Origin of the sequence: Kitasatospora sp. NPDC059327 (assembly GCF_042752535.1) — a bacterium.
Taxonomy (GTDB): Bacteria; Actinomycetota; Actinomycetes; order Streptomycetales; family Streptomycetaceae; genus Kitasatospora.
The window spans coordinates 43,786-101,456 of record NZ_JBHYYB010000028.1 but is presented as its reverse complement, the minus strand read 5'-3'; the positions used below and the strand labels follow the sequence as shown (position 1 = coordinate 101,456).

Genomic DNA, 57,671 nt, shown 5'->3' with positions numbered 1-57,671 from the left:
CCGCCGCCGAGGACCCGCTGGCCGCCGTCCTGGACGGCCCGGCCGAGGTCGGCACCATCGCGCTGGACCCGGCCGGCCGGCGCCGAATGCGGCTCAACGGCCGCTCCGTGCCGGACGGCCGGGGCGGACTGGTGATCACCGCCGACCAGGTCTACGCCAACTGCCCGAAGTACATCCAGCGCCGCAGCCCGCTGGAGTCGGCCGCCGGCACCCCGCGCGTGGTGGCCGCCGGCCCGGCGCTGTCCACCGCCCAGCAGCTGACCGCGGCCACCGCCGACACCTTCTTCATCGCCACCGCCGGTCCGGACGGCCGGGTGGACGCCTCGCACCGGGGCGGCAACCCCGGCTTCCTCCGGGCCGTCGGACCGGACCGGCTGCGCTGGCCCGAGTACGCCGGCAACAGCATGTTCATGACCCTGGGCAACCTGGAGCTCGACCCGCGGGCCGGGCTGCTGCTGCCGGACTTCGAGACCGGCGGGGCGCTGCTGATCACCGGCGAGGCGCGGACCGACTGGTCCGAAGGATCGGCGGCCGGCCTGCCGGGGGCCGAGCGGGTGGTCGACCTCACCGTCACCGGCGTCCTGGAACTGGCCGACGCCACCCCGCTCACCTGGACCGCACCCGAGTACTCCCCGGTCAATCCGCCGGCCGCGGCCTGACCCCCGGCCCCCGGGAACCCGCCGCCGGGAGCTGACCACCCACCAGGTCGGCCCCGGCCCTACCGCCTCCCGTTTCCCCACGCCACGCCCGGGCCGCCGAACGGTCGTCACCCGGGCGGCGCAACCCGCCGCGCAGACCCCCCGTCCGGTTTGGGACTTTGGTCCCGATAACACGCGATAACGGCCTGGGAAGGTCACTCCTGTCGCGCCATCAGGACTGACCGGGAAAGAGGCGGAGCATGACCCCCACCGAGCAATCGACCCCGTTGCTGGAATTCGACGAGGTCGCACCGGACGAGGACTGCATATGCGGGGGCTGCCGCGCCGGGCGACGCGCCCGGCAGCGTGCCGCACCGGTGCACGAGGGCGGGCACGCCGCGGCCCGGAGCGTCCGCCGGCGGGCGGCCGTCCTGATGGCCGCGGTCGGCACCGCCCTGGGCGGCGGGGCGGCGGGGGCCACCGGAGCCGCGGCGGCCCCCGCGCCCACCCCCGGCGGCAGCAGCGCCAGCCAGCCGCCGACCACCCCGCAGGGCGGGGTCAGCGGTCTCTACGGCGAGTCCCCCGGCGCCCGCGCCTTCGCCGGTCCGCGGGCCGCCGCGGAGCCGCTCACCCGGGCGCGGATCATCGAGCGGGCCCAGAGCTGGGTCACCCAGAAGGTCCCGTACAGCATGAGCCGCTACTGGTCCGACGGCTACCGCCAGGACTGCTCGGGCTTCGTGTCGATGGCCTGGGGCCTGGGCAGCAGTCAGACCACCTGGACACTGCCCGACTTCGCCGACCGGATCACCAAGGCGGACCTCCAGCCCGGCGACATCCTGGTCTACAACAACCCGGCCGACCCGCAGGCCGGCTCGCACGTCACCGTCTTCGGCGGCTGGACGAACGCCGCCCGCACCCGATACCTGGCCTACGAGCAGACCTCCCCCGGCACCACCAAGCGGGACACCCCGTACGCCTACTGGAACAACTCCGCCTCGTACGTCCCGTACCGCGCCAAGGCCCTCTCCGGCGCCACCAGCAACGACGGCGCCGCCTCGACCGCCTTCCCCGGCGCCGGCGCGTTCGGCCCGGGCGCGAACAACGCCTACGTCACCAAGCTCGGGCAGATGCTGACCGAACGCGGCGGCGGCCGGTTCTACACCGAGGGCCCCGGACCGCGCTGGGGCGAGGCCGACCGCCGGGCCACCGAGGCCTTCCAGCTCGCCCAGGGCTGGCGCGGCGCCGAGGCCGACGGCATCCCGGGCAAGGACACCTGGGACTACCTGGTCTCCCACAAGGGCCGCGACATCGCCGCCGCCACCCCGCTCCCGCCACCCCCGGTCACCCCCGGCCCGGGCGGCGGCACCGGGGCGACCGCCTTCCCCGGCACCGGCACGTTCGCCCCGGGCGCGAACAACGCCTACGTCACCGCGCTCGGGGAGCAGCTGGTCCGCAAGGGCTTCGGCCGCTCCTACGCCCAGGGCCCCGGTCCCCGCTGGACGGAGAGCGACCGGCGGGCCGTCCAGGCCTTCCAGCAGGCCCAGGGCTGGCGCGGTGCCGAGGCCGACGGCTACCCCGGGCCGGACACCTGGCGCCGGCTGTTCGGCTAGGGCGTGTTTGCAAAGTCGCGTCGGACCAGGCGGGACTTTGCAAACACGCCTTAGGCCCGGTCCGCGGGCCCGCCCGGCAGGGGAACACCGGGCGGGCGGCCCGACATCCAGTGGAAGAGCCCCATCGCCACGCTGGTCGCCAGGTTGAAGCTGGAGACCCCGGGCTGCATCGGCACCGCGACCAGCCGGTCGGCGCGGTCCCTCAGCTCCGCCGAGACCCCGTGCCGCTCGGTGCCGAAGGCGAGCAGCGCGTCGTCCGGCAGGGTCACCGTCCGGATGTCCGCGCCCTCGGGGTCCAGGACGTACAGCGGACCGGCGGGCAGCCCGGACAGCGTCAGCCGTTCGACGGCGGTCGCGAAGTGCAGGCCGGCGCTGCCGCGCACCACGGTGGGGTGCCAGGGGTCCAGGTCGCCGGTGGTCACCACGCCGGTGGCGCCGAAGCCGGCCGCCAGCCGGATCACGGCGCCCACGTTGCCCAGGTTGCGGGGGTTCTCCAGCAGCACGACCGGCGCGGTCCGGGGCTGCCGGCCGAGGGCCGCCAGGGTGGCGCCGGTGGTCGGGCGGCCGGCCAGCGCGACCACCCCGGTGGGGTGCGGCCTGGGCACCAGCGTGCGCAGCGCCGCCTCCGGCAGTTCCACGGCCGACGCGGCCACCGCGGGGGCGACGTCCTCGGCCAGCTCGGCGGCGAGCGCCAGCAGCGCGGCCCGGTCGGCGGTCAGCACCCGGCGGACGTCCCCGCCGAAGCGCAGCGCGTGCTTGAGCGCGTGGAACCCGTCCAGCAGCACCGTGTCCGGTGCCGCCGCTTCCGCCCGCCAGGCGCGCACCAGCTCGTCGTTCATGCCGCTCACTCTGCCACCCCGGTCGGGCCGGTCTCCCCGGGCCGGGCGGCGGCCGCGATCACCTGGTCGAAGCCGAGCGGCGTGCCCGCGCCGTCGGTGACGCCCGCCCGCAGTCCGGCCAGGGCGAGGTCCAGCTGGCGGTGGACCAGCGTGCCGTCGGCGTCCAGGGCGGCGAGCCCGCCCGGCAGCGGCCGGGACACCCGGACGCAGAGCAGCACCAGGTCGCCCAGGCCGATGTCGGCCCGCAGCTGTCCGGCCCGCTGCGCCGCCCTGACCAGGGACCGCGCGGCGGCGACGGTCCCGGCCCGGGTGGCGGCCAGTTCCTCGTCCACCACGAGGCGCTCCAGCAGCACCACGATCGCCGCGCCCATCCGCAGGTCCGCGGCGGCGTGCACGAAGCGGCGCAGGGCCCGGTACGGGTCGTCCTCCTCCCGGCGGGCCTGCTCGGCGGCCTCGGCGAGCCGGGCCAGCAGGTCGGTGACCAGGGCCCGGACCAGCGCCTCGCGATCGGGGAAGCGCCGGTAGAGGGTGCCGGGGCCGACCCCGGCCCGGCGCACCACCGCGTCCAGCGGGGCGTCCGGCCCGCGTTCGAGGAACACCTCGCAGGCCGCGTCCAGGATCCTGCGCCGGCTGCGTTCCGCGTCCGCCCTCATCACCAACCCCTTAACCGGAGAGATTCTCTCCCCCTATGCTACCGTCCAGGAACCGGAGAGAATCTCTCCGCCTATGTTCCGCCGGCCCGCCCAGCCCGGGCGGCCGCCCTGCCGAGGAGCGACGCCATGACGACCAGCCGACCCCCGATCACCGTCCGCACCGACATCGACGGCACCCGCCACCCCCGGGAGGCCGTCCTGGCGTGGGAGCTGGACCGGGCCCGCGCCGCCCTGCGGCTGCTCAAGCGGCGCCTCGGCGACGACCGCGTCCGGGACCTGCTCGCCCCCGACACCGCCGAGGCCGACGCCGTGCTGGCCGGCCTGCTGCGCGCCTCCGGCGGCCGGTGGCGCTCCGCCGTCACCGAGCTGACCGCCGAGGGCATCGACGCCGAGCACTTCCTCGGCTGGTGGCAGGGCCGGCTGCGGGCCTCCGACCGGGCCGCCCTGCTCGCCGCCAACCCCGAGCACTACCTCGCCGACTCCACCGGCGGGCAGGTCGAGATCATCGAGACCGTCGGCGCCGGGCCGCTGCGCTTCTTCCTCCGGTTCGACGCCCCCACCGCCACACCCGAGTACCCCGTCCGGATCGGCGGCACCGGGCGGCTCGCCGACGGCTCCGAGGTGCTGCGGGTGATGCACGTGTTCGCCGACTCCCCCGACGGCCTGCGGATCCGGCTCACCGTCGAGTTCCCCGCGGCCGCCCCGGACGAGCTGGCGGCGGGCCACCAGTGGCACTTCGCCTGCGAGTTCGCCAACTGGCTGGAGGCCGCGGCCGCCGCCTGACCGACGGCCGGGCGCCCCCGTCCGGCCCGCCTACCGCGCCGTGGACTCCCGCGCGCGCTGCGCCGGGGTGGCCGTGCCGCCTCCGCGCAGCGCGCGCTCCAGGTCCTTCAGCGCCTGGAGCAGCAGCCGGCTGCTGGTCCGGACGACATCGCGCTGCACGCTGGCCGGCGCCCGTTCCAGCGCCTCCTCCAGCCGGGCCTGGGCCTCCCGCACCGCGTCGAACTCCACCGGCCGGTCGGTGAGCAGCGCGGCCGCCGCCAGCGCGGTGCCCAGTCGCAGCTCCTCGGCGAAGTCGGCCGCACCGGGCACCGGTTCGGCGTCGGCCGCGGGCAGGTGGGCTTCCAGCAGCACGACGACCCGCCCGAGGTGACCGACCGCCGCGCGGGCCCGGTCCAGCTGACGGCGGCTCACCCCGGGCAGCCCGGAGGCGTGCCGGCCGGGCTCGGCGTCGGCCCGCTGCATCGCCTGGAGCAGCTCGGAGCGGGCCTCCCGGGAGTCCAGCAGCGCCGAGCGGACCTCCCGCCCGCGCGGGGCGCCCGGGTCCTCGTAGACGGCGAGTACCGCCGCCGCGTAGCGCCCGGCGGCGGCCAGCCACTCGGCCAGCCGCTCGCCGAGCCGGGCGGTCTGCCAGGTCGGGAAGAGCGCGTAGGCGAGCAGCGCGACGGAGCCCCCGAGGAAGGTCAGCCCGACCCGCTCGAAGGCGGTGGCCAGCGGGTTCCCGGGCTGCAGGCCCAGCAGGAAGACCACGTAGGAGGAGACGCAGGCCGTCATCAGCGCGTAGCCGGTGCGCAGGGTGAGGTAGGCGCCGCCGATGCAGAGCACCGCGAGCGCGGCCAGCACCCACTCCCCGGGGTGGGCCAGCTGCACCACCAGGGTGGAGACCGCGACGCCGACCATCGTCCCGGCCAGCCGGGCCACCCCCCGGCTGTAGGTCTGGGCGAAGTCGGGCCGCATCACCATGGCGGCGGTCATCGGGGCCCAGTAGCCGTGCTCGAAGCCGACCAGCCGGGCGAGCAGATAGGCGAGCACGACGACTCCGGCCAGCCGGACGGCGTGCTGGAAGACCGCCGAGTGCGGCTGGAGCTGGCGCCGCACCGCGCGCAGGGCGACCGGCAGCATCTTGGAGAGCGGCGGTTTCAGCAGGGAGCCCCCGGCGCCGACCACGGGCCTGCTGATGGTCTCCTCGTCACCGCGCTCCAGGGCGTCGGCGGCCTTGCGCAGCAGCCCGGCGAGCCGGCGGGCGGCCCGCCGGGCCGCGCCCTGCAACTCCGGCCCGTCGGCCGGGGCGGCCAGCGTGAGCGCCGGCGCGGAGCGCGGCAGTCGCAGCGGATCACCGGTCCGGACGGCGCGCGCCAGGGCGTCCATCGCCTCGGCGGCGGCGGCCAGGACGGCCCGGGCCCGGTCCCGCTCGGGCCCCTCCGCGGGGGCGCCGACCTTGGGGTCGGCGATCGCGGCCAGGGTCGGCCGGACCCGCTCGGCGATGCCGCGCAGCCCGCGCAGCTCGGGCGGTCGGCGGCGGTCCTGCCAGGGCGTCAGCGCGGCCGCGTGCCGGGCCGTCATGAACGGCTCCGGGTCGACGTGCGCGGTCGGGTCCTGGCGCAGCCGCCGGGCGTAGTCGGCGAGTTCGGCGTAGGTGTCGGCGAGCGCCTCCCGCTGCACGGTCCAACTGCCGATCGGCCAGGCCGTGATGACGGCCGCCTGGACGGCTCCGCCGAGCGCGCAGACCAGTCCGTGGCCGAACGCGGTCGCGGCGCTGACCGGGAGTTGGACCACCACCAGCATCACCGAGAGGGTGTTGGCGGCGACCACGCCGGCGGTCGGTCCGATCGCCCAGGCGAGGCCGGCCCCGAAGGACCAGACCGCGAGCAGCGCCGGGAACGCCCCGCTCACCCCGACCGCGAGGTAGCCGAGGAAGGTACTGGTGCCGAGCCCGATCCCGGCCGCGACGGCGAGCGTGGGCCGGGGGCGGAAGCTGCGCTGGAAGGTGGCCGTCCCGGCGATGAAGGCGCCCATCGCGGCCGAGGTGGCCAGCCGGGCACCGCCCAGGGCCAGGGTCGGGAAGAGCACCACGGCGACGGCGACGGCCCCGCGGGCGGCCCGTTTGGGGTCGGTCAGCGCCCGGTCCAGGGTGAGTCCGGTCCGCGCGGTGTCTCGAAGTGCGGCGAACCAGGACATAGCGGTCAGCTTAGGGGAGGGGCATCCTCCGGCGGCGGAGGCGGCCGACGCTCCGCAGCCGCGCCCCCGCGCCCCCGAACCGCGCGCCCGCCCAGAGCAGCGCCCCGGTCGGCAGGAAGACGGCGTCCGCCGCGACCATCGCCAACGAGAACACCGGCAGCCCCAGCAGCACCGCGATCCCCACGTGCTCGGCCATCATCACCGCCAGCAACCCGTTCTTGAGCCGCCGGTGGACCAGCGTGAACGGGAACGCCACCTGCAGCAGCACCGTCCCGTACGAGATCAGGAAGACCGGCAGCAGGGCCGAGCCGACCAGCCCGGACAGCCCGGGCCAGGGCGTGAAGTAGTCCAGGTGCAGCGGGTAGTAGAGGGCGGTGCCGTCCTGCCAGCGCGAGCCCTGCACCTTGTACCAGCCGGCCGTGGCGTAGATCAGCACCACCTCGGCGGCGATCACCAGCATCGCGCAGTTGTGCACCATGTTCGCCAGCACGTCCAGCAGCGCCCGCGGCTCGCCGTCCGGCCGCAGCCGGCCGAGCGTCCACCAGAGTCCGGCCACCGCCCACAGGCCCCAGAACACCGGCGCCCAGCCGACATGGGGGAAGGCCGCGGTGGTCCAGCTCAGGCTCCGCCCGGAGAACCCGCCGAGCTGGCAGACCAGCAGCACCGCGCCCAGCACCGCCCAGAGCAGCACCCCGGACCGCCCGGGGGCCGGCCGCCGGGCGTCCAGCGACCAGACCCGCGCGCAGCGGGTGAAGACCAGGTAGACCGCCATCAGATGGACGACGTTGTCGCCGCCGTCGCCGAGGAAGACGTTGCGGTTCTGCAGTGACAGCACGGTCACCAGGAACAGCACGGTGCTCGCCCTGGTCCGCCAGCCCAGCAGGACGGCGAGGGCGGCCAGCACCGCCAGGTGGTAGACCAGCTCGAACCAGAGCCGCCCGCCGAACCACGGCAGCACGGTCAGCGCCCCGTTGTCGGCCAGCAGCCGCTCGGCCAGGTCGAGCGACCACGGCGAGGTGTCGCCGTACAGCAGCCGCCGGTTGGGCCACTCCCGCACCAGGAAGGCCAGCCAGACCAGCCCGAAGCCGATCCGCACCGCCGCCGCCTGATAGCGCCCCAGCACCTGCCCGGTGAACGCCGCGAAGGCCCGCGAGGCCGCGGCGGCGAGCTGCGGCCCGGGCCGCTCCGGGGCCGGTCGCGCCGGGGCGTCCGGCCCCGGCTGCCGGGGGATCCCTTCGAGCAGCACCTGCCCGGCCGTCGGCGGCACCTCGCTCACGCCAGCCCCCGGAAGTCCTCGTCGCCCACCGGCCACCACGGCAGCTCCCGGACCTTCGGCGCGGGCGGCGCGGCCTCCCCGCTCCAACCCGGCGGCGGGACGGTCGCGGCCGTCACCCGGAACTCGATCTGCAGGATCCGCTCGCCGTCGACGCTCCGGCCGATCCGCTGCAGCGCGATCCGCTTCAGGTACTCCTCGGCCAGCTTGCCGCGGGGATTGGTCAGCGAGTCGTCCTGCGCGCTGTGCGAGCCCTCGTAGAAGTCCCAGGCCCGGCGGAGCAGGTTCTGGTCGGCGTGGCTGGGCGCGGGGTTGCCGCGGATGGCCGCGACGTCCCGGGCGGTCAGCCCGGTCCAGTCGTGGGTCCGGGTCGCGCCGCCGTCCGCGACCGTACGCACCCGGGCGTCCAGGCTGACGTTCTGCTGCAGCGGGTTGGGCGCGAACAGCTTCCAGTTCTGCTCGAACTCCGGGTACACCAGGCCGTCGACCTGCTCCCGGTACTGCCGGGAGGCCGAGTTGGCCGGGGCCACGTGCAGGAAGACCGCGGCGAGGAACAGCCCGGTACCCGTGACCAGCACCGCGGCGGCCAGTCCGAGCACGGCCAGCGCCGGCGTCGACCAGACCCGCCCGCCGGGCGGTGCCCCGGTGCTCCCGGTCTCGGCCATGGACTCCCCCAGCCTTCGGCCGGGCGGAGCCCCCACCCGGGCGGACGTGCGCCGCCGGTCCGTCCCGGCACGGTCGCGCGCCCATCCTGCCCTACCCGGGGCCGGACGGCGCCGGTGGTGGGGGAGGGGGAGCGGACGGCGCGCGGCCTACAGGACGAAGGCGTCCCGGCCGTCGCTGCTCACCATCGGACGGCCCGCGCTCTCCCACGCGTACATCCCGCCGTCCACGTTGACCGCGTCCCGGCCGTTCTGCACCAGGTACTGGACGACCTGCGCGGAGCGCCCGCCGACCCGGCAGAGCACGTAGAGCCGGTCGTCCGGCAGCTCGCCGAGGCGGGCGATCACCTGGCCCATCGGAATGTGCAGCGCGCCGTCCACATGACCCGCGTCCCACTCGTCCTGCTCACGGACGTCCAGCAGGGCGGCGTCGGCGGGGACGGCGGCGGCTTCGGCGGTGGGGATCTGCGCGAACATCGTCTGACTCTCCTGGGGCTCGGTCCGGTCCGCTCCATTGTCTCCCACCGGCCGCCCGCCCAGCAGCCGTTCCAGCTCCGCCTGCTGGGCCGAGGCCTTCGCCAGCAACTGCTCGGCGAGCTCCTCCAACAGCCCGTCCGGATCCTGCGGGGCGAGGGCGAGCAGTTGGCCCATCGCGGTGTTCTCCAGCCTGACCTGCTCGGTGGCGGTCTCGGCGATCTTGGCGGTCAGCCACTCCAGGCGCCGGCGCAGCCAGCCGAGCCGGTCGGGGGAGTCCGCCGCGGGCGCCGCCTCGGGAGCGGTGGACCACTCCGCGGCGAGACCCTCCAGCGCGGCGGTGTCGCCGTACGCGTAGGCCTCGTTGACGCGGGCGATGAAGGCGGCCCGGCGCCGCTGCTCGACCGGGTCGGTGGTCAGGTCCGGGTGGGCGCGGCGGACGAGCTCGCGGTAGCTCCGCTGGGCGTCCCGGCCGGGACGCACCCGGGCCGGCGCGGCCGGCGGCGCGGCCGCGTCCATCTCCTGGACGCTGTCGAACAGCGCGTCCAGGTCGGGGAGTTCGTCCACCCGCCGGCGCGCCTCGGCGGCCCGCCGCAGGTCCTCTGGCCGCCCGGTCCGGGTGGCCACGGTCTCGGCGATCAGCGCGTCCAGCTCGTCCAGCCGGGCGTAGAGCGGACCGAGCAGCTGATGGTGGATCAGGGCGAAGTTGTCGATCTCGACCCGGAGCGTCTGCATGTCGACGTCCATGGTGAGCCAGGCGAGTTCGGCGGCGGCGACCCGCTCCTCCAGCTCCTGCTGCTCCGGATCCGTCCAACGGGCGGGGCTCTGCGCGGTCACGTCTCGCCTCTGTCTCGATCTTCCGGTTCGTCCTGCCGGCCTGTCCTGCCGGCCCGTCCTGCCGGCCCGTCCTGCTGCGACACCGTCCGCCGCACCGGGAGCGGCACACCCGCCCCGGGCGCGGCCCGGCCTGCCACCCTACCTCCGAGCGCGCTGCTCCGACCGGGTGGACAAGGAGCGCGGCCGGGCGTTCACCCCAGGACACGCAACAAGTACTGATGAATCTCCCCGTTTCGGTATCGAGCCCCGCCCTGTCCGTGCTTCGCTGGTACGCACAGCGTGCCTCCTCCAGAGAGACGGCCACCTCCAGGCGTGGCGGCCAGGCGGGAGCAGACCGAATCCATGGTGGACGAGCCCAACTCAACACCGCGTCCGGCGGCCGTCACGGCCGGGTCCGGGGCCGTACCGGGTGACCAGCCCGCAGGGGTGGTCGCGCTGGTCCGGCTCGCCCTGGTCCTGGTCGACCGAACGGGCCGGGTCGCGCAGTGGAGCAGGGCCGCCGAGGAGCTGTTCGGGCACCGCGCCGACGTCACCCACGACCGCCCCGCCTCCGGTCTGCTGCCCGCCATCGAACCGCGCAGCGTCCCGGGACCGTCCGCCGCCCCCGCCGTCCGCCACCGCCGCGACGCCCTGGACACCCTGGCCGAGCTGACCGCCGCCGACCGCCCGTGGGCCGGCCGCATGCCCGTCGTCGACCGCGAGGAACACCTGCGCGACGTGCTCTGGTGGGCCTATCCGCTGGCCGGCCCGAGCGGTGGCCTGCTGGCCCTGGCCACCGACGCCCGCCCGCTGCGCTCCACCGGGCCGCGGCTCGCGCTCGGCGAGCGGCTGCTGCCGTTCGCCGCCACCCCCGCCGCCCGGGGCGGCTTCCACCGGCTCACCGCCGCGCTCACCGCGCCCGGCCGCCCGGTGCCCGAGCCGCTCGCCCGACTGCTCCCGGGCGGCTCCGGCGACCGCCGGGCCCGGCTGCTGGACGGGCTCGGCCGGGCCGGCCTGCCCGCCCTGCGACTGGACGCCGGCACCGTGCTGCCGGTGCTGCCGGCCGATCCGCAGGCCGGCACCGCGCACGCCGCCGCGGGCATCGGCCGCCGCTACCCGACCGCCCAGCAGCGCGCCACCCGGCTCGGCCCGCCCCCGCAGCCCGAGCAGTCCGCCCCCGGCCGGCGGCCGGCGGGCCCGCTGCCCCTCCAGCGCGAGGCCGACCGGCCCGCCGCACCGGCCGCCCGGCCCACCGGCACCGTGAGCGGCACCTCGGCGGCCGCCCCGACCGTCCCGGCTCCGCCCAGAGGAGGCGCCACCATCGAGCAGGCCGCCGTCGAGTCGTCCGCCAACGGCCTGCAGGGCCGGCACGGCGACCAGGTCCCACCCGCCGCCGTGCCCTCCCCCGCCCCGGCCGACGGCCTCCTCGGCCCCGGCGGCCCCCCGCCGACCGGCCGGCTCACCCCGTTCCTGACCAACGGCCAGGCCGGGGAGCAGCTGGCCCTGCTCAACGAGGTCGGCGGCAAGGTCGGCACCACCCTGGACCTCGGCTTCACCGCGCGCGAACTCTGCCAGGTGCTCGTCCCCCGGGTCGCCGACTTCGCCTGCGTCGACCTGGTCGACGGCCTGATCTCCGACTCCGAGCTGCCCGAGGCCCGGCCGGACGACGACACCATGCTGCGCCGGGTCGCCCTGGTCAACAACGACTCGGCCGGGCAGTGGGACCACGTCCTCGCCGAAGGCTCCCTGGTCGCGATGCCCCGCCGCACCCCGCCGGGGATGGCCCTCCAGCTCAACCAGCCGGTCCTGGTCCCGGTGGTCAGCGAGGACGTCGCGGTCGACTACGCCGCCGCGCTCGGCGGCGTCCGGCTCGCCTCGGTGGTCTCCGGCCGCTCGATGCTCGTGGTGCCGCTCTCCGCCCGGGGCACCGTGCTCGGCATCCTCAAGCTGCTCCGGCTGTCCGACCGCGCCCCCTTCGACGAGGGGGACGCCGCCACCCTCAAGGAGCTGGCCGCCCGCGCCGCGCTCTCGCTGGACAACGCCCGGCTGCACCGCGCCGAGTCCAAGGTCGCCACCACCCTCCAGCGCTCGATGATCCCGACCCGCCCCCCGCAGATCCCCGGCGTGCAGATCGCCCACCGCTACCTGCCGGGCGACCCCAAGGCCGAGGTCGGCGGGGACTGGTTCGACGCGATCCAGCTGCCCGGCAGCCGGGTCGCCCTGGTGGTCGGCGACGTGATGGGCCACGGCATCCACTCGGCCGCCGCGATGGGCCGCTTCCGCACCGCGATGCAGACCCTCGCCGCCCTGGACCTGCCGCCCGGCCAGCTGCTGCGCCACCTCGACAACCTGGCCCAGAAGCTCGGCGACGACCATCTGGCCACCTGCCTGTACGCGGTCTACGACCCGATCAACCGGACCTGCGAGCTGGCCAGTGCCGGCCACGTCCCCCCGGTGCTGGTGCACCCGGACGGCACCGGCGAACTGCTGGAGATCCCGGCCGGAGCCCCGATCGGCGTCGGCGGGGTGCCCTTCGTCGCCAAGACCATCGACGTCTCGGACGGCTCCATGCTGGTGCTCTGCACCGACGGACTGGTCGAGGTCAGGGGCGGCGACATAGGGACGGGGCTGGCCGCGCTCTGCGGCAATCTGATCGACCCGCAACGCAGCCCCGAGGAGGCCTGCGACGTCGTCCTGGACCGGCTGCACTCGGACGACCGCAAGGACGACGTCGCCCTGCTGGTGGCCCGCTTCGACGGGGTCGCGCCGACCGAGGTGGCGACCTGGGACCTCACCGTGGACCACCGCGAGGTCCGCCGGGCCCGCGCGCTGGTCCGCGAGCAGCTGACCAGCTGGCACCTGGAGGCGCTCTGCGACACCACCGAGCTGCTGGTCAGCGAGCTGGTGACGAACGCCGTCCGGGTCGCCCGGGACCGCGTCCAGCTGCAGCTGATCCGGGTGGACAAGCTGCTGGTCGAGGTCAGTGACGACAACCACAACCTGCCGTCGCTGGAGCCCGCCGAACAGCTCGGCGAGACCGGCCGCGGCCTGACGCTGGTCACCAAGCTCGCCGAGCACTGGGGCACCGCCCGCAAGGCGGTCGGCAAGGTGGTCTGGTTCGAGCTGCCCCTCTGATAGGCGCCCGCTCGCCTCCGGGCCGCTTCGGTCCGGTGCCGACGGTCGGCGCTCCGGGCGCCGCTCGTTCCTCGCGTCGTCCTCGCTTGCCCTCCTTGCCCGCCATCGGGCAGGAGGGGCCCACCCTTTCGGCACCGGCGCGGCCCTTCGGCTCGGGGCGCGCCGTAGGTGGCTCGGGTCAAAGCGCGCGGGCGGGGGTCAGAACCGGTGGCCAAGGCCACAACGCCCGGGCCGAGGTCGGACGCCGGCGCGGCCCATCGGCTCGGGGTGGACCGGTCGGGGCCGGGGCAGCCGAGTACGGGCGTCCCCAGGGACCGGCCCTGACGGACGAGGCCCGGTGTCGGGGCCAGGGGCTTCGTGCCCCTGGCCCCGACACCGGGCCGCCGTGCTCCGGTCCTGCGGCTACGGCAGGGCCGCGCCCGCCGAGTGGCGGCGGCGGGCCTCCGTGGCCACCTCGATCGAGGCGGCCGTGGCCACCGAGGCCGCCGCGCCGACCCCGGCCAGCACCCGGGGCCAGAAGTCCCCGAACACCTCCACCGAGACGGCGATCAGCAGCGCGGTGATCACCGCGACGACGTGCTCCAGACCCGCCAGGTTCGGCAGGACGACCGCCTCGCCGACCATCAGCGCGACCACCAGACCGGCCGTGAACCAGGCCCGGCAGCGGAACGCGATGCAGATCGCCAGCGCCACCACCGCCGCCGACGGGCCGGTGTCGCGGACGTAGGCCACCCACTTCGGGAAGCCGAACATGTGGTCCGGGCCGATCGCCACGCCGACCCGGGCGAACAGCGTCCCGGCCAGGGTGCAGGCGTAGGCCACCACCAGGGTCAGCCGCCGCCCGAGCACGATCTCGGCGATCCCGAAGACCACGAACACCTGGGCCAGCGCCCCCCAGACCGGCAGGTCCAGCGCCGGCACGTACAACGACAGCGGTGTGCGCAGCAGCGAGACGTCCAGCGGCAGCGCCGCCTTCACCACCCCGATGTGGGTGACGAACCGCTCCCCGCCCGGCAGGTGCTGCACAACGCTGAACAGCAGGATCAGCGCGGTCGCCGCCGTGGCCAGCGGAACGGCGGCGAACTTCTTCGCCACCAGCCGCTCCCGGACCGTCCCGAACAACGTCCCCCACTCGGCGACAGCGGCCGCACCGGCAATAGCCAGCGGCCCCTTTCGCACGCCCCCCGCGTGGGTCCTGTGAATCACAACCGTCTCTCCAAATCCCCGAAGCCGCGAACGCCTTCTCGACCACTCCAACATTAGAAGCCGGTTAAAGAATCCACATCGGCATAAAAGTTGAGCTGTCTCATCCTCTGGGGGGAGAGAAAACCCCGAAGGCCCCCCATCCGGACGACCGGCCCCCTCCGCCCCCCGGCGGAGGGGCTACCCCTTCCCGTCCCGCGCCGCCGGCGGCACCGGGCGCCCCGCGTCGGCGGCTCCCCGGTGTCGGCGACGGAACAGGGCGGGCAGACTCGGTGCGGTGATGAAGCCCTCGGCCCGCGCGCTGGCGATGCCGATCCGCGGAATCTCGCTGCTCTTCTCGAACAGCAGATAGCGCGGTTCCCAGATGGGGCGGTACTTGGCGTTGGCCCGGTACAGCGATTCGATCTGCCACCAGCGCGAGAAGAAGCCCAGCACCGAGCGCCAGAGCCGGAGCACCGGCCCCGCGCCGAGGCGCGACCCGCGCTCGAAAACGGAACGGAACATCGCGAAGTTCAGCGACACCCGGGCCAGCTGGACCTCCTGCGCGCGCTGCAGGAGCTCGATCACCATGAACTCCATCAGGCCGTTCTCGGTGTCCCTGGCCCGACGCATGAGATCCAGCGAGAGTCCGTCCACGCCCCAGGGCACGAAGCTGAGCAGCGCCTTCAGCTCACCGTCCCCGTCGTGGCACTCCAGCATCACGCAGCGCCCGTCGCCCGGGTCGCCGAGGCGGCCGAGCGCCATCGAGAAGCCGCGCTCGGTCGCGCCGTCGCGCCACTGGTCGGCCTTGGCGACCAGCTGGGCCATCTCGCACTCGGGGATGTCCTGGTGGCGCCGGATCCGCACCGTGTACCCGGCCCGCTTGACCCGGTTGTACGCCTGGCGGACCACCCGCATCGCGCGACCGTCCAGCGAGAACTCGTCCAGCTCGACGATCGCCTCGTCACCCAGTTCCAGCGCGTCCAGCCCGTGCCGGGCGTAGATCACCCCGGCCTCCTCGGAGGCGCCCATCACGGCCGGCGCCCAGGCGTGCTCGCGGGCCTCGGACAGCCAGGCCTCGATCGCGCCCGGCCAGGCCTCCGGGTCCCCGATCGGATCGCCCGAGGCCAGCGAGACCCCGCCGACCACCCGGTAGGTCACCGCCGCCTTGCCGCTGGGGGAGAAGACCACCGCCTTGTCCCGGCGCAGCGCGAAGTAGCCGAGCGAGTCCCGCTCGCCCTGCTTGTCGAGCAGGCCCCGCAGCCGCTCCTCGTCCTCCGGGGTCAGCAGTTCCTTGTCCCTGGGGCTGCGGAACGCCACGTAGAGGACCAGCAGGAAGAGGACCGCGCCCATCGCGTTGATCACGGCGTTGACCCAGGTCGGCGCCGAGATCACCGACCGCAGGTGCTCGGAGGGCGTGATGGTGATCATCCGGCCGACCGAGTAGCGGAAGAGGTCCCAGAAGTCGGCGCCCCGCGCGGTGTTGTTCGCCCAGACCAGCAGCGCGCCGACCACACCGCCGAAGGCCAGGCCGCCGACGAAGGTGGCCGCCGCCGTCTTCGGGTTGGAGCTGTCGCCCTTGGAGGTGAACTCCTTCCGCCCGACCAGCAGCGCCAGGACGAACAGGCAGGTCAGCACGGTGGAGATGTAGTTGAGCGGGTGCCGGTTGAACCGCTCGTCGGGCACCGCCATGGCGGCCAGGTAGAGCAGCGCGAAGAGCCCGGCCAGCGCGAAGTTGAAGATCCACGCGGCCCGCTTGCGCCGTCGCATCGCGATCGCCAGGAACACCGACAGCACCGCGGTGCTCAGACCGGCCGTCATCAGGTACGGAGTGAAGTACTCGCCCTCGTTGTGCTCGGTCACCTGGTCCCGGAACGGCACCAGCAGCACCGTCACCAGGTTCAGCAGCGCGATCAGGCGCAGGTACCAGACGGTCGCCGCGGCGGCCCTCGGGCGCCAGCGCTCCAGCAGGCCGGCGGGCCGGGGCCCGGCGGACGCGGCGGACGGCTCCGACTTCACAGTGGACGACACAGCTCAATTCCAAACGATCAGATGGTGGGGCGCATCCGCACACGGGCCGGCGCCGGGCATCCGTGCGCCCGACGGACTGACCGGCGACCCTGGCCATGACCGGAAACCGGTGAAGGGGCAGCCAACTCCATGGTTCCCCACCCCGGGTGAGAATTACGTGAACCCGGTAGCCGATTCCCACCCCCGCCGAACGGCGGGGGTGTCCGGGCGACCGGCGTTCGGCACCCCACCCCCACTGGCCCTAGTCTCGAAATGCTCGACGACACCGCGTCGAGCGGACCGGCCGGGCCCGGCCGCCCGAACCGAGGAGGGACCATCACCCCCACCCGCGTGCTGATCGTGGACGACGAGATCCTGGTCCGTTCCGGCCTCGGCCTCATCGTCGGCTCCGCCCCCGACCTGGAGGTGGTCGGCGACTGCTCCGGCGGCCAGGCCGAGGCGTACGTCCAGCGCCTGCGCCCGCACGTGGTGCTGCTCGACATCCGGATGCCCGACCTCGACGGCATCTCGGTGCTGCGCCGGCTGCGCGCCCTGCCCGACCCGCCGGCGGTGGCGATGCTCACCACCTTCAACACCGACGAGTACATCGGCACCGCGCTGCGCGCCGGCGCGGCCGGCTTCCTGCTCAAGGACACCGCCCCGGAGCAGCTGGTGCACGCCGTCCGGGTGCTCGCGGCCGGTGGCAGCATCCTCTCCCCGACCGTCACCCGCACCGTGATCGGCGGCTACGTGGACGGCGGCGGCCCGGACGCCGAAGCGGCCTCGCTGGCCCGGACCCTCACGAGCCGCGAACTCGACGTCCTGGCCCTGCTCGGCGAGGGCCTGTCCAACGCCGAGATCGCCGACCGGCTCTTCCTGGGCACCGGCACGGTGAAGGACCACATCAGCGCGATCCTCGGCAAGCTCGGCGTCGCCAACCGGGTGCAGGCCGCCGTGGTGGCCCACCGGGCCGGCCTGGTGCGGCCGAAACCCGGCAGCGGGGCATGACCGCCGTCGGTCCGCCACCCGCCAGACGCCTGCCGGCCTGGCTCACCGCCCCCTGGCTGATGCTGCTGCTGCCGGCCCTGTACTCGCTGATGGACGCCGCGCTGGTGGCCCGGGGCGCGCCCCTGTGGCAGGTCCTGCTCTCGCTGCTCGCGGCCGTCGTCCTGCCCTGGCGCCGGCGCTTCCCGGTCACCGTGCTGCTGCTCACCATGCCGGGCAGCTATCTCGGCGACATCTGGCTGGCCCCGATCACCGCCGTCTACACGGTGGCCGCCGAGCGGCCCGCCCCCCGGGTGGTGGTCCCCTGCGCGACCCTCTTCGCCCTGGTCGAGTTCTTCCACTGGCCGCTCTCCGAGCAGTCCCTCGAACCGAGCCGGGAGACCGCGCTCTACGCGATCCAGTCGGTGATGCTGGCCGCCGGCCCGGCCGCCACCGGGCTGCTCTCCCGTACCCGCCGGGAGCTGGCGGCCCGGCTGGACGAGCTGACCCGGGGCCAGGCCCGGGAGAGCCGGCTGCTCGCCGAGCGGGTGCTGATCAGCGAGCGCGGCCGGCTCGCCCGCGAGATGCACGACGTGGTCTCGCACCAGGTCAGCCTGATCAGCATCCAGGCCGGCGCGCTGCAGGTCAGTACCGCCGACCCGGCCGCGGCGGCCACCGCCCGGACGATCCGGGAGCTCTCCGTGCGCACCCTGGAGGAGCTGCGGCAGATGGTCGGCGTGCTGCGCGCGGCCGGCTCGCGCCCGGACGTCCCGCTCGCCCCGCAGCCCCGGCTGGCGGACCTCCCCCGGCTGATCGAGGAGAGCGGCCTGACCGCCGAGACCGAGCTGGCACCGGGCGACCGGCCCTGGCCCGAGGCGGTCGAACGGGCCGCCTACCGGACGGTCCAGGAGGCGCTCACCAACATCACCAAGTACGCCCCGCAGGCCACCGTGCACGTCCGGCTGCGCGCGGTCGGCCGCCGGCTCCGGGTCGAGGTCCGCAACGACGCCCCACCGGTCCGGCCGGCCGAGACCCTGCCGGGCGGCGGGCACGGCCTGGTCGGTCTGCGGGAGCGGGCCCAGCTGCTGGGCGGCACCCTGGTCGCCGGCACCACCGCCGACGGCGGCTTCGCGGTGCGGGCCGACCTCCCCGCCAACCGGGAGTGACCGCGCGGCGCCGCTCCGCGGCCGGGCGCCGGTCCGCTCCGGAACACGAGAAAGCCCCGCAGATCCGAAGATCTGCGGGGCTTCGCTGTGCGCGAGGGGGGAGTTGAACCCCCACGCCCTTTCGGGCACTGGAACCTGAATCCAGCGCGTCTGCCTATTCCGCCACCCGCGCATGGGTGTTTGTCGTGGTTGCCAGCCGACCAGCCGATCCGCTCGGTACCATGTGGCCTTCGCGGTTCTTCGGTCCGGCTCCCTTGCGGGCGCCCCTTCCGACATGCAAAACAGTAGCACGACCTGCGGGCCGCCTCCGAATCCGTTTCCCGGGGCGGCCGAACGCATCCGAACGGATGCCCGGACGAACAGGCGAGCGAGGGATGCGGGGCAGTTCGGACGGGTAGCCCTGGCATGCCGAGGCCGCCATGCGTCACCCTGTGTGTCCGAGCCCACCCCCGGGCACCACGCGGTCCGGGAACCGTATGGATGGCCCCGGCGTGGATACGATCAGTACGGAAGTACCGCAAGTAGGCGCGACCGGCTCCCCGGGATCCGGTCGGCAGGCAGGCGAACGAACCCTGGAAGGGGGTGCCCCATGGGAGTGCTGAAGAAGTTCGAGCAGCGACTCGAGGGTCTCGTCAACGGCACCTTCGCCAAGGTGTTCAAATCCGAGGTCCAGCCCGTGGAGATCGCCGGCGCGCTGCAGCGCGAGTGCGACAACAACGCGAGCATCTGGAACCGCGACCGCACCGTCGTGCCCAACGACTTCATCGTCGAGCTGAGCCCGCACGACTTCGAGCGGCTGAGCCCCTACTCCGGTCAGCTGGGCACCGAGCTGGCCGGCATGGTCCGCGAGTACGCCGAGGCCCAGCGGTACTCCTTCATGGGCCCGCTCCAGGTGAACCTGGAGAAGGCCGACGATCTGGACACCGGCCTCTACCGGGTGCGCAGCCGCACCCTGGCCGCCGAGGAGCCGTCGGCGCAGGCCGCGCCGCAGCAGGCCCCGCCGCAGCCCACCCAGGGCGGCGGCTACGGCCGGCCGCCGGCCCCGCCGGCCCCCGGCGCACCGTGGCAGCAGCAGGGCGCCGCCCCCTACAGCGCGCCCCCGCCGCCGGCCGCGCCCCCCGCCATGCCCGCCGGACCGCCGGCCGCCGCGGGCGGCAACGTCCGCCCGTTCCCCGGCGCCGGCCACGGCACCGCGGTGCGCCGCTGGATCGAGGTCAACGGCTCCCGGCACCAGATCACCGGGAACGCCTGCGTGCTCGGCCGCTCCACCGAGGCCGACGTGCGGATCGACGACCCGGGGGTCTCCCGCAAGCACGCCGAGATCCGGCCCGGCACCCCCTCGATGGTGCTCGACCTCGGATCCACCAACGGCATCGTGGTGGACGGACAGCACACCCAGCGCGCTACGCTCCGCGACGGCTCACGAATCGTCGTGGGTTCCACCACCATCGTCTACCGACAGGTCGAAGGGTAGTGTCCGATTTGTTCGCGCGCTTCGCTCACTCACGGGCGGGCCGGCCATGTCAGAACTGACCCTGACGGTCATGCGGCTGGGTTTCCTGGCCGTGCTGTGGCTGTTCGTCATCGTCGCGGTCCAGGTGATCCGCAGTGACCTGTTCGGGACCAGGGTGAACCCCCGTTCCTCCCGTCGGGGCGGTGCCGCCACCGCGGCCACCGCCACCACGGCCCCGGTGGCCGCCCCCGGGCGGGCCCCGCAGGGCCAGCCCGCCCCCGCCCCCCAGACCCAGGGCGGCGGCCGGCGCCGCGGCGCCCCGACCCAGCTGGTCGTGGTGCAGGGCTCGCTGGCCGGGACGACCGTCGCGCTGCAGGGCCAGACCATCACGCTGGGCCGCGCGCACGACTCCACCATCGTGCTGGACGACGACTACGCGTCCTCCCGGCATGCCAGGATCTATCCGGATCAGACTGGGCAGTGGACGGTCGAGGATCTAGGCTCCACCAACGGCACCTATCTGGACCGGCAGCGCCTGACGGCGCCGACCCCGCTCCAGCCGGGCATGCCGATCCGTATCGGCAGGACCGTCATCGAACTGCGGAAGTAGTAGCGCATGAGGGACAGCATCCCGTCCATGACCCAGAGGGGGGCTCAGGTCGCATGACCCTGGTGCTGCGCTTCGCCGCCGGCTCCCACAAGGGGCTGATCCGGGAGGGTAACGAGGACTCCGGCTACGCCGGGCCGCGGCTGCTGGCCGTGGCCGACGGCATGGGCGGCGCCGCGGCCGGCGAGGTCGCGTCCTCCGAGGTGCTCGGCTCGATCGTCCGACTGGACGAGGACGTGCCCGGCGCCGACCTGCTGACCCTGCTCGGTGACGCCGTCCAGGGCGCCAACGACCGCCTCCGGCAGATGGTCGAGGAGGACCCGCAGCTGGAGGGCATGGGCTGCACCCTCACCGCGATGCTCTGGACGGGCCAGCGGATGGGCCTGGTGCACGTCGGCGACTCCCGCGCCTACCTGCTGCGGGACGGCTCGCTGGTGCAGATCACCCAGGACCACACCTGGGTGCAGCGCCTGGTCGACGAGGGCCGGATCACGCCCGAGGAGGCCGAGACCCACCCGCAGCGCTCGCTGCTGATGCGGGCGCTGGACGGCCGCGGCCAGGTCGAGCCCGACCTGTCGATCCGCGAGGTCCGGGCGGGCGACCGCTACCTGATCTGCTCCGACGGCCTCTCCGGCCCGGTCAGCCACCAGACCCTCCAGGACACCCTCGGGAGCTTCTACTCCCCCGAGCAGACCGTGCAGGAGCTGATCCAGCTCGCCCTGCGCGGCGGTGGTCCGGACAACATCACCTGCATCGTGGCGGACGTCCTCGACGTCGGCGCCACGGACACCCTGAGCGGTCGGTTCAACGACGTCCCGATGGTGGTCGGCGCGGTCGCCGAGACCCCGCCCTCCTCGACCCTCGCCGACCAGTCGATCCGGGACACCCCGGCCGGCCGGGCGGCGGGCCTCGGCCGGCCGCCGCAGGGCGCCTTCGGCCCCGCGGAGGGCTACGACGGCGGCTACGGCGCCGCCCCGGCGGGCTTCGGCCCCGCCGAGGGCTACGACGGCGGCTACGGCTCCGGCGAACCCCCGGTGTACGGCACCGAGGAGTTCGACGAGGAGCAGCGGCCGAAGCGCAAGGGCAAGGGGCTCAAGCTCTCGCTCGCCGCGCTGGTCGCCCTGGGCGTGCTCGGCGGCGTCGGCTTCTTCGGCTACCAGTGGACCCAGGACCAGTACTACGTCGGCGTGGACGGCGACCACGTCGCGGTCTACCAGGGCCTCAACCAGAGCCTCGCCGGACTGAACCTGTCCTCGGTGCACACCTCGTACAAGGACGTCGAACTCAAGTACCTGCCGCAGGACCAGCGCACCCACGTCACCAACACCATCTCGGCCAGCAGCCTCGGCGACGCCGACGACAAGGTGAAGAAGCTGGGCGAGCAGGCGACGTTCTGCCACAAGGTGGCCGACGCCAGGACGGCCGCCGCCAACCCGGCGCTGCCGGGCGGCACGCCGGGCACCGCGCCCAGCGGCCAGCCGGGCACCACGCCCGCGGTGGCGCACGCCGGGTTCCTGGCGGCCACCTCGCCGGCGGCCTCGCCCAGCGGCCGGGCCCCGGCCGCCGCCGCTCCCAGCGCGACCTCGACCCCCTCGCCGACCCCGACCACGGCCGCCCCGAGCCAGAGCGCCGCCGCCCCGGCCACCGGGCCGCAGGGCGACCTGCCCGGCCTGACGGACGAGGAGCGGCAGAAGGCCGACTCCTGCCCCAAGCCGTGACGGCCGCGACCCGACATAGGCCCGCCCCGCGCGGGCCTGCCGGCCGTCAGGGAGCGGTCACCACGTGAGCACCTTCGACCTGAGCAACGGCGCCGACCGCCGGTCCGGCGGCGTACCGGCCGACCGGGCCTCCTCCCGACGCCGGCGCAACACCACCATCTCCCCGCCGGGCACGCCCAACCGACGCAACACCGAGCTGGCCATGCTGGCCTTCGCGGTGCTGCTGCCGGTCCTCGCGTACGCCAACGTGGGCCTCGCGATGGACGACTCGCTGCCGGCCGGCATGCTCGGCTACGGCCTCGGCATGGGGGCGCTGGCGCTGATCGCGCACCTGCTGATGCGCCGCTTCGCGCCCTACGCGGACCCGCTGATGCTGCCGATCGCCACCCTGCTCAACGGGCTCGGCGTGGTGATGATCTGGCGGCTCGACAAGGCCGGGAAGCTCCTGCACAACAACTACCCCGCGGCCGCCAACCAGCTGATGTGGTCGGGTCTCGGGGTCGGGTTCTTCATCTTTGTGATGATCTTCCTGAAGGACCACCGGGTCCTCCAGCGCTACACCTATATCTCGATGGCGGCGGCCCTGGTGCTGCTCGCGGCGCCGGCCTTCTTCCCGGCCCGCAAGGAGGACTTCGGCGCCAAGATCTGGATCCGGATGGGCTCCTTCTCGATCCAGCCCGGCGAGTTCGCCAAGATCATCCTGACCGTCTTCTTCGCCGGCTACCTGATGGTCAAGCGCGACGCCCTGGCCCTGGCCAGCCGCCGCTTCATGGGCCTCTACCTGCCGCGCGGCCGCGACCTCGGGCCGATCATCGTGATCTGGCTGCTCAGCCTGCTGATCCTGATCTTCGAGAACGACCTCGGCTCCTCCTTCCTGTACTTCGGCCTCTTCGTGGTGATGCTGTACGTCGCCACCGAGCGCACCAGCTGGATCGTCTTCGGCCTGCTGATGTCCGTCGGCGGCGCCGTCGCGGTGGCCTCCACCGCCAGCCACGTGAAGACCCGGATCGACGCCTGGCTCGACCCGATGGCCGCCTTCGCCCCCAAACCACCACCGGGGTCGACGGAACAGATCGGCCAGTCGCTGATGGCGCTGGGCTCCGGCGGCGTGACCGGCTCGGGCCTCGGCCAGGGCCGCTCCTGGCTGATCGACTTCGCCGCCAAGAGCGACTTCATCCTCGGCTCGTTCGGCGAGGAGCTCGGCCTCACCGGCCTGATGGCGATCTTCATGCTCTACGCCCTGCTGGTCCAGCGCGGTCTGCGCACCGCCGTCGCGGCCCGCGACCCGTTCGGCAAACTGTTCGCCGTCGGCCTCTCCTCCGCCATGGCGCTCCAGGTCTTCGTGGTCGCCGGCGGTGTCACCGGCCTGATCCCGCTGACCGGTATGACCATGCCGTTCCTCGCCCAGGGCGGATCCTCGGTGGTCGCCAACTGGGCCCTGGTCGCGATCCTGCTGAAGATCAGCGACAGCGCCCGCCGCCCCGGGGTGGAACCGGCCCCGGCCTCCGAGCTCCAGGGGGGAGCAGCCTCGTGAACAAGCCGATCCGCCGGGTCTCGATCTTCTGCCTGGTCCTGATCCTGGCCCTGATGGTGCGCACCAACTGGGTCCAGGGCGTCCAGGCCGACGCCTGGGCCACCAACAAGAACAACAAGCGGCAGGTGTACGACCGCTACGCCCACCCGCGCGGCAACATCGTCGTCGGCGGCCAGCCGGTCACCCAGTCCGACTTCGTCAACGGCCTGCGCTACAAGTACAAGCGCTCCTGGGTCGACGGCCCGATGTACGCGCCGGTGACCGGGTACTCCTCGCAGTCGTTCGGCGCCAGCCAGCTGGAGCAGCTGGAGGACGGCATCCTCTCCGGCACCGACGACCGGCTGTTCTTCCGCAACACCCTGGACATGCTGACCGGGGAGCCGAAGAAGGGCGGCGACGTCGTCACGACGATCAACGCCAAGGCCCAGAAGGCCGCGTTCGACGGCCTCGGCGGCAAGAAGGGCGCGGTGGTCGCGCTCGACCCGCGCACCGGCGCGATCCTGGCGCTGGTCTCCACGCCGTCCTACGACCCCGGCGTGTTCGCGGGCAGCGAGTCCGCCGACTCCAAGGCCTGGGTGGACCTCAACGCGGACCCGAACAAGCCGATGCTCAACCGCGCGCTGCGCGAGACGTACCCGCCCGGCTCGACGTTCAAGCTGGTCACCGCGACGGCGGCGTTCGAGAACGGCCTGTACCAGAACATCGACGACGCCACCGACACCCCGAACCCGTACGTGCTGCCGGGCACCAGGACCGAGCTCAAGAACGAGAGCGAGTTCGAGAAGTGTGAGAACGCCACGCTGAAGTCCGGCATGGACCAGTCCTGCAACACGGTCTACGGCAAGATCGGCGCCGACCTGGGCAAGGACAAGATGCGCTCCCAGGCCGAGAAGTTCGGCTTCAACAGCACGATCGACACCCCGGTCCGCTCCGAGAAGAGCGTCTTCCCCAGCAACTCCACCCCGGACGGCACCGCGCTGGACTCGATCGGCCAGCACGACACCCGGGCCACCCCGCTGCAGATGGCCATGGTCTCGGCCGCGATCGCCAACAACGGCTCGCTGATGCAGCCGTACCTGGTCGACCAGGAGCGCTCGGCCTCGCTGACCACCGTCTCGAAGCACACCGAGAAGCAGTTCTCCCAGCCGATGAGCCCGGCCACCGCGCAGAAGATGCAGGACCTGATGGTCTCGGTGGTCGAGAACGGCACCGGCAAGAACGCCCGGATCCCGGGTCTGACGGTCGGCGGCAAGACCGGTACCGCGCAGCACGGCGAGGACAACGCCGGGCTGCCGTTCGCCTGGTTCACCTCCTACGCCAAGACCGCCGACGGCCAGTCGGTCGCGGTGGCGGTCGTGGTCGAGGACGGCTCCAACAACCGTGACGGCATCAGCGGCGGAAGGCTCGCGGCGCCCGTCGCCAAGGCGGTGATGCAGGCCGCCCTCGGCAAGTAGCGGGCGGCCGCCACAGGTGCGTGGAATCTCACGATCGGCCCCGCCGTCCGGATACCGGTCTGGTATCGGCCGACGGCCGACTCCGGTCCGGCCCGGTGCGACCGGTAGCGTATCCGCAGCAGCGGGTGTGCCCGTTGCCGCCCGCGAGACGTCGAACGGTCCTGATCGCAGAACCATCCGGGGCCGGGCCGGCGTCACTCAGAGCGTGCGGGGACACCTACGTCACAACCTCACCGGCGGGTGAGGGAGAGGGTCGGAACTATGGAAGAGCCTCGTCGCCTAGGCGGCAGGTACGAGCTCGGCGGCGTCCTCGGGCGCGGCGGCATGGCCGAGGTGTACCTCGCCCATGACTCCCGGCTCGGCCGTTCCGTCGCCGTGAAGACGCTCCGGGCCGACATGGCCCGCGATCCGTCCTTCCAGGCCCGCTTCCGCCGTGAGGCGCAGTCCGCGGCATCACTGAACCACCCCGCGATCGTCGCCGTGTACGACACCGGCGAGGACTACATCGACGGCATCTCCATCCCGTACATCGTGATGGAGTACGTCGAGGGGTCCACCCTGCGGGAGCTGCTGCACTCCGGCCGCCGGCTGCTGCCGGAACGGGCGCTGGAGATGACCATCGGCATCCTCCAGGCCCTGGAGTACTCGCACCGGGCCGGCATCGTGCACCGCGACATCAAGCCCGCCAACGTGATGCTGACCCGGCAGGGCAACGTCAAGGTCATGGACTTCGGCATCGCCCGGGCGATGGGTGACGCCGGGATGACCATGACGCAGACCTCCGCCGTCATCGGGACCGCCCAGTACCTCTCCCCCGAGCAGGCCAAGGGTGAGCAGGTCGACGCCCGCTCGGACCTCTACTCCACCGGCTGCCTGCTGTACGAGCTGCTGACCGTGCGCCCGCCGTTCGTCGGCGACTCCCCGGTGGCGGTGGCCTACCAGCACGTCCGGGAGGAGGCGCAGCCGCCGTCCGCCTTCGACCCGGAGGTGCGCCCCGAGATCGACGCGATCGTGCTGAAGGCGCTCGCCAAGGACCGCGACTACCGCTACCAGAGCGCCGACGAGATGCGCGACGACATCGAGCGCTTCCTCGACGGCCTGCCGGTGGCCGCCGCCCAGCAGGCCGCCGCGTACGGCATGGGCGGTGCGGCCGGGTACGGCTACGACCAGAACGGCTACCCGCAGCACGACCCGTACGGCCAGACCAACATGCTGCCGCAGCACCCCGGCGGCGGGCCGACCACCATGCTGCCGCAGGCCGGCGGACAGCCCGGGTACGGCCAGCAGCCCGGCTACCAGGACGACGGCTACGGCCAGACCTACTCCGGTGCCCCGGGCGGCGGCGGCAACGACGGCTACGACGACGGCTACGGCCGCGGCGGGGGCCGGCGCGGCGAGGAGCCGCCGAAGAAGAGCAACACCTCCTGGATCGTGCTGGCGATCGCCGCCGTGCTGGTCCTGGTGGGCACCTTCTTCGTCGCCCAGGCGATGTTCGGCGACAAGAAGGGCGACGACAAGAAGGAAGCCGCCAAGATCGTCGCCCCGAGCCTGGTCGGCAAGAGCCTGGCGGACGCCAAGACCCTGGCCGCGCAGACCGGTCCGAAGCTGGTGGTGACCGAGGGCGAGAAGGTGGCCTGCCCGGACGCCGCCATCAAGAAGGACCAGGTCTGCACCCAGAACCCGGCGGCCGGCGGCCAGGTCGCGGAGACCGCCACGATCACGGTGCAGCTCTCCTCCGGCCCGGCCAAGGCGAGCGTGCCGAACGTCGTCGGCAAGACCAAGGACCAGGCGGTCAAGGCGCTCAACGACGCCGGCTTCACCAACGTGGTCCCCGAGTACAAGGACGACGACACGGCTCCGCAGGAGCAGGTCACCGCCCAGGACCCGGCGTCGGGCGCCCCGGGCGACCCGACCGCGCCGGTGAAGCTGACGGTCTCGCAGGGCAAGACCAAGGTCCAGGTCCCCAGTGTGCTCGGCCAGCAGAAGGAGGCCGCGCAGGCGACCCTGGAGAGCGCCGGCTTCCAGGTCGACGCCTCGAAGACGAGCCCGACCACCGACCCCACCAAGGTCAACACCGTCGCCTCGCAGTCGCTCCAGCCGAACAGCAAGGCCGCGGCCAACTCGAAGATCACCCTGACGATCTTCAAGGCCCCGGACAAGATCCAGGTCCCGCCGCTGCAGAACCTCACGCTGAGGGAGGCCGACAAACAGCTGAAGGCCCTCGGTCTGAGCTACAGCGTCACCCTGGGCCCGCAGGACCCGAACGCCCTGGTGCTGTCCTCGATGCCGGGCGCCGGCACCCAGGTCGACCCGAACACCTCGATCAGCCTGGTGACCCGGCCGGCCGATGCCAAAGGGGACACCAACCCCCCCAGCTCCCCGGCCACCAGCCCCACCAAAGGGGGGAACAACCCCTAGCCCCTGGTTCCCCTGGTTCTAGGTGAACCCGAGGGGCCCGCCACGGCCGGTACGCACGGCCGCGGCGGGCCCCTCCGCCGTTCTCCGCGGCCGGCCGCCGGCTCCCCGCCGTCCGGGCCCCGCCGGCCCGTTCTCCGGGCCCCTCCTGGCCGCTCTCCGGGACCGCTCGGGGCACTCCCGGCCCCCGGGCCCGGCGGCCCGCTCGGGCCGCCGTCCCGGGCCCGTCCGGGCCCGTCCGGGCCGGTCAGCCGCGGCGCAGCTCGGGCGGCGGCGTACGCCGGGCGTCCATGTCGTCCACCCGCACCAGGCTGCCCCAGACCGCCATCCGGTAGCGCGAGGTGTAGACCGGCGTACAGGTCGTCAGGGTGATGTACCGTCCCGGCCCCTGGTAGCCCGAGCCCTTGGGGACGGGGGCGACGATGCCGGTGTCGTACTTGGAGGTCTCCGGCAGGGTGCTGTCGACCTGGTAGACGTACCACTTGTCCTTGGTCTCGACCACGATCGCGGCGCCCTTGCGGACGGCGTCGAGGTCGTGGAACTTCGCCCCGTGGCCGTCCCGGTGGGCGGCCAGCGCGAAGTTGCCGCTCGCGTCCCAGGGCATCGCGGCGCGGTACGGCTGCTCGTACACCCCGGCGACGCCCTCGGCCAGGGTGTCGGCGTCGGTGCCCATCCGGATCAGCACCTGGTAGTCCTTGCCCATCGCGGGCACGTGCAGGAAGCCGACCGCGTCGCCCGCCGCGAAGGCCGGGCCGGGTGGCGCGGTGGGGCTCGGGACGCCGGGGGCGACCGGGGGGGCGCTCGTCGTCGGCCCCGCCGCCCAGGCGCTGCGCAGCCGGTCGGAGGCCCGCGACGCGGCCGCGTCGGCCTCCACGTTGGTCCACCAGAGCGAGTACGCGACGAACAGGCCGAGCACCAGGCCCAGAGTGATCAGCAGCTCGCCGAAGACGCCGAGCGCGGCCAATGCCCGGCCCCGGCCCCGCCGCCGGGCGGGCTCCGGCGGCGGGAACGCCTCCGCCGCCGTCTCCTCCTGGATCACCTGTACTCCCCCTCGCTCACTGGACACCCGGTGCGGCGGCCGTCCGCCGCGATCGCTAGCCGACCGTCAGGCCCGGCGGCTTGCCCTGGCTCCGCGGCCGTTCCTCGATCATCTTGCCAAAGATGATCAGCCGCGCCTTGGAACTGAACTCCGGGGTGCAGGTGGTCAGGGTGATGTAGCGGCCCGCCTGGTTGTAGCCGGAGCCGTTGGGCACCGGCTTGATCACGCTGACGTTGGACGGCGGAGTCTCCGGGATGCCGCCGGTGATCTCGTAGACGTAGTACGCGGTGGAGGTCTCCACCACGATCTTGTCGCCCTTGCCGAGCTGGTTGATGTGCCGGAACGGCTCGCCGTGGGTGTTGCGGTGCGCGGCCAGCGCGAAGTTGCCCGCCTTGTCGGCCGGCATCCCGGTACCGGTGTAGTGGCCGACCAGGCCCTTGTCGAGCACCGCCGACTTGGAGGTGCCCTCGGCGATCGGGAACTTCAGGCCCAGCTTGGGCAGGTGGATGATCGCGAAGCCCTTGCCCGGTTCGAAGGTCTCCGGCTTGGCCGGGTCCGGCGCGGGCTGACCGGGCGCGCCGGGTGCCGGCTGGGCCGCGTCGAACTGCTGCTCCAGCTGGTTGCGGGCACCGTCGGCGGCCGCGTCGGCCTGCACGTTGGTCCACCAGAGCTGGTAGGAGACGAAGAGCAGCATCACCAGGCCGAGCGTGATGCACAGCTCGCCGACGAGGCGCGCGACCACCACGGCCGGCGACTCCTTGGGCCGGGCCCGGCCCGCGGCGGCACCACCGGCGGCCCGGCGGCGCCCGCCGCCCGAGCGCACGGACATCCGGCCCTGCGCGGCACGCCGGCGCTCGGCGCGGCCGCCGGCCGGCGGCGCCACCTCGCCCTCGGCGAAGGCCGGGAGCCGCAACTGGAGGGTCTGGTCGGCCAGCCAGGGGTACTCGGGCTGCTCCGGGTGCGCCGAGGTGCCCGGCACGGGCTGCCCGGCCTGCTCGTAGACGCCCCAGCCGTCCTCGGCCCCGCCCTGCTCCGGCACGCCCGGCCCCGCCGACCGCGCCCCGTAGGGGTCGTACTCCTGGTACTGGCTGTTCGGCGGGTACTCGCCCCGGCCGTCGTACCGCGGGTCCGGTTGCCGGTGCCGGCCGCCCCGGCCGTACGCGTCGGCCCCCTGCGGATCCGCCCCCGACTGGTAACGCCCCTCCGGACGCACGGCGGTCATGCCGGTCAGCCCCGGCCGATCACCGGGGCGAGCCCGGCCGAACGGCCGACGGCCCGCGGATCGCCGCACTCCGCCAGCCAGTTGGCGAGCATCCGGTGCCCGCCCTCGGTGAGGACCGACTCCGGGTGGAACTGCACGCCCTCGACCGGCAGGCCGCGGTGGCGCAGGCCCATGATCACGCCGCTCGCGGTCCGGGCGGTCACCACCAGCTCGTCCGGCACGGTGGCCGGCTCGACCGCCAGCGAGTGGTACCGGGTCGCGGTGAGCGGCGAGGGCAGGCCCTCGAACACGCCGCCGTCCTCGTGCTCCACCAGCGAGGTCTTGCCGTGCAGCAGTTCGGGCGCCCGGCCGACCACCGCGCCGTACGCGACCGCGATCGACTGCAGGCCGAGGCAGACGCCGAAGACCGGCAGACCGATCCCCGCGCAGTGGTGGACCATGTCGACGCAGACCCCGGCCTCCTCGGGCGCGCCCGGTCCGGGGGAGAGCAGCACCCCGTCGAAGCCCTCGTCGCCCGCGCGACGCACCGCGTGCTCGACCGTCACCTCGTCGTTGCGCACCACCTCGCAGGTGGCGCCGAGCTGGTAGAGGTACTGGACCAGGTTGAAGACGAAGCTGTCGTAGTTGTCGACGACCAGGATGCGGGGCGAGGTCAGCTGGGTGGTCATTCGCGCGCTATCTCCGTGGGCTGCGGGGACTGGGGGAGGAACAGGGCCCGGCCGGGTCAGCCGGCGGCGCCGCCGTCGCCGTCCACTGTGACGTCGCCGAAGGGGAGCAGCGGTTCCGCCCACGGGAAGACATAAGTGAACAGGAGGTAGACCACCCCCAGGACGAGGAGCAGCGAGATGAGGGCCCGGACCAGGGGGTGCCCCGGAAGGTGTCGCCAGATCCAGCCGTACATGGTGCTCCCTCGACGCAACAGACTGGGGTCAAGAGTAGACCCGTGATCCGGGCGCGTGAGGCGGGCTTCCCCACCGGCGCCCGCCCGTCGCGCCCGGCGGGACCGGGCTGGGCCCGCACCGGCGGTCACCGGCCGCCGGTCACTGGCCCCCGGCCGAGCGCAGGTCGACCGTGCCGGAGTAGCCGGGCAGGGCGAGTTCGCCGCTCTCCTGGACCTTCCAGCCCAGCCCGTACGCCTGCACGTACTGCAGGTAGTTACGGATCGTCGGGTCCGCGTCCACGGCGGCCCGCAGCGCGTCGGTGCGCCCCACCGCCTTGACCACGTACGGCGGGGAGTACACCCGGCCCTGGAGCAGCAGGGTGTTGCCCACGCAGCGGACGGCGCTGGTGGAGATCAGCCGCTGGTCCATCACCTGGACGCCCTCGGCGCCGCCCCGCCAGAGCGCGTTGACCACCGCCTGGATGTCCTGCTGGTGGATGACCAGGTCGTTGACGCCGGGCTCGGGCACCCCGGGGATGCGCGCGGTGGCGTTCGGCGGGGCGTCGTTGAGCGTGACGGTCAGCCCGGGCCCCTGCAGCGGCTCCAGGGCGGCGGCCTGCTGGAGGGCGGTCAGCCGGGCGGCGTCGGCGGGGCTGCGGCCCTGCTGGTCGGTGAGTGCCTGGGAGCGCGCCTGGAGGTCGGCGAGCTGCGCCTGGGACTGCTGGTTCTGCGAGCTGCGCTGGCGTATCACGTCGCCGAGGCTCAGCAGCGAGTTGTCGGTCCGCAGATCGGTGCCGCGGGCGGTCTGCGCGCTGATGTAGAAGAGCAGTCCGGCGAGCGCGAAGACGGCGCAGGTCAGGGCACGGCCGACAATTCGGGTGCCGGCGGCGCGGGAGCGGGCAGGCCGAGGAGGAATCGACAAATTAGGCACCGTACCCTTATCTCCTTCAGACCCGCCGAGCCACTACGCTAACGGACGCCGGTGGCATGTGCGGGATCGGTTCCCCTAACGTTCTCCCACAGCCGCCACCACCAGCCGCCCCACCCGCTGAACCCCTGCGCGGTCTCACAGCGCATCGACAGGAGAGCTCCTCGTGCCGAAGTCTCGACTCCGCAAGAAGTCCGATTACACCCCGCCGACCACGGCCACGGTGAAGATCAGCTCGGGCCGAAGCTGGGTAGCCCCTCTGATGCTGGCACTGTTCCTGGTCGGTCTGGTCTGGATCGTCACCTATTACGTGACGAGCGGCAGCTGGCCGGTGGAGAGCTGGGCCAACTGGAACATCCTGGTGGGCTTCGGCTTCATCGCGGCAGGATTCGGCGTCTCCACGCAGTGGAAGTGACGCCGGGGCTGCTGCCCTGAGCGTTCTCCCCCGCCGCCCCGGGCTTCGTTCCGCGGGGCGGCGCTGTGGTGTGTCCGGATACCGCCCGACGGTTATCCCTCTTATCGCGCTTATCCACATGGTTATCCACACTGGGGAAAAGTCTCGCCAGCCTGTGGATAACTCGCGTCGAGCGCCGGTTCCGCGCTCCCGCACGCCCTCCCCCGAATGCGGAATCCGTACAGCAGGACACGCGTAGAACAACAGTCCACAGAACTGTGGTCGCACAGGCTGTGCACAACTCCCCACCCGCTGTGGACAAACGTCGGGAGCGTCACCCGCCGTAGCGGGCCGTCCCGATCAGGACCATCGCCAGCACCAGGCCCGCCACCCCCGCCACCGTCAGCGCCTGGACGGTCGCCCGGCGCTCCCGCGGCGCGTACATCAGCCCGGCCGCGGTCAGCGTGCCGGCGACCAGCCCGCCGATGTGCGCCCGCCAGTCGATGCCGGCGACCGAGAAGGTGACGATCAGGTTGAAGACCAGCAGCGCGATCACCGGTCCCAGCGGCGCCCGGCTCTGCTTGTGCATCACCACGGTGGCGCCGAGCAGCCCGAAGACGGCGCCGGAGGCCCCCAGCGAGTTCATGAAGCCGCCGGCCACCAGGAAGGCGAAGGCGCTGCCCGCCAGGCCCGACAGCAGGTAGAGGGCCAGGTAGCGGAGCCGGCCGAGCGCCGCCTCCAGCGAGGGGCCGATCACCCAGAGCATCACCATGTTGGTGCCGACGTGCCACGGCGCGACGTGCAGGAAGGTCGCGGTCAGCAACCGGTACCACTGGTCCGGGCCGGCCGCGACGCCGTACGGGAAGCCGGTGAGCTGCGGGCCGATGCTGTACAGCGAGAGGTCCCGGGACAGCCACGGCGTGAGCACGTAGGCGGCCAGCAGGAAGACCACGAGGTTGATCCCGATCAGGATCTTGGTGACCAGCGCGCCGTCCGTGCTCAGCTGCCCGCCGAACCGCGTGGTCGCCTGCCGCACCTGCCGGTTGTCCCCGCCGACGCACTCCGGACAGTGGAAGCCCACCGAGGCGTTCACCATGCACCGGGGGCAGATCGGCCGGTCGCACCGGGAGCAGGCGATGCCGGTCTCCTGCTCCCGGTGCCGGTAGCAGCGGCGCGGCCCGGACCCGCCGTCCGGCCGCGGCTCCTTGTCCGTGGGCGGCCTGGACTCGTCCGGGAGCATCAGCGGTAACCCTTCCCCTACATCGGCTGCGCGGCCCGGCCGGCACCCGCCGTACGGGTGGCACCGGGATCGCCAGCGTACTGCGACGGGTCGGCGCCGAGCGATCTCCACCGGCCCGATCCGGTCCTCGCCCGACCGGGCCGGGCGGACCGTCCCCGCCACGGGCCCGCGCCCCGCGTACGGCCCACTCCGGAGTGCTGTCGGACAAATCAGGATGCATGATCAGCATTCAGGTGGATATGTGCATAAAGGACGCCACCAGGAGGAGAGACTCGTGACCCGTTTGGACTCAGCTCGTGAGACGGCCGGCAAGACCCGGGACACTCTCGCGCCCTACGCCGCCACCGCCAAGGAGACCGCGGTGCACCTCGCGGACGGCGCGAAGCAGCGGCTGGGCCCCGCTGTGGACGCCATCGGGCCGAAGGCCTCCCAGGCGGCCCAGAACGCCCGCGTCCAGTACGTCAAGCACATCGCCCCGCAACTCGAACACGCCTTCGCCAGCCTGCCCCCGGAAGCCCAGAAGAACACCCTCAAGGCCCTGCACCGGGCCCAGGAGGCCGCCCTGGCGGCCCGGCTCTCCACCGTCCGCGCCGCCGACCAGGCCCGGTCCACCGTGGTCCCCAGGGTCACCCACGCGGTCGAGGAGGCCCGCGCCGGCGTCACCCCCGTGGCGCAGGAGGCCCACGCCCGCGGCGCCGCCGCGCTGACCGCGCTGCAGGGTCACGTCACCTCGGCCGAGATCAGCGCGCTCGCCGCACGGAACATCAAGAAGGAGCACCGCAACGGCTGGGCCACCGGCCTCGCCGTGGCGGGCGCCGTCGCGATCGGCAGCGGCATCCTGGTCTGGCAGTGGTGGCGCCACCAGGGCAACCCCGAGTGGCTGGTCGAGCCCCCGAACGGGGAGCCCGGCAAGGCCGACCCCGCCTCGCCCCAGCGCCCCGGCGGCTCGCACGCCGCGGGCAACGGACCGACGGGCGCCGGCACCGCTCCGGGCACCGCCACGAGCCCGCTGAACGGCTCCGCGGCCGAGACCGACGCCCCGGCGCGGCCCGGCGGCACCGACCCCGAGCCGGGCCCTCCGGCGCCCGGCGGGCCGGCCCACGAGGACGACCGCCCCAAGCCGCACGACCCGCGCAAGCCGCACTGACCGGCCGCACCCGCGCGAAACGCCGATCGGCCGCCGACCCGGGTTCGGGTCAGCGGCCGATCGGCTGTTCGTCCGTGGTGTTCTGCTGTGGAGCTTAGGAGACTCGAACTCCTGACATCTGCCTTGCAAAGGCAGCGCTCTACCAACTGAGCTAAAGCCCCTCGACGGCACCGCTTGTACCGCCGGGCACTAGCGTACCGGGTCCCGGCGCGAATCCCGCGCCCTGTCCCGACACTCGTCCCCGAGCGGTGCCCGAAGGCCGTCCGACCCGGTCACCCGACCGGGCCGGCCGGCCCGGGAGACGCCGTGCGGCGCCTCCGAAGATCGTCGATCGTCAGATCGTCCGGGGCCTCAGCGACCGGCCGGGACCGGGTCGGTGGCCTCGGTCCACAGGTCCTGCTCGGCGCGGTCCGCCTGGACCTGACGGTAGACAAAGAAGCCGCCGAGGGCGACCAGGGCGACCAGGAGAAGCTTCTTCACCGCGGGACCTCGTCCTTCTTGCGTATCGGACTCAACAGCCGTGCCCCGACCGGATTGGCCGGGCCGACGAGTCCATGAGTTGTTACGAGCACGAACGGGCTGCCGGGTGCCAGACTGCCCTTGCGGCCGATGATACACACCGGTGTCCCAATCGTGACCAGCCACCGCTGCCGCCAACCAAGGCGTCCGGCCGCAGGATTGACGCCATACCTTCTGTCGTACGGTCGGCCCGCTCCGGACCGGCCCGGGGACCGCCCCCGGCGCGCCCCGGAGCGGTCACCGGCGGGACGGCGGGACCACCACGGCGGTACCGGAGGCCAGGTCCACCCTGGTCCGCGGCGGGGCGCCCTCGCCCTCCTCGTCCCGCAGCATCAGGGTGCTGCGCCGCTCGTCCAGCTCGTTCTGCTTGCCCGCCGCGAACTGCGCGTGCAGCTGCTCGAAGCCGGTCGCCGAGACCTGCCCCTCCCGGCCCGTCCCCCGCCAGGGGATCCAGCGCGACCTGCGCGCCCGCAGTGCCAGCTGGTCCACGAAGGCCAGCGCGACCAGCGCGCAGACCAGCCCGGGGATGCTCATCGCCCAGAACAACGCCATACCGCCACCATCCCTCCACCGCCCCTCCCCGCACAACCCCCGGAGCGGGCCCGGGGTTCCCCGTTGGCGGCGGGAACGCCGAAGGGCCCGGAGCGAGATCGCTCCGGGCCCTTCGCGGTGGTGGGCCTAACAGGACTTGAACCTGTGGCCTCTTCCTTATCAGGGAAGCGCTCTAACCGTCTGAGCTATAGGCCCTTGCCGCACTGAAAGATTAGCGGACCGACGGCCGATCTCCCAAATCCTGATCGGCGGGGGCCGCGGCGGCAGTCCGCTGGTGGGAAGCGGTGGGACGGCGGAGCAACCACTCCTCCCGGGTCGCCGGAAGGTGGGCGGCGCCCCCGGGGCCGGTCCGGACCGCGAGCACCTGGTTGATCCCGATCCGGTTCTCCTCGAACGCGAGGGCGGAGGCCGCCATGTACAGCCGCCAGACCCGGGCCCGGCCGCGGCCGACCAGCCGGACCGCCTCCGTCCAGTGCGCCTCCAGGTTGGCCACCCACTCGCGCAGCGTCAGCGCGTAGTGCTCGCGCAGCGCCTCGACGTCACGGACCTCGAATCCGGCCTCCTCCAGCCGGGCCACGGTGGAACCGACCGGGGAGAGCTCGCCGTCCGGGAAGACGTAGCGGTCGATGAACGGGCTGAGCCGGTACGCCTCCCCCGGGTGGTCGGGGCGGCGGGCGATCTGGTGGTTGAGCAGCCGGCCGCCGGGCTCCAGCAGGCCGTACAGCGCTTCGGCGTAGACCCGGTACTGCTCGGAGCCGACGTGCTCGGCCATGCCGACGCTGGAGATCGCGTCGAACGGGCCGTCCGGGATCTCCCGGTAGTCCTGCAGCCGGATCTCGACCCGGTCGGCCAGGCCGGCCTCCTCGACCCGCCGGCGAGCCAGCGCGACCTGCTCCGCCGAGATGGAGACGCCGACCGCCGTCACGCCGTAGTGCCGCGCCGCGTGCAGCACCAGCGAGCCCCAGCCGCAGCCGACGTCCAGCAGGCGCATCCCGGGGCGCAGGCCGAGCTTGCGGCAGATCAGGTCGAGCTTGGCCTCCTGGGCCGCCTCCAGGCTCTTCGCGGCGGGCTCCCAGTAGGCACAGGAGTACACCATCGACGAGCCCAGCACGAGCCCGTAGAACTCGTTGCCGACGTCGTAGTGGTGGCTGATGGCCGCGCGGTCCCGGCCACGGCTGTGCAGCCGCCCGCGGACCCTCCCGGCCTCCTCCGGCGGCGGGGTGGGCTGCGGCCCGAGCGCGCCGGCCCGCAGCAGGGCCGCCAGCACCCGGCGGCCCCGGGGACCGACCGCCTCGGCCGGGCCCAGCGCCAGCCCGCGGATCTCGGGACGCTCGGCGAGGTCCGCGACGACCGCCAGCACCTCGTAGAGGTCGGTGCCGGGGGCGAGCTCCAAGTCCCCCGAGACGTAGGCCCGGGCCAGCCCGAGCTCCCCCGGCTGCCAGAGCAGCCGGCGCAGCGCCCGCCGGTTGCGCAGCACCACCGTGGGCGCCCCCGGCGGCCCGGCGGCGCTGCCGTCCCACAGCCGCAGCCGCAGCGGTACCGGGACCCCCAGCAGCCCCTCCAGGGCCTCGACCAGTTGCCTTGCGAGCTGAGCCATCGCGCGCCTCCGTCCAGCCGAACCTGCACAGCCGTACCCGCCCGGCCGGTCGGACCGGGGGCGGCCTGCGGCGATCGGAAACTCGGCACGAGCGCGTCCAGCTAATCCCACCGCGGCGGACACCCGACCGGGCGGCACGCCGCGGGGACCGGCTGTCACCCGAAACGCCGACGGGCCCCGGAGGCTGCAACAGCCTCCGGGGCCCGCACATTCCGTCTGCGGACGAAGATATGACCGGGGGTCAGCCCCCGGACGGCGCGGCCGGGATCAGTCCTCCTCGGCCAGGGTCAGCTCGATGCCGCCGGTGAAGCCGGCCGCCGCGTTGTAGATGAACGCCGAGAGCGTGGAGAGCGCGGTCAGCAGCACCACGTCCACCACCGCGATCAACGAGGTGAAGGTCATCACCTTGCCGAACCCGATGTAGTCCATCAGGTTGATGCCGCTGTTGGCGGCCTCGCCGGCGGTGACCTCCTTGAGGGTCTTGCCCAGCGAGTCGAAGACCCCGAGCGAGTCCAGCGTCATCCACAGCACCGCCGCCGCGACGATGATGATGATCCCGACCGCCAGCGACAGCAGGAAGCTCACCTTCATCACCGACCACGGGTCGGCCTTGGTGATGCGCAGCCGGGCCTTGCGGGTCCGGCCGAGGCCGGAGCCCCCACCGGTCGGCGCGGGGCCGGGCCGGCGCGGGGCGCCGCCCGGGACGGGCGTGCCGCCGGGCGGGGTGTTGCCGCCCGTCCGGGTGCCCCGGGGCGGCGTCGGCTGCCCCTTGGTGTACGTCGTCGGCTGCGAGAACCCGTTCGCTCCCGGCGCCGTGCCCGGCGGCGGGGGAGTCGGCTGGCCCCCGTAGGTAGCTCCGCCGCCCTGGCCCGCCGCACCGACCGGTGGCATCAGCGAGGTGGACGCGGAGGGGTGCTCGGCCGGCGGCTGCGGCACCCCGTAGCCCCCGCCGCCCTGTGCTGCGCCCGGACGGCCGCCGGTGGCTCCTCCCGCAGCACCCGTGGCTCCACTCACTGGTCCTCCCGCACTTCCCACCAGGGCGGCGGCGCCGCCCTGCGTCGTCACTCGTCATCCAGCACCCGGCGGGATTGCCCGGAACCGGTCGGCGGCCGGTGCCGCCGCGCCCGTGAACGGACGCGACGGCACCGACCCGCGCGGTACGGGTCAGGCCCGGGCTTCCTCGCCGCCCGCCGTCTCCGTACCCTCGGCCATCTCGGTGGACTCGGCGTCGGCCGCCTCGTCCTCCAGCAAATCGTCCTCGGCCTCCGCGTTGCGGGCCATGCCCACCACCGCGTCGCGCTTTCCGAGGTTGATCAGTTGGACGCCCATGGTGTCACGTCCGGTTTCACGAACCTCGGAAACCCTCGTGCGGATCACCCCACCCGAGAGGGTGATCGCCATGATCTCGTCGGTGTCGTCCACCACCAGGGCCCCGACCAGCGAACCGCGGCCCTCGACGATCTTCGCCGCCTTGGTGCCGAAACCGCCGCGTCCCTGGATACGGTACTCGTCCACCCCGGTGCGCTTGGCGTAGCCGCCGTCGGTGGCGGTGAAGACGTACGTCCCCGGCCGGACCACGTTCATCGACAGCAGTTCGTCGTCCTCACGGAACGACATGCCCTTGACGCCGGAGGTGGCACGGCCGGTGGGCCGCAGCGCGTCGTCGGTCGCGGTGAACCGGATCGACTGGGCCTTGCGGGAGACCAGCAGCAGGTCGTCCTCGGCGGAGACCAGCTCGGCGCCGATCAGCTCGTCGTCCCGGCCCTCCTCGTCCTGACGCAGGTTGATCGCGATCAGGCCGCCGGAGCGCGGGGAGTCGTAGTCCTTGAGCGCGGACTTCTTCACCAGGCCGGCCCGGGTGGCGAGGACCAGGTACGGCTTGTCCTCGTAGGTGCGCACCGCCATCACCTGGGTGATGTGCTCCTCCGGCTGGAAGGCCAGCAGGTTGGCCACGTGCTGGCCGCGGGCGTCACGGCCGGCGTCCGGCAGCTCGTAGCCCTTGGCCCGGTAGACCCGGCCCTTGTTGGTGAAGAACAGGATCCAGTTGTGGGTCGTCGTCACGAAGAAGTGGTCGACGATGTCGTCCTGCTTCAGCTGGGCACCGCGCACGCCCTTGCCGCCGCGCTTCTGCGAGCGGTAGAGGTCGGAGCGGGTCCGCTTGACGTAGCCGCCGCGGGTGATCGTGACGACGATGTCCTCCTCGGCGATGAGGTCCTCGATGGAGAGGTCGCCGTCGGAGGGGATGAGGGTGGACCGCCGCTCGTCGCCGTACTTCTCGACGATCGCGGTGAGTTCCTCGGAGATGATCTCGCGCTGCCGGGCCGGCGAGCCCAGGATGGCGTTGTACTCGTCGATCTTGCGCTGCAGCTCGTCGTGCTCGTCCATGATCCGCTGGCGCTCCAGGGCGGCCAGCCGGCGCAGCTGCATCTCCAGGATCGCGTTGGCCTGGAGCTCGTCGATGGAGAGCAGCTCCATCAGCCCGCTGCGGGCGGCATCGGCGCTGGCCGAGGCCCGGATCAGCGCGATGACCTCGTCGATCACGTCCAGGGCGCGGAGCAGGGCGCGCAGGATGTGCGCGCGCTCCTCGGCCTTGCGCAGCCGGAAGGTGGTCCGGCGGACGATGACCTCGACCTGGTGGTTGACCCAGTGCCGGATGAAGGCGTCCAGCGAGAGCGTGCGCGGCACGCCGTCGACCAGGGCCAGCATGTTGGCGCCGAAGTTGGTCTGCAGGTCGGTGTGCTTGTAGAGGTTGTTCAGCACGACCTTGGCGACGGCGTCGCGCTTGAGCACGATCACCAGGCGCTGACCGGTGCGCGAGGAGGACTCGTCGCGGACGTCGGCGATGCCGGCGACCTTGCCGTCCTTGACCAGGTCGGCGATCTTCAGCGCGAGGTTGTCCGGGTTGACCTGGTACGGCAGCTCGGTGATCACCAGGCACTGGCGGCCCTGGATCTCCTCGACCTCGACCACCGCGCGCATGGTGATCGAGCCGCGGCCGGTGCGGTACGCGTCCTCGATGCCGCGGCGGCCGACGATCAGCGCGCCGGTCGGGAAGTCCGGGGCCTTGATCCGCTCGATCAGGGCCTCCAGCAGCTCCTCGTTGGAGGCGTCCGGGTGCTCCAGCGCCCAGAGCGCGCCGGAGGCGACCTCGCGGAGGTTGTGCGGCGGGATGTTGGTGGCCATGCCGACCGCGATGCCGGTGGCACCGTTGACCAGCAGGTTGGGGATGCGCGCGGGCAGGACGGTGGGCTCCTGCGAGCGGCCGTCGTAGTTGGCGGCGAAGTCGACGGTCTCCTCGTCGATGTCGCGCATCATCTCCATGGCCAGCGGCATCAGCTTGCACTCGGTGTAGCGCATGGCCGCGGCCGGGTCGTTGCCCGGCGAGCCGAAGTTGCCGTTGCCGTCCACCAGCGGCATCCGCAGCGACCACGGCTGGGCCAGGCGGACCACGGTGTCGTAGATCGACGTGTCACCGTGCGGGTGGTAGTTGCCCATGACGTCGCCGACGACGCGGGCGCACTTGTAGTAGCCCTTCTCGGGCCGGTACCCGCCGTCGTACATCGCGTAGAGCACGCGGCGGTGCACCGGCTTGAGGCCGTCGCGGACCTCGGGCAGCGCGCGGCTGACGATCACGCTCATCGCGTAGTCGAGGTACGACCGCTGCATCTCGGTCTCGAGCTCGATCGGCTCGACCCGGGACACGAACGTGTCGGTGGCGGTACTGGCGTCCGGCTGCTCGCCGTCGGGACGGTTGTCGTCGACCACTGGTGGTCAGTTTCCTTTCACGCGTGACTGGACTGTGCTGGCAGGGGCGGGCCCCGTCACACGTCCAGGAAGCGGACGTCCTTGGCGTTGCGCTGGATGAAGGAGCGGCGGGCCTCGACGTCCTCGCCCATCAGGACGGAGAAGAGGTCGTCGGCGCGGGCCGCGTCCTCCAGGGTGATCTGCTGCAGCAGGCGGTGGGCCTGGTCCATGGTGGTCACCCGCAGTTCCTCGGCGTTCATCTCGCCGAGACCCTTGAAGCGCTGGATCGCGTCGTCCTTGGGCAGCCGGCGACCGGCCGCGACGCCCGCCGCGATGGTGGCGTCGCGCTCGCGGTCGGAGTAGACGTAGTCGAAGTCGTCCTTGCCCCACTTGATCTTGTACAGCGGCGGCATCGCCAGGTAGACGTAGCCGGACTCGACCAGCGGCCGCATGAAGCGGAACAGCAGGGTGAGCAGCAGGGTGCGGATGTGCTGCCCGTCGACGTCGGCGTCCGCCATCAGGACGATCTTGTGATAGCGGAGCTTGGACTCGTCGTAGTCCTCCTGGATGCCGCAGCCGAAGGCCGAGATCAGCGCCTGGACCTCGGTATTCTGCAGGACCTTGTCGATCCGGGCCTTCTCGACGTTCAGGATCTTGCCGCGGATCGGCAGGATCGCCTGGACGCGCGGGTCCCGGCCCTGCTTGGCGGAGCCGCCGGCGGAGTCACCCTCGACGATGAAGATCTCGCACTCGGAGGGGTCCTTGGACTGGCAGTCGCTCAGCTTGCCGGGCAGCGAGGCCGACTCCAGCAGGCCCTTGCGGCGCGTCAGGTCCCGGGCCTTCCGGGCGGCCACGCGCGCGGTGGCGGCCTGGATGGACTTGCGGATGATGTCCGCGGCCTCGTTCGGGTTGCGGTCCAGCCAGTCGTTCAGCTGCTCGTGGACGACCCGCTGGACGAAGGTCTTCGCCTCGGTGTTGCCCAGCTTGTCCTTGGTCTGGCCCTCGAACTGCGGCTCACCGAGCTTGACCGAGATGATCGCGGTCAGACCCTCGCGGATGTCCTCGCCGGAGAGGTTGTCGTCCTTCTCGCGGAGCAGCTTCTTGTCCCGCGCGTAGCGGTTGACCAGGCCGGTCAGCGCGGCGCGGAAGCCCTCCTCGTGGGTGCCGCCGCCGTGCGTGTGGATGGTGTTGGCGAAGGAGTAGACACCCTCGGTGTACGAGGAGTTCCACTGCATCGCGACCTCCACCGAGATCGTCTTCTCCTTGTCCTCGGACTCGAAGTCGATCACCGAGGGGTGGATCACCTCGCCCTTGCGGGAGTTGAGGTGCGCGACGAAGTCGGCGATGCCGCCGTCGTACCGGTACGTGACGGAGAGCGGCCTGCCCTCCTCGTCGGCGTGCTCCGGGCGCTCGTCGGTCAGCGAGATGGTCAGGCCCTTGTTCAGGAACGCCATCTCCTGGAAGCGCCGGGAGAGCGTCTCGAAGGAGTAGACCGTGGTCTCGAAGATGTCCGGGTCGGCCCAGAACGTGACGGTGGTGCCGGTGCGGTCGGTGGACTCGCCCTTGACCAGGGCGGCGGTCGGCGCGCCCATCTTGTACTCCTGGGTCCACCGGTGGCCGTCCCTGTGGATCTCCACCGCGAGACGGGTGGAGAGGGCGTTCACCACGGAGACACCGACGCCGTGCAGACCGCCGGAGACGGCGTAGCCGCCGCCGCCGAACTTGCCGCCCGCGTGCAGCACGGTGAGCACGACCTCGACGGCCGGCTTCTCCTGCCCGGGGACGATGTCCACCGGGATGCCTCGGCCGTTGTCGACGACGCGGACCGCGCCGTCGGCGAGGAGCGTGACGTCGATGGTGTCGGCGTACCCGGCCATCGCCTCGTCGACGGAGTTGTCCACGACCTCCTGCACCAGGTGATGCAGGCCACGCTCACCGGTCGAGCCGATGTACATGCCGGGGCGCTTGCGGACGGCGTCGAGGCCCTCCAGCACCTGGATGTTGCTTCCGGTGTAGGTGCTCTCGGCCGCCTGCTCGGTCTGGTCTGGGGTCTGGCTGGGGTTGCCGGAATCGGCCACGAAGCGCCCTCTCTGGCACAGCACGGGCCGCATCCCCGCCCCGTGTGGGCGGGCGTGCGACCACGGCGTTTCGACTCGGTTGCCACTAGCAACAGTGTTTGGCTCTCAGTCTACCGGTAGGACTGACAGAGATGGGCTTTTGGCAGCCCCTGAGGGCAGATACGCCGCCCTGAATCCCCTCTGCACATGTCCCGATACTCGCCCCGGGGGCCCAGAGCGCCTGGAAGGGCCGTCAGGGGTTCCGGAAGATTCCGGTCCGCTCGATCCCGGGCGACCGCGGTCACCCCCAGGTGTCGCCCGGCCCCTTGCTCCCCGGCGCGCGCAGCCGGCCGTAGCCGCGGACCGGCGCGGCCGGGCCCAGCACCTTGATCGTCTTGACCGTTCCGCGCCCCAGCTCGTGGTTCAGCCGAGCCACCAACTGACGTGCCAGCCAACGCAGTTGGGTGGCCCAGGCAGTGGAGTCGCACTGTACGGTGAGCACTGCGGCCGCCTCGTCGTAGGAGGTGGGCTCACAGTGCGCCGAGATGTCCGGCCCGACGATCTGCGCCCAACGGCCCATCACCCCGCCGACCGCCGCCGAGGACTCCCAGCCGCGCTCGGTCAGCAGCCGGTTCAGCGCCGCCCCGAGCGGCACCGGGTCGCGACCGTCCGAGCGGGCCCCGCTGCGCAGCCCGTGCCGCTTCGCCTCGCGCTTCTCCCGGACCTGGTCGCCCCGCTGACGGGCCTGGGCGCGGGCGGCCCGCAGTGCCGAGCGCGCCAGGTCGGCGCCGGTCGGCGCCGCGTCGTCCGGCGGGGCGGCGGTGGGCTGGGCGCCGGCGCGTGCGAGGGCTCCCGGCTGAGGGGACGTCCCGGTCGGATCGCTCATGTCGATCTCCTTTCCCCAGCCTGTGGACAACGGTCGCGACGGCGCGCCGGTGAGCCGTCCAGCGTACGGGAGCGGGCCCGACCGATGGCACGCCGGGCACGCCGGACGGGTCGCAGGGCAGGTCGGTGGGTGCGGCGGAGCGGGGATCCGGCGGCGGTGTCGCGGATCAGCGGGACGGCGGGACGGCGGATCAGTGGGGTCAGGCGTCGACCCGGCGCACCGCGCCGTCGGCCACCGCGTACCGGGCCCCGGCCAGCGCCTTCGGCACGTCCTCCGCGACCGCCGCGGTGACCAGCACCTGCTCGCCCCCGGCGACCAGCTCCGCCAGCCGGTCCCGGCGGGTGGCGTCCAGCTCGGCGAAGACGTCGTCGAGGATCAGCACCGGCTCGCCGCCGTCGGCGCGCAGCAGTTCGTAGGAGGCCAGCCGGAGCGCCAGCGCGTACGACCAGGACTCCCCGTGACTGGCGTAGCCCTTGGCGGGCAGCGGTCCGAGCCGGAGCCCCAGCTCGTCGCGGTGCGGCCCGACCAGCGTCAGGCCGCGCTCGACCTCCTGCTTGCGGGCGGCCCGCAGGGCCTCCAGCAGCTGCTCCTCGGCCTGCTCACGGCTGGTCGGCAACTCGCCCTCGAAGGAGCTGCGGTACTCCAGCACGGTCTCGCCGCCGCCGGGGGCGAGTTGCCCGTAGGCGGCGGTCACCAGCGGCTGCAGGGAGGCCGTCAGCTGGATCCGGAAGGCCGTCAACTCGGCCCCGGCGCGGGCCAGATGGCCGTCCCAGACTTCCAGGGTGGAGAGGTCGGCGCCCTTGCCGCCGCCGGACCGGCGGGCCATCGCGGCGGTCTTCAGCAGGGCGTTGCGCTGTTTGAGCACCCGCTCGTAGTCCTGCCGCACACCGGCCAGCCGGGGGGCGCGGGCGGTCAGCAGCTCGTCCAGGAAGCGCCGGCGCTCGCCCGGGTCGCCCTTGACCAGGCTGAGGTCCTCGGGGGCGAACAGCACCGTCCGCAGCAGGCCCAGGACGTCCCTCGGCCGGACGTTGTCGGAGCGGTTGATCCGGGCTCGGTTGGCCTTGCCCGGGGTGATCTCCAGTTCGACCAGCGTGGTGCGGGCGCCGGCCACCACCGAGGTGCGGATCACCGCCCGCTCGGCGCCGAGGCGGATCAGCGGGGCGTCGGTGGCCACCCGGTGGCTGCCCAGCGTGGCGACGTAGCCGACGGCCTCGACCAGGTTGGTCTTGCCCTGGCCGTTGGGCCCGACGAACGCCGTCACGCCCGGGTCGAGCGGTACCTCGACCTGGGCGTAGGACCGGAAGTCGGCGAGCGACAGATGCGCGACGTGCATGGCTGTGGACTGCGCTCGCCTTCTGGGACGGTGGCCTTCCCGGGGGCTGCCCCGGGAAGGCCGGTCGTTCTCGGTTACTTCGACTCGACCGCGTGGCCGCCGAACTGGTTGCGCAGCGCGGCGATCATCTTCATCTGCGGCGAGTCGTCCTGGCGGGAGGCGAACCGCGCGAAGAGGGAGGCGGTGATCGCCGGCAGCGGCACGGCGTGGTCGATGGCGGCCTCGACGGTCCAGCGGCCCTCGCCGGAGTCGGCGGCCCAGCCCTTGAGCTTGGCCAGGTGCTCGTCGTCGTCCAGGGCGCGGACGGCGAGGTCGAGCAGCCAGGAACGGATGACCGTGCCCTCCTGCCAGCTGCGGAAGACCTCGCGCACGTCGGTGACCTCGGGGGCCGCCTCCAGCAGCTCCCAGCCCTCGGCGAAGGCCTGCATCATCGCGTACTCGATGCCGTTGTGGACCATCTTGGCGAAGTGGCCGGCGCCGACGGCGCCCGCGTGCACCGCGCCGAAGTCGCCCTCGGGCTTGAGCGCGTCGAAGACCGGCTGGGCCTTGGCCACGTGCTCGGCGTCGCCGCCGTACATCAGCGCGTAGCCGTTCTCCAGGCCCCAGACCCCGCCCGAGACACCGCAGTCCACGAAGCCGATGCCCTTGGCGGCCAGCGACTCGGCGTGCTTGATGTCGTCCGTCCAGCGGGAGTTCCCGCCGTCCACCACCACGTCGCCGGGGGAGAGCAGCTCGGCGAGCTCGTCCACGGTCGCCTGGGTGGCGGCCCCGGCCGGGACCATGACCCAGACCACGCGCGGGCCCTGGAGCTTGGTGACGAGCTCCTGGAGGCTCTCGACGTCGGAGATGTCCGGGTTGCGGTCGTAGCCGATGACGGTGTGGCCGGCGCGGCGGATCCGCTCGCGCATGTTGCCGCCCATCTTGCCGAGACCGATGAGGCCGAGCTCCATGACCAAGTCCTTACCTGTGGTGACGTGCCTGCCTGCGGCGCCGTTGCCGCGCTGCCTTGAGCCTACGCGCTGAAGCGCGAGGGCCTCCCCGTGGTCGGGCCGACCGGGGGAGGCCTTCCACAGGCTGTGCGCACGGCCTGTGGGTACGCGCGTGACGACGGCGGGGCGGCCGGAGCCGCCCCGGGCCGGCGGTCAGCCGGAGAGGCGGACCGGCATGATCAGGTACTGGTAGGCCTCGTCGGCCTCGGTGTCCACCGAGGCCTTGCCGCTGAGCAGCGCCGGCTTGGTCGGCGTGGTGAAGCTCAGCTGGGCGTAGGCGGAGTCGATGGCCTTGAGGCCCTCCTCCAGGTAGCCCGGGTTGAAGGCGATCGAGATGTCGTCGCCCTCCAGGTCCGCGTCGATCCGCTCGGTGGCCTGGGCGTCGTCGCCCGAACCGGCCTCCAGCGTCAGCACGCCCTGCTCGAAGTTGAGCCGCACCGGGGTGTTGCGCTCGGCGACCAGCGAGACGCGCTTGAGCGCCTCCAGGAAGGGCTGGGTCTGGATCGCGGCGACGGCGCTGAACTCCGTCGGGAAGAGGCTGCGGAACTTGGGGAACTCGCCCTCCAGCAGCCGGGTGGTGGTCCGGCGGCCGGCGCCCTCGAAGCCGATCAGGCCCTCGCCGGCGCCGCCCGAGGAGAGCGCGATCGAGACGGTGTCGCCGCTGCCCAGGGACTTGGCGATGTCCTGCAGGGTCTTCGCGGGCACCAGGGCGACCGCGGAGATGTCCGGCTGCTCGGGCTTCCAGAGCAGCTCACGGACGGCGAAGCGGTAGCGGTCGGTGGCGGCCAGGGTGATCCGGTCGCCCTCGATCTCGACCCGCACACCGGTGAGCACCGGCAGGGTGTCGTCCCGGCCGGCGGCCACCGCGGCCTGGCTGACCGCGGAGGCGAACACGTCACCGGAGACGGTGCCGGTCGCGGTCGGCATCTGGGGCAGGGCCGGGTACTCGTCCACCGGCAGGGTGGGGAGGGTGAACCGGGAGCTGCCGCAGACCACGCTGACCCGCTGGCCGTCGGTGGAGATCTCCACAGGCCTGTTGGGAAGGTTGCGCGAGATGTCGTTGAGCAGCCGGCCGGACACCAGCACGGTGCCGGCCTCCTCGATGTCGGCCTCCAGCTCGACCCGGGCCGAGACCTCGTAGTCGAAGCCGGACAGCGCCAGGCTGCCCTCCTGTGCCGTCAGCAGCAGGCCGGCCAGCACCGGCACCGGCGGCCGTGCCGGGAGGCTGCGGGCAGCCCAGGCCACCGCCTCCGCGAGGACGTCACGCTCCACCCGGAACTTCACCGGTAACCGCCTCCTGGATCGAGCGCTCCCGCTCGCAAAGTCTGGTTCTACTGATCTTGGTCGTCGGTGCGGCCGACCGCCGAGCTGTGCCACTCCGCGTCCAGTCGCCAGAGGACAGTCTGACGTACTCCACCGACAGACGGGGCAGACGGGCGGAAGCAGACCGAACAGATGTCGGGGAGCGGTTGTCCACAGATTTCGGCCCCACCTGCTTTCAAGCGTTTCGATGGGTCTATAGGTGTAGTGGTAGTAGTAGGGCCTGTGGAAACCGTGGATAACCCTGTTTGCGCAGGTCAGGCCCGGTTTTTTGTCCACAGTGGGTGTGGACGGCAGCTGTGGACGAACAGGGCCCGCTGTGGACAGCGGAGCGTTACCCACAGGGCACATTGGGTATCCACAGGTTATCCCCAGCGCTGTCCCCAGATCCGGGCCCGGTTATCCACGGGGGCCGGTCAACATTTCGTGACGCCTTTCACACCAGGGCATGAACGCCGGCCCACGGTTGTCGAACTGTGGACGCCGCTGTGGACAACCTGGGGATAACCGCCGCTTCCCTGGGGACAAGCGGTGGACAACTCGAATGGCCCACTGACGGCCCGCCAGTTGTCCACATCCTGTGGATAACCGTTGTGCACAAGTCCACAGGCACCTGACCTGCGCGGAAGAGCGTAGCGGCGCGCAGCCTGTGGAGGAATTCTGGATAACTCGCAGGCCCCGGGCCTGTGGACGGTGGAGAACCGGCCCCGCCTGTGGACAACGGCCCTGCGCACCCGGGGTGTTCGAACCATCGGTCGGATGTTCGGCGCGGGCGGCGGGCGGGCTGAGCGTCCGTCGGGGCATTCCTGCCCAGCCGACCGGCGGTACACACCTGTGGATACGCCGAAAGGGCGTCAGGATCGCTCCTGACGCCCTTCCAGGGGGTGCGTGGCGGCCCGCGGGCCGGCCGGCTAGCTCTTGATGCGGTTGGTCAGTTCGGTGACCTGGTTGTAGATCGAGCGCCGCTCGGCCATCAGCGACCGGATCTTGCGGTCGGCGTGCATCACCGTGGTGTGGTCGCGCCCGCCGAACTGCGCGCCGATCTTCGGCAGCGAGAGGTCGGTCAGCTCCCGGCAGAGGTACATGGCGATCTGGCGCGCCGTCACCAGCACCCGGCTGCGGGAGGAGCCGCAGAGGTCGTCCACACCCAGCCCGAAGTAGGCCGCGGTCTGCTGCATGATGACCTGCGCGGTGATCTCGGGGCCGGCGTCCTCGTCCCCGCCGGGGATCAGGTCCTTGAGGACGATGCCGGCCAACTCCAGGTCCACCGGCGCCCGGTTGAGGTTCGCGAAGGCGGTGACCCGGATCAGGGCGCCCTCCAACTCCCGGATGTTGCGGGTGATCCGGGACGCGATGAACTCCAACACGTCGGCGGGAGCGTTCAGTTGCTCCTGGATCGCCTTCTTGCGCAGGATCGCGATCCTGGTCTCCAGCTCCGGCGGGGTGACGTCGGTGATCAGCCCCCACTCGAAGCGGTTCCGCAGCCGGTCCTCCAGCGTGATCAGCTGCTTGGGCGGCCGGTCGGACGAGAGGACGATCTGCTTGTTCGCGTTGTGCAGGGTGTTGAAGGTGTGGAAGAACTCCTCCTGCGTGGACTCCTTGCTCGCGAGGAACTGCACATCGTCCACGAGCAGGATGTCCATGTCCCGGTACCGCTTGCGGAACGCGTCCGCCTTGCCGTCCCGGATCGAGTTGATGAACTCGTTGGTGAACTCCTCCGAGGACACGTAGCGCACCCGGGTCCCCGGGAAGAGGCTGCGCGAGTAGTGCCCGATGGCGTGCAGCAGGTGGGTCTTGCCCAGCCCGGACTCGCCGTAGATGAAGAGCGGGTTGTACGCCTTGGCCGGCGCCTCGGCGACGGCCACCGCCGCCGCGTGCGCGAACCGGTTGCTCGCGCCGATGACGAAGGTGTCGAAGAGGTACTTGGGGTTCAGCCGGGCCGCGGGCTCGTCCTTGCGGGAGCCGCCGGCCGGGGGAGCGCCGGGCGGCGCCGGCACGCCGGGGACGGCCTGGCGGTCGGGCGCTCGCTCGGGGCCGGGCTTCTCCGCGGGGCGGCCGGGGGCCGGGCGGCCGCCGGGGCCGCGCCGGCCGGCGGCGGTCCGCGGGTGCTCGCCGGGACCGGGGCCGTAGGCGCCGCCGAAGAGGTCGCCCTGGGTGGTCGCCGAGGGGCCGGGCAGCTGCCGGGGAGCCGGGCGCTGGGCGGGCGGCTCCTGCTCGGGGTAGCCGGCACCGTGGTCGGGGTAGCCCTGGTGGCTCTCCCAGGACTGGCTCTGCGGCGGCGCGCCGTAGCCGCCCGGCCGGCCCGTGCCGTACGGGGGGGCCGGGTGCTCCTGGTAGCCGCCGCCCTCGTACTGGTCGTGCTCGTACTCGGACTCGTAGGGGCGCTCGTAGCCCTGGTGCCCGTAGTCGCCGGCCTCGCCGCGCTGGTACGGCTCGGCGCCCGGCGGCTCGTCGTGGGCCGGCGCGAGGGTGGTGGGGACGGCGTTGGCGTCGACCATCACCGCGATCCGGACCGGGCGGCTGAGTTCACGGCTGAGGGCCTCGGTCAGCTGGGGCAGCAACCGCCCCTCCAGCACCTGCTTGGCCCGCTCGTTGGGGGTCGCCAGCAGGGCGGTGTCGTGCATCATCCACATCGGCTGGGTGCGCTGCACCCACTGCTTGTCCATCTCCCCGACGTCCGGGTCGCCGACCAGCCGCTCGACGACTCTCGCCCAGACCGGGACGAGGTCGCTGTTGACATCAGCCACTGGTGCACGCTTTCTCGGTTCCCCGCGGCTCCAGCAGGGGTGGTGGATCAAGAGACTGTGGATCTGTGTCCGTTGACGAAGAACAAAACCAGACAAGTCCTGCAACGGTAGTCAGCGAACAGAGCTGGATCAAGTCGTTGTCCACAGGCTGTGGGCGACGCAGGCCCCCGGCCCGGTCCGGACCGTCCGGCGCGGACGGCTGGTTTGACCCTCGTGCCCCGTCCCGCGTACCGTAACCAGGTCGAGTTGTCGATGGCCGCTGCCGCATGTCCGCGGGTCCACCCGCTCCATAAGGCGCGCAGCACGGGCGCCGTGGATTGCCCTGAACCCCAGCCGAACTGGGAGGACGGGTCGGATTTCCGTATCAGGGGAGATCACGCGGACGCACGGTGACGGCCAAGCGACCACCCGTCATCCTACGATTCACCTCAGGAGCCCCCGAGTGAGCAAGCGCACCTTCCAGCCGAACAACCGTCGCCGCGCGAAGACCCACGGCTTCCGGCTGCGTATGCGTACCCGCGCCGGCCGTGCCATCCTGGCCGCCCGCCGTGGCAAGGGCCGCAGCGCCATCTCCGCCTGATCCGCGCCAGAGTCTGTTGTGCTGCCCTCCGAGAATCGGCTGCGGCGGCGCCAGGACTTCGCGACCGCGGTGAAACGCGGTCGCCGGGCCGGCCGGCCCCTACTGGTCGTCCATCTCAGCAGAGACGGCGACCCCGTGGGGCAGGCCGACCGGACCAGCGACTCCCGCCCGCACGTCGCCGAGGGGACTCCTTCGGCGCGTGCGGGTTTCGTCGTGAGCAAGGCCGTCGGTCCGGCGGTCGTCCGTAACCTGGTCAAGCGCCGACTGCGCCATCTTGTCCGTGATCGTCTGTCCAGGCTGCCCGCCGGTAGCCTGATAGTGGTGCGTGCGCTGCCCCAGGCCGCGTCCGCCTCGTACCAGGACCTCGAACGCGACCTGGACGCGGCGCTCAAGCGGCTGCTGAAGGCGGAACCCGCCGCCACGGCGCCGACGGGAGCAGGTCGATGAAGTACCTGCTGATGGGTCTGATCAGGGTCTACCAGTGGACCATCAGCCCACTGCTCGGTCCGGTCTGCCGCTATTACCCCTCCTGCTCGCACTACGGCTTCGAGGCCGTCAAGGTGCACGGGGCGGTCAAGGGCGGCGGCCTGACCGCGTGGCGCATCCTGCGCTGCAATCCGTGGACGCCCGGCGGGGTCGATCATGTTCCGCCGCGCAAGCACCCGGTGTGGCACCGCCGGCTGCGCGACCTGCTGAGCCGCGGGTCCGCCGCCGGACCGCCGGTGACCACGCCCCCCGCCGGTCCGGACCCAGAGGGCCCGGCGACCATTGGTCCCGTGGGGCCGATCCCAATGTCCAAGGAGCCTGACCGGTGACCTTCTCCTTCCTGAACCCCCTGTACACAGCGGTGTCCTGGATCATCGTCCAGTTCCACTCGCTGTACAGCCACGTCTTCGACCCGAACGGTGGCTGGGCCTGGGGTCTTGCCATCGCCTCGATGGTGGTCGTCATCCGGATCTGCCTGATCCCGCTCTTCGTGAAGCAGATCAAGGCGACCCGGGCCATGCAGGCGATCCAGCCGAAGATGAAGGCCATCCAGGAGCGCTACAAGAACGACAAGCAGCGCCAGTCCGAAGAGATGATGAAGCTGTACAAGGATGCGGGTACCAACCCGTTCTCCAGCTGCCTTCCCATCCTCGTCCAGGCGCCGTTCTTCACCGCCCTCTACGGTGTGCTCGCCAAGGTGGCCGACGGCAAGCCGATCGGCGTCATCGACGGCACCCTGCTCGACTCCGCCCAGCAGGCGCACATCTTCGGCGCCCCGCTGTCGGCGACCTTCGTCGGCAGCAGTGATGTCAGCGTCAAGATCGTCGTCGCCATCATGATCATCCTGATGTCGCTGTCGCAGTTCATCACGCAGCGCCAGCTCATGACCAAGAACGTGGACCTCACGGTCAAGACGCCGTTCATGCAGCAGCAGAAGATGCTGATGTACGTCTTCCCGATCATGTTCGCCGTGATGGGCATCAACTTCCCCGTCGGTGTGCTGGTCTACTGGCTGACCACCAACGTCTGGTCGATGGGCCAGCAGCTGATCGTCATCCGGAACAACCCGACGCCCGGCAGCAAGGCGTGGGACGAGCGCCAGGTCCGTCTGAAGAAGGCCGGCCGCATCAACCCCGACGGCTCGGAGATCAAGGGCGCCCTGTGGGGCATCCTGCCCCCGAAGAAGACGGCCACGTCCGCCGCCGCCGTCGTCGAGGACGCGGTGCAGGTGCGTCGCCAGCAGCCGCGCAAGCAGACCAAGTCGCAGCGCCAGCACACCGGTGCCGCGCCGGCGGCCAGCCTGACCAAGGACGCCCCGGCCCCGGCCGAGGAGCCCGAGGCCGCCGTTCCGGCCGAGTCCGGCAGCGCCAAGCCGACCGCGACCAGGCCCGCCGGGGCCAAGTCCGGCCCGGCCCGGCAGCAGGGCACCCGGCAGCAGTCGAAGCGCGGTGGGCAGGGCGGCCAGCGGCCGAAGAAGAAGTCCTGACCCGATCGGCCCCGGACCGTCCCAGCGGCCCCCTGAACCTCGTTCCCGGCCCACCACTCGGGCCCATCCCCGAAGGAGTCCATCAGTGACGGAAGGCACCACCTCCGCCGTCGAGGTCGAGGCCGCTTCCAGCGCCGACGAGAGCCTCATCTCCCGTCTGGAGCAGGAGGGCGACATCGCGGCGGACTACCTGGAGGGTCTGCTCGACATCGCCGACCTCGACGGGGACATCGACATGGACGTCGAGGGCGACCGTGCCCTGGTCTCCATCGTCGGCGAAGGCAACGACCGTTCGCTCCAGCGCCTGGTCGGCCAGGACGGCGAGGTGCTGGAGGCCCTGCAGGAGCTGACCCGGTTGGCTGTCCACCGGGAGACCGGCGAGCGCAGCCGCCTCATGCTGGACATTGCGGGCTTCCGCGCCCGCAAGCGCACCGAGCTGGCCGAGCTCGGGGCCCAGGCCGCGGAGCAGGCCAAGAGCTCGGGGGAGCAGGTCAAGCTGCGGGCGATGACGCCCTTCGAGCGCAAGGTCGTGCACGACGCCGTCGCCGCGGCCGGTCTGCGCAGCGAGTCGGAGGGCGAGGAGCCCCAGCGGTGCGTGGTCGTGCTGCCGGCCTGAGCCCGGGGAAGTCGATGACCGGCCGCTTCGGCGACCGGTGACCTTCAGAGGACTCGACCCCGTCCGCCTCGTGCGGGCGGGGTCGTCGTCCCTTCGCGGGGCGCAGGCCCGGCGAGATGTGTTTCACGTGAAACAGTGCGGAGAGCGGGTCGGTGGATCCGGGGAGCGGAGAGGTCGAGATGGACACGGAGAGCGCGGCTGCCGATGAGCCGGCGGCGGGTGCCGGCGGTTCGGCCGCTGAGGGCCCGGGCGTCGAAGGCGTGACGGCCGAGGGGCCGGCCGAAGCCCCGGCCGTCGCCCGGGAGGTCTTCGGCGACCGCTACGAGGCGGCGGTGCGCTACACCGAGCTGCTGGCCACCGCGGGCGTCCAGCGCGGGCTGATCGGCCCTCGTGAGGTGCCCCGGCTCTGGGACCGCCACGTGCTGAACTGCGCGGTGCTCGCCGAGCTGCTGCCGCCCGGGTCGACCCTGTGCGACGTCGGCTCCGGGGCCGGGCTGCCCGGCATCCCGGTCGCGCTGGCGCGTCCGGACGTCTCCGTGACGCTGCTGGAGCCGCTGCTGCGCCGGACCACCTTCCTGGAGGAGGTGGTCCGCGAGCTGGGTCTGGAGAACGTCACGGTGCTGCGCGGCCGCGCCGAGGAGATGGTCGGCAAGCTCGCGGTGGACGTGGTGACGGCGCGGGCGGTGGCGCCGCTGGACCGGCTGGCCGGCTGGGGCATGCCGCTGCTGCGCCCGCACGGCCAGATGCTGGCGCTCAAGGGCGACAGCGCCGAGCAGGAGCTGGCCGATTCGCGAGCCGGGCTGGCCAAGCTCGGCGCGGTCGAGTGGACGGTCATCTCGGTGGGCGAGGGCACCCTGGAGACCTCGACCCGGGTGATCCAGGTCAAGGCGGGGGAGAGCCCCGGCGGGGTGAAGGCGGCGACCCGGCGGGCCAAGGCCGCCCGGGCCGGGCGCAACGCCGGAGCCGCCGCGCGCACCGGCGAGCGTGGCCGGAGCGGACGGCGCCGCAGCCGCTGAGCGTAGCCGGGCCCTGAGCGGGCGGGTGGTCCCCGAGGGCCACCCGCCCGCTTCGTGTTTCCGGCGCCGCGGCGATCGCGGAGTCGGGTGGTGCGGGGAGCGGCGCGGCGCCCGCCAGGGGTGGTGCGGCGGCCGGCCGGGGGTGGTGCGGCGGGCCGTCATGACGCCCGGGTGACGGGTGGGGGCCGTCGGGGTGACTCCGGGCCACCGGAGTGTCGCACCGTCAGATTTCCGACATTGCGGGCATGGTGTTTCACGTGAAACGTCGCGCGCTGCTTTCCGACAGTCTCGACCTGCGGCTGCGCCGCGGGCTTGGTCTCTTCCGGGCGGCGACTGTCGCCGCTCCGGTTTCACGTGAAACACTGACCCCCATGCAGGACTCGGAGACCATCGACCAGATCGATGACACGCCCATCGCGCGTGCCGCCCAGGCTGCGGTACAGGCGATCGGCCGAGCGGGTGAGGGACTTCCCCGGCCCGCCGCCACCCGGGTGATCGTGGTCGCCAACCAGAAGGGCGGGGTGGGCAAGACCACCAGCACCGTCAATATGGCCGCCTCGCTCGCCATGCACGGACTGCGCGTGCTGGTGGTGGACCTCGACCCGCAGGGCAACGCCTCCACGGCGCTCGGTATCGACCACCACGCCGAGGTGCCGTCGATCTACGACGTCCTGGTGGAGGGCAAGCCGCTGGCCGACGTGGTGCAGCCGGTGGTGGACGTCGAGGGGCTCTTCTGCGTCCCCGCCACCATCGATCTGGCCGGCGCGGAGATCGAACTGGTCTCGCTGGTCGCCCGCGAGAGCCGGCTGCAGCGGGCCATCGCCGCCTATGAGCAGCCGCTGGACTACATCCTGATCGACTGCCCGCCCTCGCTCGGCCTGTTGACCGTCAACGCCCTGGTCGCCGGCCAGGAGGTGCTGATCCCGATCCAGTGCGAGTACTACGCGCTGGAGGGCCTCGGCCAGCTGCTGCGCAACGTCGAGCTGGTCCGCGCGCACCTCAATCCCACGCTGCACGTCTCCACCATCCTGCTCACCATGTACGACGCCCGGACCAGGCTGGCCGCCCAGGTGGCGGAGGAGGTCCGGACGCACTTCCAGCAGGAGGTGCTGCAGACCGCGATCCCGCGCTCGGTCCGGATCTCGGAGGCGCCCAGCTACGGTCAGACGGTGCTCACCTACGACCCCGGCTCGACCGGTGCGCTCTCCTACCTGGAGGCCGCCCGGGAGCTGGCGATGCGGGCGCCGGGCATCGGCGGCCCGGTGGTCGGTCAGCAGCGCGCCGGTCAGCAGCAGGGCAGCGAGCCGGGGCAGAACGCCCCGACGGCACAGCACGGTACGACGGAGGGCAATCGGTGAGTGGTCGCAGGGGTCTGGGACGAGGACTCGGGGCGCTGATCCCGGCTGCCACGCCGGCGGTCGGCGGGGCGGCGGTACAGCCCGCGGTGGCCCCGTCCGGGCCGGCCTCGGTGGTGTCCACCGGGACGGTGTCGCCGGTGGCGGTGCCGGTGCTGCCGACCGGTCGTGGCACGGTGGCGGCGAAGGCCGCCGCCGAGAGCCTGCGGGAGCTGGCGGTGGAGGCCGCCGGATCGGCCCTCGCCCAGGTGGACGGGGCCCGCTTCGCCGAGCTGCCGCTGGACTCGATCACGCCGAACCCGCGCCAGCCGCGCGAGGTCTTCGACGAGGACAAGCTGGCCGAGCTGGTCGCCTCGATCAAGGAGGTGGGCCTGCTCCAGCCGGTCGTGGTGCGCCAGGTGGCGCCCGAGCGCTACGAGCTCATCATGGGCGAGCGGCGCTGGCGGGCCTGCCGGGAGGCGGGGCTGGAGCAGATCCCGGCGATCGTCCGGGCCACCGAGGACGACAAGCTGCTGCTGGACGCCCTGCTGGAGAACCTGCACCGGGCCGAACTCAACGCGCTGGAGGAGGCGGCCGCCTACGACCAGCTGCTGCGGGACTTCTCCTGCACCCACGACGAGCTGGCGGACCGCATCGGTCGCTCGCGTTCGCACGTCTCCAACACCCTGCGGCTGCTGAAGCTCTCGCCGGGGGTCCAGCGCAGGGTGGCGGCCGGCACGGTGACGGCCGGCCACGCCCGGGCCCTGCTCGGGGTGGCGGACGCCGAGCAGCAGGAGGAGCTGGCCCGGCGGATCATCGCCGAGGGGCTCACGGTGCGCAACATCGAGGAGCTCGTCACGCTGCTGAGCGGCCAGGAGTCGAAGCCCAAGCGCGCGACCGGGCCGAAGGCGGGCAAGCTGCTCTCGCCGGCCTTCAACGATCTGGCGAGCCGGCTGTCGGACCGCTTCGACACCCGGGTCAAGGTGGAGGTCTCGCAGCGCGGCGGCAAGTTGGGCAAGGGCAAGGTGGTCCTGGAGTTCGGCTCGGTGGAGGACCTCAACCGGATCCTGGACAGTCTGGCGCCGGGTGAGGACGGGCTGCGGCTGTCGCAGGGCTGAGCCGGGGCCGACGACGGATCTCGACGGGTGCATGTTCCACGTGAGCGGGTGTTTCACGTGAAACATGCACCCATCGGCGTTCGGGGGGAATGCTCGACTGTGGAGTGGACGAGGAGGTGCGGGGCATGGGACGCCGGATCGTTCCGCTGACGCTGGACAACCTCGACGACCTGCCGACGACCTGCCGCTCCTGTGTGTTCTGGGAGCTGGATCCGGTCACCGGCCGGGCGGCGGTCGAGTCCGGGAAGCCGGAGCTGGAGAAGGAGGGGTGGATCTCCGCCGTGCTGCTGGAGTGGGGTTCCTGCGGCCGGATCGTCTACGTGGACGACAACCCCGCCGGCTTCGTGCTCTACGCCCCGCCGGCGTACGTGCCGCGGTCGCAGTCGTTCCCGACCAGTCCGGTCTCGCCGGACGCCGTCCAGCTGATGGTCAGCCGGGTGCTCCCGGGCTACCAGCGGCAGGGGATCGGCCGGGTGCTGGTGCAGACCGTGGCCAAGGATCTGATGGGGCGTGGCGTGCGGGCGATCGAGGCGTTCGGCGCGGTCGGCCGGCAGCCGACGAGCTGTGTCCTGCCGGCGGATCACCTGCTGGCGGTCGGCTTCAAGACGGTCCGGCCGCACCACCGCTATCCGCGGCTGCGGCTGGAGGCCCGGAACACGCTCTCCTGGCGCGGCGACGTCGAGGGCGCGCTGGAGCGGCTGTTGGGCGGGGCCCGGAAGGAACCGGCGTTGCGGCCGTTCTGAGCCGGCCGGAACGGCCGCGACGGGCGGTCGCCACCGACGACGACGGCGGCGCTCCCCGGGGGGGGGGGGGGCCCCCCGGGAGGGAGCGGGCGGGGCGCGGATGGACTAAGCCCGCGC

48 protein-coding genes and 3 tRNA genes (1 of these 51 running past the window's edge) are annotated in these 57,671 nt (G+C 72.8%); 23 read left to right on the top strand and 28 right to left on the bottom strand.

Annotation, left to right across the window (positions count from 1 at the left end):
- Positions 1-659 carry the 3' portion of a pyridoxamine 5'-phosphate oxidase family protein gene (locus ACFXHB_RS19200; RefSeq protein ID WP_380575607.1) on the top strand. It extends 259 nt beyond the left edge of the window, so only the last 659 of its 918 coding nucleotides appear in the window; its start codon lies off the left edge, out of view; it ends in the stop codon at positions 657-659.
- Between the two features lie 239 nt (positions 660-898).
- Positions 899-2,248, top strand: coding sequence for a peptidoglycan-binding protein (locus ACFXHB_RS19195; protein ID WP_380575606.1), 1,350 nt, complete (start codon positions 899-901; stop codon positions 2,246-2,248).
- Positions 2,249-2,298: 50 nt separating this feature from the next.
- On the opposite strand, the gene ACFXHB_RS19190 is transcribed toward ACFXHB_RS19195, so the two are convergent.
- Positions 2,299-3,087, bottom strand: a complete 789-nt coding sequence (locus ACFXHB_RS19190) for a TrmH family RNA methyltransferase (RefSeq protein WP_380575604.1) — start codon at positions 3,085-3,087, stop codon at positions 2,299-2,301.
- A 5-nt stretch (positions 3,088-3,092) separates the two neighbouring features.
- Positions 3,093-3,740, bottom strand: a complete 648-nt coding sequence (locus ACFXHB_RS19185) for a TetR/AcrR family transcriptional regulator (protein WP_380575603.1) — start codon at positions 3,738-3,740, stop codon at positions 3,093-3,095.
- Between the two features lie 126 nt (positions 3,741-3,866).
- Between ACFXHB_RS19185 and ACFXHB_RS19180 the strand changes: the two genes are divergently transcribed.
- A complete protein-coding gene (locus tag ACFXHB_RS19180) occupies positions 3,867-4,523 on the top strand; it encodes a hypothetical protein (protein WP_380575601.1) in 657 nt (218 codons plus the stop codon).
- 30 nt (positions 4,524-4,553) lie between these two features.
- Here the strand turns inward: ACFXHB_RS19180 and ACFXHB_RS19175 are convergent, their stop codons facing one another.
- From ACFXHB_RS19175 to ACFXHB_RS19160, 4 genes are all read right to left on the bottom strand, one after another.
- The gene (locus ACFXHB_RS19175) at positions 4,554-6,698 is read right to left on the bottom strand and encodes an FUSC family protein (protein WP_380575600.1); all 2,145 of its coding nucleotides are present in this window, start codon (positions 6,696-6,698) and stop codon (positions 4,554-4,556) included.
- 10 nt (positions 6,699-6,708) lie between these two features.
- Complete coding sequence (locus tag ACFXHB_RS19170) at positions 6,709-7,974, bottom strand: HTTM domain-containing protein (RefSeq protein WP_380575598.1); 1,266 nt, start codon at positions 7,972-7,974, stop codon at positions 6,709-6,711.
- Positions 7,971-8,636: a DUF5819 family protein gene (locus ACFXHB_RS19165; RefSeq protein ID WP_380575597.1), complete on the bottom strand. Its 666-nt coding sequence runs from the start codon at positions 8,634-8,636 to the stop codon at positions 7,971-7,973. The genes ACFXHB_RS19170 and ACFXHB_RS19165 overlap by 4 nt, the downstream gene beginning before the upstream one ends.
- Positions 8,637-8,783: 147 nt before the next feature.
- A complete protein-coding gene (locus ACFXHB_RS19160) occupies positions 8,784-9,944 on the bottom strand; it encodes a rhodanese-like domain-containing protein (protein ID WP_380575596.1) in 1,161 nt (386 codons plus the stop codon).
- A gap of 342 nt (positions 9,945-10,286) precedes the next feature.
- Here ACFXHB_RS19160 and ACFXHB_RS19155 point away from each other — a divergent pair, with 342 nt between their 5' ends.
- Positions 10,287-13,058, top strand: a complete 2,772-nt coding sequence (locus ACFXHB_RS19155; RefSeq protein WP_380575594.1) for a SpoIIE family protein phosphatase — start codon at positions 10,287-10,289, stop codon at positions 13,056-13,058.
- Between the two features lie 402 nt (positions 13,059-13,460).
- Here the strand turns inward: ACFXHB_RS19155 and ACFXHB_RS19150 are convergent, their stop codons facing one another.
- Positions 13,461-14,237 carry a hypothetical protein gene (locus ACFXHB_RS19150; RefSeq protein WP_380575593.1) on the bottom strand — a complete coding sequence of 259 codons (777 nt, stop codon included), beginning with the start codon at positions 14,235-14,237 and terminating at the stop codon, positions 13,461-13,463.
- A 204-nt stretch (positions 14,238-14,441) separates the two neighbouring features.
- Entirely contained in the window at positions 14,442-16,271 is a 1,830-nt protein-coding gene (locus ACFXHB_RS19145) for a phosphatidylglycerol lysyltransferase domain-containing protein (protein WP_380575591.1), read from the bottom strand.
- Positions 16,272-16,586: 315 nt separating this feature from the next.
- Between ACFXHB_RS19145 and ACFXHB_RS19140 the strand changes: the two genes are divergently transcribed.
- Complete coding sequence (locus ACFXHB_RS19140) at positions 16,587-17,258, top strand: response regulator (protein WP_380575620.1); 672 nt, start codon at positions 16,587-16,589, stop codon at positions 17,256-17,258.
- Positions 17,255-18,400, top strand: coding sequence for a sensor histidine kinase (locus tag ACFXHB_RS19135; RefSeq protein ID WP_380575590.1), 1,146 nt, complete (start codon positions 17,255-17,257; stop codon positions 18,398-18,400). Before ACFXHB_RS19140 ends, ACFXHB_RS19135 begins: the two co-directional genes overlap by 4 nt.
- An 88-nt stretch (positions 18,401-18,488) precedes the next feature.
- Here ACFXHB_RS19135 and ACFXHB_RS19130 read toward each other — a convergent pair.
- Positions 18,489-18,572, bottom strand: a tRNA-Leu gene (locus ACFXHB_RS19130).
- Between the two features lie 417 nt (positions 18,573-18,989).
- On the opposite strand from ACFXHB_RS19130, the gene ACFXHB_RS19125 reads away from it, so the two are divergent.
- The 6 genes from ACFXHB_RS19125 to pknB all read left to right on the top strand — a co-directional run bounded on the left by ACFXHB_RS19125 (position 18,990) and on the right by pknB (position 27,584).
- Positions 18,990-19,874, top strand: coding sequence for an FhaA domain-containing protein (locus ACFXHB_RS19125; RefSeq protein WP_380575589.1), 885 nt, complete (start codon positions 18,990-18,992; stop codon positions 19,872-19,874).
- A gap of 46 nt (positions 19,875-19,920) precedes the next feature.
- Positions 19,921-20,463 carry an FHA domain-containing protein gene (locus tag ACFXHB_RS19120; RefSeq protein ID WP_380575588.1) on the top strand — a complete coding sequence of 181 codons (543 nt, stop codon included), beginning with the start codon at positions 19,921-19,923 and terminating at the stop codon, positions 20,461-20,463.
- A 53-nt stretch (positions 20,464-20,516) separates the two neighbouring features.
- On the top strand, positions 20,517-22,178 hold the full coding sequence (locus ACFXHB_RS19115; protein ID WP_380575587.1) for a PP2C family protein-serine/threonine phosphatase: 1,662 nt from the start codon (positions 20,517-20,519) through the stop codon (positions 22,176-22,178).
- A 157-nt stretch (positions 22,179-22,335) separates the two neighbouring features.
- Positions 22,336-23,712: an FtsW/RodA/SpoVE family cell cycle protein gene (locus ACFXHB_RS19110; protein ID WP_380575618.1), complete on the top strand. Its 1,377-nt coding sequence runs from the start codon at positions 22,336-22,338 to the stop codon at positions 23,710-23,712.
- Positions 23,709-25,166 (top strand): peptidoglycan D,D-transpeptidase FtsI family protein, encoded by a 1,458-nt coding sequence (locus ACFXHB_RS19105; RefSeq protein WP_380575586.1) that lies wholly within the window; start codon positions 23,709-23,711, stop codon positions 25,164-25,166. The genes ACFXHB_RS19110 and ACFXHB_RS19105 overlap by 4 nt, the downstream gene beginning before the upstream one ends.
- A gap of 261 nt (positions 25,167-25,427) precedes the next feature.
- Positions 25,428-27,584 carry a Stk1 family PASTA domain-containing Ser/Thr kinase gene (pknB, locus tag ACFXHB_RS19100; protein WP_380575584.1) on the top strand — a complete coding sequence of 719 codons (2,157 nt, stop codon included), beginning with the start codon at positions 25,428-25,430 and terminating at the stop codon, positions 27,582-27,584.
- Positions 27,585-27,828: 244 nt separating this feature from the next.
- Here the strand turns inward: pknB and ACFXHB_RS19095 are convergent, their stop codons facing one another.
- From ACFXHB_RS19095 to ACFXHB_RS19075, 5 genes are all read right to left on the bottom strand, one after another.
- Positions 27,829-28,620 (bottom strand): class E sortase, encoded by a 792-nt coding sequence (locus ACFXHB_RS19095; protein WP_380575583.1) that lies wholly within the window; start codon positions 28,618-28,620, stop codon positions 27,829-27,831.
- Positions 28,621-28,675: 55 nt separating this feature from the next.
- Positions 28,676-29,842, bottom strand: a complete 1,167-nt coding sequence (locus ACFXHB_RS19090; RefSeq protein ID WP_380575582.1) for a class E sortase — start codon at positions 29,840-29,842, stop codon at positions 28,676-28,678.
- A gap of 5 nt (positions 29,843-29,847) precedes the next feature.
- On the bottom strand, positions 29,848-30,510 hold the full coding sequence (locus ACFXHB_RS19085) for an aminodeoxychorismate/anthranilate synthase component II (protein WP_380575581.1): 663 nt from the start codon (positions 30,508-30,510) through the stop codon (positions 29,848-29,850).
- Between the two features lie 56 nt (positions 30,511-30,566).
- A complete protein-coding gene (locus ACFXHB_RS19080; RefSeq protein ID WP_329488814.1) occupies positions 30,567-30,743 on the bottom strand; it encodes a hypothetical protein in 177 nt (58 codons plus the stop codon).
- 139 nt (positions 30,744-30,882) lie between these two features.
- Entirely contained in the window at positions 30,883-31,644 is a 762-nt protein-coding gene (locus tag ACFXHB_RS19075; protein ID WP_380575580.1) for a DUF881 domain-containing protein, read from the bottom strand.
- Positions 31,645-31,816: 172 nt separating this feature from the next.
- Between ACFXHB_RS19075 and crgA the strand changes: the two genes are divergently transcribed.
- Positions 31,817-32,065 carry a cell division protein CrgA gene (gene crgA / locus ACFXHB_RS19070; protein ID WP_360632516.1) on the top strand — a complete coding sequence of 83 codons (249 nt, stop codon included), beginning with the start codon at positions 31,817-31,819 and terminating at the stop codon, positions 32,063-32,065.
- Between the two features lie 313 nt (positions 32,066-32,378).
- On the opposite strand, the gene ACFXHB_RS19065 is transcribed toward crgA, so the two are convergent.
- On the bottom strand, positions 32,379-33,284 hold the full coding sequence (locus tag ACFXHB_RS19065; protein ID WP_380575579.1) for a rhomboid family intramembrane serine protease: 906 nt from the start codon (positions 33,282-33,284) through the stop codon (positions 32,379-32,381).
- A gap of 274 nt (positions 33,285-33,558) precedes the next feature.
- On the opposite strand from ACFXHB_RS19065, the gene ACFXHB_RS19060 reads away from it, so the two are divergent.
- Positions 33,559-34,431 carry a DUF5324 family protein gene (locus tag ACFXHB_RS19060; RefSeq protein WP_380575577.1) on the top strand — a complete coding sequence of 291 codons (873 nt, stop codon included), beginning with the start codon at positions 33,559-33,561 and terminating at the stop codon, positions 34,429-34,431.
- Between the two features lie 88 nt (positions 34,432-34,519).
- Here ACFXHB_RS19060 and ACFXHB_RS19055 read toward each other — a convergent pair.
- From ACFXHB_RS19055 to dnaA, 13 genes are all read right to left on the bottom strand, one after another.
- A tRNA-Ala gene (locus ACFXHB_RS19055) sits at positions 34,520-34,592 on the bottom strand.
- Positions 34,593-34,782: 190 nt separating this feature from the next.
- On the bottom strand, positions 34,783-34,911 hold the full coding sequence (locus tag ACFXHB_RS19050; RefSeq protein WP_014137031.1) for a DLW-39 family protein: 129 nt from the start codon (positions 34,909-34,911) through the stop codon (positions 34,783-34,785).
- A 276-nt stretch (positions 34,912-35,187) separates the two neighbouring features.
- Positions 35,188-35,502 carry a DUF6191 domain-containing protein gene (locus tag ACFXHB_RS19045; protein WP_380575576.1) on the bottom strand — a complete coding sequence of 105 codons (315 nt, stop codon included), beginning with the start codon at positions 35,500-35,502 and terminating at the stop codon, positions 35,188-35,190.
- A gap of 118 nt (positions 35,503-35,620) precedes the next feature.
- A tRNA-Ile gene (locus tag ACFXHB_RS19040) sits at positions 35,621-35,697 on the bottom strand.
- A 16-nt stretch (positions 35,698-35,713) separates the two neighbouring features.
- Positions 35,714-37,099, bottom strand: coding sequence for a class I SAM-dependent methyltransferase (locus ACFXHB_RS19035; RefSeq protein ID WP_380575574.1), 1,386 nt, complete (start codon positions 37,097-37,099; stop codon positions 35,714-35,716).
- Positions 37,100-37,366: 267 nt separating this feature from the next.
- Positions 37,367-38,113, bottom strand: a complete 747-nt coding sequence (locus ACFXHB_RS19030) for a DUF3566 domain-containing protein (RefSeq protein ID WP_380575572.1) — start codon at positions 38,111-38,113, stop codon at positions 37,367-37,369.
- Positions 38,114-38,263: 150 nt separating this feature from the next.
- Positions 38,264-40,864 (bottom strand): DNA gyrase subunit A, encoded by a 2,601-nt coding sequence (gyrA, locus tag ACFXHB_RS19025; RefSeq protein ID WP_380575571.1) that lies wholly within the window; start codon positions 40,862-40,864, stop codon positions 38,264-38,266.
- Positions 40,865-40,920: 56 nt separating this feature from the next.
- Positions 40,921-42,945 (bottom strand): DNA topoisomerase (ATP-hydrolyzing) subunit B, encoded by a 2,025-nt coding sequence (gyrB, locus tag ACFXHB_RS19020; RefSeq protein WP_380575570.1) that lies wholly within the window; start codon positions 42,943-42,945, stop codon positions 40,921-40,923.
- A 256-nt stretch (positions 42,946-43,201) separates the two neighbouring features.
- Positions 43,202-43,786, bottom strand: a complete 585-nt coding sequence (locus ACFXHB_RS19015; protein ID WP_380575568.1) for a DUF721 domain-containing protein — start codon at positions 43,784-43,786, stop codon at positions 43,202-43,204.
- 199 nt (positions 43,787-43,985) lie between these two features.
- Positions 43,986-45,119 (bottom strand): DNA replication/repair protein RecF, encoded by a 1,134-nt coding sequence (gene recF / locus ACFXHB_RS19010; protein ID WP_380575567.1) that lies wholly within the window; start codon positions 45,117-45,119, stop codon positions 43,986-43,988.
- Positions 45,120-45,193: 74 nt separating this feature from the next.
- Positions 45,194-46,069 carry a phosphogluconate dehydrogenase (NAD(+)-dependent, decarboxylating) gene (gene gnd / locus ACFXHB_RS19005; protein WP_380575565.1) on the bottom strand — a complete coding sequence of 292 codons (876 nt, stop codon included), beginning with the start codon at positions 46,067-46,069 and terminating at the stop codon, positions 45,194-45,196.
- Between the two features lie 192 nt (positions 46,070-46,261).
- Positions 46,262-47,392 carry a DNA polymerase III subunit beta gene (gene dnaN, locus ACFXHB_RS19000; protein WP_380575563.1) on the bottom strand — a complete coding sequence of 377 codons (1,131 nt, stop codon included), beginning with the start codon at positions 47,390-47,392 and terminating at the stop codon, positions 46,262-46,264.
- 947 nt (positions 47,393-48,339) lie between these two features.
- Positions 48,340-50,175: a chromosomal replication initiator protein DnaA gene (dnaA, locus tag ACFXHB_RS18995; protein WP_380575562.1), complete on the bottom strand. Its 1,836-nt coding sequence runs from the start codon at positions 50,173-50,175 to the stop codon at positions 48,340-48,342.
- 442 nt (positions 50,176-50,617) lie between these two features.
- On the opposite strand from dnaA, the gene rpmH reads away from it, so the two are divergent.
- From rpmH to ACFXHB_RS18950, 9 genes are all read left to right on the top strand, one after another.
- Entirely contained in the window at positions 50,618-50,755 is a 138-nt protein-coding gene (rpmH, locus tag ACFXHB_RS18990) for a 50S ribosomal protein L34 (protein ID WP_148643823.1), read from the top strand.
- An 18-nt stretch (positions 50,756-50,773) separates the two neighbouring features.
- The gene (gene rnpA / locus ACFXHB_RS18985; protein ID WP_380575561.1) at positions 50,774-51,202 is read left to right on the top strand and encodes a ribonuclease P protein component; all 429 of its coding nucleotides are present in this window, start codon (positions 50,774-50,776) and stop codon (positions 51,200-51,202) included.
- The gene (gene yidD, locus ACFXHB_RS18980; protein ID WP_380575559.1) at positions 51,199-51,570 is read left to right on the top strand and encodes a membrane protein insertion efficiency factor YidD; all 372 of its coding nucleotides are present in this window, start codon (positions 51,199-51,201) and stop codon (positions 51,568-51,570) included. Before rnpA ends, yidD begins: the two co-directional genes overlap by 4 nt.
- The gene (gene yidC, locus ACFXHB_RS18975; RefSeq protein ID WP_380575557.1) at positions 51,567-52,727 is read left to right on the top strand and encodes a membrane protein insertase YidC; all 1,161 of its coding nucleotides are present in this window, start codon (positions 51,567-51,569) and stop codon (positions 52,725-52,727) included. Before yidD ends, yidC begins: the two co-directional genes overlap by 4 nt.
- Before the next feature lie 85 nt (positions 52,728-52,812).
- A complete protein-coding gene (locus ACFXHB_RS18970) occupies positions 52,813-53,343 on the top strand; it encodes a protein jag (protein ID WP_380575555.1) in 531 nt (176 codons plus the stop codon).
- Positions 53,344-53,522: 179 nt separating this feature from the next.
- Positions 53,523-54,359 carry a 16S rRNA (guanine(527)-N(7))-methyltransferase RsmG gene (gene rsmG, locus ACFXHB_RS18965; RefSeq protein ID WP_380575554.1) on the top strand — a complete coding sequence of 279 codons (837 nt, stop codon included), beginning with the start codon at positions 53,523-53,525 and terminating at the stop codon, positions 54,357-54,359.
- Between the two features lie 293 nt (positions 54,360-54,652).
- Positions 54,653-55,717: a ParA family protein gene (locus ACFXHB_RS18960; protein ID WP_380575617.1), complete on the top strand. Its 1,065-nt coding sequence runs from the start codon at positions 54,653-54,655 to the stop codon at positions 55,715-55,717.
- Positions 55,714-56,811 (top strand): ParB/RepB/Spo0J family partition protein, encoded by a 1,098-nt coding sequence (locus ACFXHB_RS18955; protein WP_380575552.1) that lies wholly within the window; start codon positions 55,714-55,716, stop codon positions 56,809-56,811. The genes ACFXHB_RS18960 and ACFXHB_RS18955 overlap by 4 nt, the downstream gene beginning before the upstream one ends.
- Positions 56,812-56,936: 125 nt before the next feature.
- A complete protein-coding gene (locus ACFXHB_RS18950) occupies positions 56,937-57,554 on the top strand; it encodes a GNAT family N-acetyltransferase (RefSeq protein ID WP_380575550.1) in 618 nt (205 codons plus the stop codon).
- Positions 57,555-57,671 lie beyond the last annotated feature (117 nt).

Coding starts and splice junctions, on each gene's coding strand:
- ACFXHB_RS19035 (WP_380575574.1), bottom strand. CDS start 37,099: ATGGCTCAGCTCGCAAGGCAACTGGTCGAGGCCCTGGAGGGGCTGCTG.
- yidD (WP_380575559.1), top strand. CDS start 51,199: ATGAAGTACCTGCTGATGGGTCTGATCAGGGTCTACCAGTGGACCATC.
- ACFXHB_RS19125 (WP_380575589.1), top strand. CDS start 18,990: ATGGGAGTGCTGAAGAAGTTCGAGCAGCGACTCGAGGGTCTCGTCAAC.
- ACFXHB_RS19135 (WP_380575590.1), top strand. CDS start 17,255: ATGACCGCCGTCGGTCCGCCACCCGCCAGACGCCTGCCGGCCTGGCTC.
- recF (WP_380575567.1), bottom strand. CDS start 45,119: ATGCACGTCGCGCATCTGTCGCTCGCCGACTTCCGGTCCTACGCCCAG.
- ACFXHB_RS19185 (WP_380575603.1), bottom strand. CDS start 3,740: ATGAGGGCGGACGCGGAACGCAGCCGGCGCAGGATCCTGGACGCGGCC.
- ACFXHB_RS19180 (WP_380575601.1), top strand. CDS start 3,867: ATGACGACCAGCCGACCCCCGATCACCGTCCGCACCGACATCGACGGC.
- ACFXHB_RS19015 (WP_380575568.1), bottom strand. CDS start 43,786: ATGAGCGATCCGACCGGGACGTCCCCTCAGCCGGGAGCCCTCGCACGC.
- ACFXHB_RS19175 (WP_380575600.1), bottom strand. CDS start 6,698: ATGTCCTGGTTCGCCGCACTTCGAGACACCGCGCGGACCGGACTCACC.
- ACFXHB_RS19085 (WP_380575581.1), bottom strand. CDS start 30,510: ATGACCACCCAGCTGACCTCGCCCCGCATCCTGGTCGTCGACAACTAC.
- ACFXHB_RS19045 (WP_380575576.1), bottom strand. CDS start 35,502: ATGGCGTTGTTCTGGGCGATGAGCATCCCCGGGCTGGTCTGCGCGCTG.
- ACFXHB_RS19190 (WP_380575604.1), bottom strand. CDS start 3,087: ATGAACGACGAGCTGGTGCGCGCCTGGCGGGCGGAAGCGGCGGCACCG.
- ACFXHB_RS19155 (WP_380575594.1), top strand. CDS start 10,287: ATGGTGGACGAGCCCAACTCAACACCGCGTCCGGCGGCCGTCACGGCC.
- rsmG (WP_380575554.1), top strand. CDS start 53,523: ATGGACACGGAGAGCGCGGCTGCCGATGAGCCGGCGGCGGGTGCCGGC.
- ACFXHB_RS19090 (WP_380575582.1), bottom strand. CDS start 29,842: ATGACCGCCGTGCGTCCGGAGGGGCGTTACCAGTCGGGGGCGGATCCG.
- gnd (WP_380575565.1), bottom strand. CDS start 46,069: ATGGAGCTCGGCCTCATCGGTCTCGGCAAGATGGGCGGCAACATGCGC.
- ACFXHB_RS19165 (WP_380575597.1), bottom strand. CDS start 8,636: ATGGCCGAGACCGGGAGCACCGGGGCACCGCCCGGCGGGCGGGTCTGG.
- ACFXHB_RS19195 (WP_380575606.1), top strand. CDS start 899: ATGACCCCCACCGAGCAATCGACCCCGTTGCTGGAATTCGACGAGGTC.
- ACFXHB_RS19080 (WP_329488814.1), bottom strand. CDS start 30,743: ATGTACGGCTGGATCTGGCGACACCTTCCGGGGCACCCCCTGGTCCGG.
- ACFXHB_RS19120 (WP_380575588.1), top strand. CDS start 19,921: ATGTCAGAACTGACCCTGACGGTCATGCGGCTGGGTTTCCTGGCCGTG.
- ACFXHB_RS19115 (WP_380575587.1), top strand. CDS start 20,517: ATGACCCTGGTGCTGCGCTTCGCCGCCGGCTCCCACAAGGGGCTGATC.
- ACFXHB_RS19065 (WP_380575579.1), bottom strand. CDS start 33,284: ATGCTCCCGGACGAGTCCAGGCCGCCCACGGACAAGGAGCCGCGGCCG.
- pknB (WP_380575584.1), top strand. CDS start 25,428: ATGGAAGAGCCTCGTCGCCTAGGCGGCAGGTACGAGCTCGGCGGCGTC.
- ACFXHB_RS18950 (WP_380575550.1), top strand. CDS start 56,937: ATGGGACGCCGGATCGTTCCGCTGACGCTGGACAACCTCGACGACCTG.